This is a genomic window from Brevibacillus fortis (assembly GCF_003013395.1).
Lineage (GTDB): Bacteria > Bacillota > Bacilli > Brevibacillales > Brevibacillaceae > Brevibacillus > Brevibacillus fortis.
Map to the genome: position 1 here is coordinate 1 of NZ_PXZM01000013.1, position 57,671 is coordinate 57,671.

The window sequence follows — 57,671 nt, forward strand, 5'->3', positions numbered from 1 at the left end:
AGAATATTTTACAGACTCGATAGTCCCTTCCATTTCTATTGCCTCATACTCAAAAATCAGACGCTTCATGCTCGGTAGCCTGTCCTCCGAATAACCCGACTTTCCCAAAGCAGCTATAATGTTTTGTAGGACTCTTTTCCACTCTGAGCTAAATGATTGTTTTGTTAATGTAACACTGCCGCTAGTTTGTAATAATTGCTCTGTTCCTCCTATTACTCTGCCCCACTCGGCTTTTATCGATAACTGTGTATTATCCCATGACAAATGCCATACATTTGAAAATGAATTTGAGGCCCAGTGAACAGTTTTTGTACCAGAGACTTCTATTCTTGTTGCTTCTAATATATCTAAAATATCATCAATCATAATGCTTATATCATATTTATAACTAAGCATTATGGGATCATAATTCCATGAAATTATAGTAACTTCATTTACAAGAGGGAAAGCACTCTCTATTGCATCTGATAATGTTTCTGCTTCACTATCCAAAATTCCAGTAAACCTTGGACAACTTGCTTGAATAATGAATGACATCTAGAAACCTCCTTGAATTTATTCTGGGGCCGGATATCCATGAAAAGTACCTGTACCATTATTTCTAACCCACATTCTTGTTGCTTTTACAGTGGTTCCATCAGGCATGTGTACAACAGAAGTTGAACCGGATGGAAGATCAAACCAAGCCCCTTGACCCTTTTCCAAAGTACTGGCTTTTGTTGCGGCATATTCTAAATCCGCTTTACTCCATTGTCCTTGGGCTATTCATCAGGGTTACTCTCATCCTTTATGTCCTGTTGTAAAGCAATTACATCCAATAAGTTTTTTTCACTAACCTCGCCTCAACAGTTTTAACTCCCAATCTTGCCGCTTTGCTAGCTCTAGCTTTTACTACCCCATCAACATCAGTTGCGTAGGTTATTCTTTACTTCAAATGTACCCGTGAAATTGCTTCACAACCAACCTGCCATTCTATCGGAATGAATAGAAATTTGGTTTCTCATAGAGATTTGTGTCTTTTTACTTTTGTAGCCCCCTTACTACTGCGAAGATCGGAGAATAACAAGAACCCCAAACGAGTAGTTGATTACTTATCTGGAGTTAATTGCATTTCGTACACCTAACCTCTATTCCCTTTGTACGTATATTTTTCTGGATTCTTTACATAGGCACTAGATATTACAAAATCAGTTGTTTCAAATGACACTCTCACTGTTCCAGTTGCGTTAATACCAAGTTGACAATAGCCACTCGGCCAGTCTAATACTCCACCTAGATGATATTGATACTCTTCATACGCTAAAGGCTCTCCCCAGCTTTTCGTTAATTTTAAATTTATGCCATTTCGGATCTTAATAAAGTCATTTTTTTCTGGATGGTATACGGAAACATCTAACAAACCAGATGTCACACCTTCAAAGCTGATGGTCGAAATTCCAGATACATAGTAGTCCTCATTTTTTTGTGTTCCGCTTAATGATAGACCCCACACTTCAATTTCTATTGACTCAGGTAATTCTCTAAAGCAGTGAAAGAATAATGTTGATTCTGTAAAATCCAATTGATTAAACAATTCACCTGTAACATCAATTATTTTTCTAATTTTACTCACTCATTTCTTAATCAAAATGTAATTTATATAATGTAATCTGTTTCAAAGTTTCAGGATTGATAGCTTTACCACTCGTTGTAAAACTAGTTAGTAAATCATCCGCCGGCTTTCCTTTATACATTAGACCAAAACCAGCATTCCTAAGTTCTTGCTCTGTTGCATTAAAGACTTTTTTAAAATCCTTATTACCATAGTTACCCACAATAGTAAATGTTCCACCTTCTTTTAAAACTCTAAACGCATCAGATGTTAACGGATCAAATCCAAAAGGGCTAACAGACACAATTGCATCAAAAGAAGAGTTCTGAAAGGGTAATTTATTTGCATCTGCAATAACATTTACTCCTTTGCCTGCTTTTATGTCCACATTAATTGCTCCAACAATCGGGTTATTACCTGATGCTAAATTCAATAGTTTAAACGTTGACGTGGAAGGTACTCTTGAATATTTCATTATACTCGATAACGTTGAAGCTCCACCTTTATCAGGAGCAAAAATACTTCGACCCATGCCGTACAAAGCCTGAACTATTTGCTTATCAGTACTTTCTGGATTACTTAGAACCCACATAGCTTCACTTGGTGTTAAATCTCTTGAGTCTTTCCAATTTCCATTGCTAGGTGCCACACCTAGACCTTGTTCAGGTGCATGCCCACTAGGATCAACAAACCTCAACGGATTATTATGCGTATACGTATACCGATTCAAACTCAGCGGATTATCCACTTGCCCCTTATACGTATCCTCCATGATAAAGCGCTCAATGGATAAAGGTTAGGTGGCAACATTTCCGCTACCACCCTGCTACTACGCCACCTGTTCTGTAAGGACTGGCATTTTATATTCCGTCTTGTTCTTCATCATGCTGTATATGATATTGACCAATTTACGCATGACGCAAATAATCGCTTGCCACTTGGTTTTCCCTTCTGCCAGCTTTCTTTCGTAGTATGCATGGTAAACAGGATGATTGGGTTTCTTCGCCCTTGATACACCCAGTTGCCGAATGGCAAGGTTATAGAAGATATCATACAAGCTACGGTTGCCTAACTTGCTCTTTTTACTCTTTTGCTTGTTCCCTGAACTATGCTGAACGGGTGCAATTCCAGCGAAATTAGCTAACTTGTCAGCACTGGAAAAACGTGAAATATCGCCAATCTCCGCAATTAATTCCGCCGCAGTGACCGTACTAATTCCGTGCATGGTCTCTAATTTGTAATCCAGTAAGGCAAGATGCTTCGCCAACTCTGTATCAATTTGCTCTAGCTGATGGTCTCTGGCGATCAAGTCCCGAACCACATTTTTAACAAGAAAATCATTGACTCCTTGATAGTCTTTCGATGTGTCTCCATCTTGCTGTACGAGAGATAGAATGTCCTTTGCCTTCTTGGTAGACATGTAGCGATTGCTCTTCTTATACAGAAAGGTAGCCAATTCATCCACACTTACCCCACGCAAACAACTCGGAGAAGGATATTTCAACCAGAAAGCTAATGCCGTCTTCCCATCTACTTGTGAGAAGAATTTCTTGTAACTTGGATAGTGGTAGCCTAGCAATTGATGAAGCTGTAACTTGATTCCTGTTACAACACTCACAATGTTTTCTCTTCTTGTGACAAGCTGTGAGATTGCATAATAAAGGTCATGTGGATTTGCAGTCGGCAGTGTATCCAAGTTGGAAATCAAGATACGAGCCACACACTCTGCATCCCACACATCTGTTTTCTTGTTGTTTGGACTGCTTCTGCGCATGGATACCGTAAGGGCAGGATTAACTGCTTTTACTTCATATTTATTTTCAATTAGAAACATAGCCAATCCTCTTCCGTAGCCCCCCACATCTTCTAAGCCAAACATAGGGGTCAAGCCTTCCTTCTTGGCTAGTTTTTCTACTTGTTGCAGAAACTTCGGAAACGCTGACGGCTTGTTCTCGAATTGGATTTCGTCTCTCTTTTCATGGAAACAGGTCATCATCACCGCTGTATGATGACGTTTATGTAAGTCTACTCCGATATATAGGTACTTCAATTTATGATGCAAAAAGACTTCACCCCTATCTTTGATGAGTAATGATGTAGAGAAAAGAATGCCAGCACCCTCCGAACAAGCATTATTCAAAGATGAACACGCACGGATACGTTAGCTCGTACATTCTTTTCATGTCATTATCGTTCTATCATTACGGTTGTAATTTGGTGCTAGACAATGCCTTCGCTAAACGGATTTGCAGCAAGTATTCTCGTTGATGTAATTCCACCTGAAAGATGGCTTTTATTATTTCCTCTATCGTAGCGATGTTAAATACAGCGTTCTCTTGTTGAACATAGTCAAAAATCAATTGTGTACCTATTTCGCATGTCTGAATCTTATCAAGAGAACGTATCTCTTCCTGTTTATAATGAGTGAATTGAGCTTCCACGTTCGTTCCTCCCGCTACATAATGGCTTGGTGAAGTCCATTTGCTTCAATCTGACCGTAGCGGTAGATACCCCTGTAGAAGGCTTCACGATCAATGATTCGTTTGACCTGTACCTTGGTAAAAGACTTACCCTGTGTCGTTGTATACCCTTCTGCATTCAGTTGGATAGCCAGTTGGGAAAGTGACCAAGTGGGATTCATTTCACGTAAAGAAAACAATCTCCGCACCGTCTCCGCCTGTCTCTCATCTATCTGAATGGCCTTCTGCCCTTTCGTTGCCGTATATCCGAAAGCAACTCCTCCTCCTGCATATCCTCCTTGTTGCGCTTTCTTTTTTCTTCCCCTCCCTAGTTTGAGCGCTATCTCCAAACGTTGGTATTGATCGAGTAATTCCATCATGCCATTGATTAGAAAATCATTCGGGTCATGGGCATAAATACTATAGTTGGGCTGCTCAATTGCTTTTACGTCTACGGAGTGCCGTTTTAACTCTCTTTGAATGAGGACTTTCACCATGTCGGCTCTCCACAATCGTGAGGTGTTGAGGACGATGATATGGCTTACTTTTTGATAAGTAAAACTGGATAAGAGTTCTTGTAAACCTTCCCGTTCAATAGTCAATCCATCCTCATCCACTTTTGCTCCACTAATCCCCTCATCCTTGTAGATGTTCAGTAATTCTAGATTATTATCCAGACAATAACGCTGAATCTCCTCTACTTGGTAGGCTAGACTATACCCATCTTTTACTTGTCCTTTTGTCGATACTCTGACATATCCCACTACTTTTTCCATACTATTCCCCTTCCCGTTACAGGAATTTGAATCATTGTAACGCCTAGTAGATACAAAATAATTATATATCGCTTAGCAGATACAATCAACGACCTTTTCCTCGTGCTAAAATTGCACGTATAATGGATAAAGAATGTTCACGGGAAAGAAGGACTCAAAATGCCTATAATTGTAAAGTTAAAAGAAATCCTTGATCAGAGAAATATGTCTCAACGAGAATTGGCAAGACTCACTGGTCTTAGACCGAATACAATCAGCCATCTCTGTTCCAGCCAAGTAGATAGGGTTCACCTTAGTACATTTGAAACGATCTGTAAGACATTAGATATTGAGTTGCATGAATTGCTGGTGTTGGAGGGAGAGTAATTTTCCACCTCAAAACTTAATCGCCTAAAATCCAACCTACCTACGGGACTAGATGTGTAATGCCCCTATTCCCATGTCCATTCACTATATAGAGATGTAAAATACCCCCGAATGGCAGCAGGTTGTATCGATACGGTATCGTAGGGAGACACATTTTCTTTGTAAGGACTGCTCTATTTGCTTATTTTTCTTTATTAGTAGGCTCTGTCCATTCAAAATTTATCCAAAGTTCTATAATTTTTATCGTTATCGTGTTAACAACAATACGGTGTGAGTGGATGTCTTCAGCCCTGAACTGAATCAATAATCTCTAACCTTTTTAACCGTCCCTTTTTCGGGATGGTTATTTGCTTTGCCAAACTCCTACGATTAGGAAGAGTGGATGTTGTATAAATCGCTCTTATTCCACTTTCTTGGAACAAATTTTTGATCATAGTGAAACCTAGATAGGTCTCAATCTTTGATATTTCCTCCTTGTTTTCCAAAAGCCATTCATAGTCAATCGTTTCCACATTTTCTGTATATGGTAATCCAGCAAGTGTCTTTTGGGTTATGTAGGTAAAAAAGGAATGAGTGACGAGATGAATGGCTCTCTTCTCTTTGGTATATTTCTTCATGTCATTGTCGCTTGGTCTAATTTCTAATCGCAAAATTCCCTTGGATTGCTCGATGATCTCCTTCGGTTCCTTAGCTCGCTTACATTGCTTGTATTTATCGTACAGAATGACTCTGCTACTCTTGTTATAAAATTCTACTGTTTCGTCATGATTATAATTTCGCGTATCTTTATAGGGCATTTTCCCTTTGCTCAACTGACGAACATACTCCCCTGTTCGATTCCCAACATGGAAATTGCAGCATACATCTAAACGGGTAATTCTCCAATCTTCATGGGCAATATGGATACCGAATAATTGCTGTAATCGTTCTTGTACTCGTTGAAAGAAGGCAGGAATATCTGATTCGTTGAGTGCTTTGACATTATTTCCATAAAGCAGCTTAGGAATGGAAACTTGAATCGTTAAGGTTCTGCTCCCATCTTGATATTTGATATATGGAATGATCTCGTCTTGCATTTTATATGTGGTTATGACACCTGTTTTCTGATTACGGTATGTAAAAGATGCAAGGTTATATTCTCGTAATATTTCAGGTTGAATAAATAGGGAACTTACTTTCATTTTGATGGAATCAAACAATTATATACTCTCCTTTTTACTATAAATTTTAATATATTAAATATGATTTGGCATGTTATAACAAAAGATAGCAACTCATACGTTTGTTCACCTCCTTCATCGATTTACAATAAATTTTTAGTTTTATCTTGTTTCCCCAGAGGAATTACATCCTCTAGGTGCGTTACTCGTACAATGCAGCAATCATGTCTGGATTTACGAAGTCTTTTAATCCCCACCACAAATACTCTAGCTTGTTGCCATTCATTACTTTGCTTACGCCGAACCGTTCACATATCTCATAATACTGCTCTTTTCCGAGTTCAGCATCACGTTCTAGCAGTTGTTTTCCCATCCAGATCATCCCGCTGCGTTGAATCGTTTTCACTCGTAGATTGTCCAAACCAAAGTATTCTTCTAATGCATGTAATCTCCCATAAATCAGATGAGGACTGACTTGTTCCATATGAACATTTCTTGTCTTGGCTGGCCTGATTACATAGCCTGTTTCAATTAATTCACTTGTTTCTTTGAGATGATCTCGTCTCATCTCCCCATTACCTTTGAGATATTCCTTTTGCTTGATTGCGCCATTTATTAATTTCAGACACTGCTCGGATATTTGAATTTCTCTTGTTTCTTCTTTATCGTTAATCAATATCAATGTTCGTTTCTCATCATTGACTTGTTCACGTTTTAGATTGCGTAGTTCACTTACCTCTCTTCCACCCGCACCTTCGAATAACAGGGAGAGAATCACTGAATCCTGATCGTTATTACATTGGTCAATAATTGCATCGATTTCTTGCTTCGTAATAAATTGTTGATGGGTGTTTCCTACCATGCTCTTAAACCATTCTTTTGAAACGGACTCCAGTGGATTGGTGTCCTCTCTAAGCCCCTCTGCCCTTGCCCAATTCAAGTAAGCAGATATCGTTCTCCCAGCTGTATTAAGAGAGTCTCCTGTAGAAGCTTGGAAGCTGTGCAGGGCAGTTTCAATCTCATCCAATGTAAAGTGGAGCAAATCCTTATCCTTTTCCACTTCGAACTTCATTGTCAGGTTGAAAACTCTTGAATAAGCTTTTTGGGTATTTTCTTTATATCCTTGAAGAAAGGCTGTTTTTGTTTCGGGGTTAAACATGGTTACACACCTTTCTTATGAAACAGGAATACTATAAATTTATAGTTCGACTTCCTTGAATTGATATTACTATAAATTTGCATTTTAAAACAAGACTTTTTTACATCATCTATGAAAAAAAGAAACCCCAGACGAATGTTAATTACTCGTTTGGACGTAACGGAATTATAATTCTGTATTTTCCTCGCGATTCGTGGGGTCCATAAATTGTTTATTAACGAGGTTGGTTTTGTTCTGCTAGATTGCTATAATAGCTAGCCTTTTCAGTAGCTAGCTCTGTTGCTATTTGTAGTTCGGCACTGCCAGAGTGTCTAAGTTAGTCTGCATGTTGCGGTAATTCTTACCTCTTCTCACATAGACCTCTTATTTCCTTTACAATCGCCTCATACTCGGTTTATGCCAGTGCAATTGAACCTCCCCCTTTCACTACTACTTGTACTTGTTTTGCGAATTGCCTATTTCTACTCTGATTTTGAGCATGCAAAAGGCCTATTCCTCCTCATCATTTAAGTTGGAATAAGCCTTTTAAAGTTTCTCAAGTGGTTTGGTTTGTTGGTTGAATTGTACGATCTTGTTGTTGGAGTTGTAAACCCAGTAAATTAATTCCCTCTAACAACTCTAGTCTTGACTATCTAATTTGGCGACATATGCAATCTCTCTCATGAAAGATGTTACAGCATGACAATTTTCCAGATCATCCTCATCCAACATCGACCAATAATAAATAGTATTCTTATGAATACTAATATCTTGAAGAAGATGATATCTGATCAGACTAGCCGAATTCTCCTCAGCCTTTCTTTCTACTATAGCATCATTGAATGATGAAATAATAATAATCATTAAAGCAAATTTTTCGTCTACGTTTAATTCGATATTTTCATAGGCGTATAAGAATTCGGTTATTCTTGAAGAATCCGACACTTCATATTCCCAGTCTTGTGAAAATTCATCAGGAGCTGGTAATTTAATTTTCTTGACAAGACCTTCAATAGCACTCTTAGTAACATACTCCGGGTATACATTCTCCATGGTTATTGCTCCTTTTTATTATTTTCCTATTCCTGAAGGATGAGCACTGCTATATGGAAAAGCCGACCTAATTCCACCATCCTCTTTCACTATCACTCTAGCCATATCAGGTTTTATTTCAGTACCATCTGGCAAGTATCCTCTTGATTTAATAGATGATGGTAACGGAACTTCATGAACACCAGGGCCCTTTTTCGCCACCTCTGCAAGAAAATCTGCCGCACTGTTCTCATCAAGCCATTGGCTGATTTGATGTCCCTTTCCTCTGGCTCTATCTATAAGCTGATTTGGCTTTTTCTTAGCACCGTGCTCTGAAAAAGTATGACCATACGTGGGAGTACTTTTAGGATTTCCCCATCTAAAATTATTGGCAGCTTGTCCCGTCCCCTTAGACGTATTTTTCAACGTCCCCGCCGCTAATGCACCGGTGGCAGGAACTGCCAATCCTAAATCAGGTACATCTCCTGCAATTCTTTGTGTCCTCGTAGCACCAATTTGAAATACAACCTCATGAACTTCCTGCTTTAAATTTGCGGGTACAATCGCCTCGACTGCTTCATCATAATCTATTTTGTGAGCGTCAGCATAAGTTACTGCTCTTCCTCCCCAAGACATCACAAGATCAACGTGATTACCACCAAAATAACCGCCCGATGTTTGATCTATATAATGCCCACTCGGGTCTATAAATCTAATTGGATTGTTATGCGTATACGTATACCGATTCAAACTCAGCGGATTATCCACTTGCCCCTTATACGTATCCTCCGATATAAACCGCCCGATCTTCGGATCGTAGTACCGTGCACGCAGGTAGTAAAAACCACTCTCTTTATCGTACATCTCCCCCGCATACATAAACGGGTTGGAAATCGTTTCCTTGACCTTATCCGCAATCAAGTTACCCCAAATATCATAGTCATACGTATTCAAGATGTTACCGTTCGAATCCTTGATCTTAACAACATCGCCGTGGCTATTGTAGTAGTAACTGCCTTCGAGATTCGCCGCATAATCCTTTCGCCAGATCAACTGGTTACCGAATACATTCCGCGCCTTCACTCTACCATCCTGCGTCAGCTCTTCAATCACTTGCCCATTCAGATAGACGTAGTTGGTCGTATCAGTAACACTGCCTGTCTGCTGCTTCGTCGCCCGCAATCCACCTGGGTAATACGTGTACGTCGTTGTCCCTTTCTCATCCTTATACTCCTGCAAACGATTAAACAAATCGTGCTTCATTTCATAGGAGCGCAAGATGTCTGCCGGAGCGTTTGCATACACTTGGCGGTTGCCGCGCTTGTCATAAGCGTATTGCTTGATGTTTCCCTCGACCGATTCTTCCTTGATCCGGGAAAGCTTGTCGTATACAAACAATCCATAATTCGTACCGGAGCGCTTTTGACTGGTGATATTCCCAAACAGATCGTAGCCATTTGTCTCATTCCAGCCATCGGCATGCTTTAAGGCTGTTTTCTCACCAAATGAGCTAATAGATTGCTGCATCGCTGTCGGTTGTCCCGGATACGATACAGCATTGCTTTCTCCTGAGTTACTGATATCGTACGTGTACGTGGTCGTTCCCACTCCCGGGATCGCCACCGAATTTAATCGGTTTGCATTGTCATAGGTGTATCCGACACTTAGAGATGGCGCTGAACCAGATACCGCCCCCCTTGCTGGATATACGAGTGTATCTATCGTATCGTCGTTGTCGGAATACAGAAGCTGGTAATCCTTGCCCATCATCGTTTGGCGATTCTTCCGATGGAATCCATCGTAGCCATAGCTGATAGAGTTTCCTGTGTGATTATTTTCACTCAGAAGCAGGCCAGATTGTGGATCATACACCCGGTCTTCATAGAAAGAAGCGCCGGAAGAAACTTTCTTTAACTCATGGAAAGGCGTGTAGTCATAGTTGAATGTGACACCGTTTTTGTCCTTAAAAGTTTTTACAACGCCACTTTTCTCATAGGTGTACGTCTCCGCTTTTGTTTCCGGATTCTTTTCGGAGAGCTTCCACGACAGGCTATTGTAGGTATACTCTGCCGTAGTCGTGCCATTCTCCAATACACTGGTGAGATTGCCTAGTCCATCGTACCCGTATACATTTACGTTATTTTCAGGGTCCTGCAAATAAACTAGGTTGTCGTTATGATCGAAGCGCATACTCCACGCTTGGGAAGTCTTGCCGTCCGAGATTTCTTTATTGGTTACTTTCCCGAATCGATCCGTCTGGTAGTTCGTCACGCGATTGTGACTGCCGCTTTGGGTCGTCTCCTCTGTGCTCTCCACTTTTCCATACAAATCGCGGTATGTGGTCGCGATAAAGCCATTCGGAGAGAGCGTTTGTTCCGTCAAACGCGGTAAGTATCTTGTTCCATCCGAGTAGGCATTGTTTCGATGTTGTTTAGTCGTTCCTAAGGAATTCGTCGTTTGGTACACAAAACCGTCCCAGTCATACAGGTACGAGGTACTTTGCTCCTGCTTCCCGTAAGGAACCGTGCGGCTAATCTCCATTCCATCTGGTGTAAACTCGTTTTCTACCAACGAACGCTTCGCACCTGTCGTGCCCACCTGCTCTTGATAGGCGGGATCTCCATATGGGGTGTAGTAAGTGATGAGTTTCGATTGATCCGGAGCAATTTTCTCAACGATGCCCGGTCCATCTGTACTCGATCCAGAGGCCTCGCCATCCCGATACACATACGTAATCGTTCGTTTTGCGCCTTGATTGTGAAAAGTCTCCGATAATGGTCGGCCTAACTCATCGTAATCGTACGTAGCCTTGCTTCCGTTCGGATAGGTCTGGCTTTTGATTTGGCCTTTGTCATCGATTTCGTAGGAGAAATTCAGCACATCTGACCTTCCGCTTTCCAGCTCGACACCTGCGAGTGCGATCTGCGTGGGCTGAATTCCGTATTGATCATAGGCGGTAAAGGTCTGCGTTCTTGTCTTACCTGCGCCAAAGTTCTCCGTTATCGAATAAAGCTGTTTGTTTGTGTACTCATAAGTCCGTTCAACCGATTGACTCTTGGGAGTATTGATTAAATTGGCAGGGAACGAGTTGATCTCCGTTTCCTTCCTGAGCAAATATTGATCGTTGTACTCAAATGTCGTATTCGAATAATACGGATCACCGGATGCCGTCGTTGATTGTGTTCTGGCCGCCTTTAATACAGAGAAGGTCCGGAAGCCCCATGGATTCAGAGCCACCTCATCATGCGTCCATGTGCTCACAATCCCGTCTGGCGCAATCTGCTTGATGAGTTGTCCATAATCGTTATATTCCAAATACGTCTCTTGAGCGTAATTGTTAATCTTGGCAGCATACTGTGCGCGATTGGAAACATTCGGGTCTTTCAAGTAGTGATTGTACACATCCAAATCGCTAACGGCAGATGACGGTTCGAGAAAAACATATTGATATGTCGGCTTTGTATTCCGACCTGAGTAGGCGTAGGTCGTGTACGTAGTTGGATTGTACTCGACCCGATACTTCGCGCCAGATACATTCGTTCCGCCTTTACTAATACCTGTCGTCTTCTCACTTCTCAGCAAAGGATTTCCGTCTTGATTGACCTTGTACCGTTTATTTTTCGTGTAACGGGAAGCCTCAGATTCTGTGACATGAATGGTATCCCCATGTCGATCCGTAAAATTCTTCAATCTGGGCAGCTGTTCCTTTGGTACCTTCCATATCTCACGGAAATTGCCGTTATCTGCATAGGTCTTTTCCAGCTTATACGTATTCGTACCGCTCGGCGTTTTCTGCGTATAGCTGTACGATACTTTATTAACAGGATGGTAGGATACATAGCTTAAGGTATACTTGTCTTGAAAAATCCGTACGAGTCCGTCATTGAAGGTAGTCTGACCTAATTGATAGGGACGGTAATCGTAATTGATTTTTAAGCCTTGCAAGGGATAGGATGCTTCTTGCATGAGCAAGTAATCGATTTCCGTGCGCTTGGCTACATCGGAATCCCAATACTTCGCTGAATCCTGTAGGGTTTGATCTGTAGGCAGCTTTTCCAGCGTATAGCTTTTGTTTAAATTGAAATAAGCAATGCCCTTCGTTTTCGGATCATGATAGGCATACCGCGCCATTGTATACGGGCTGCTTCCGCTCCCCGCTGCCGGCAGGACTTCTACGCGGACGAGCTGATGGTAACCACTCAATGCGAACTTTCGTTCAAAGTGGTAGCGAATGTGCTTGAGAACGGTGGTCTCTGTCTTGTCTTTATAGACAATCAAATCCTGCGTAGTGTCGTTTTGCTTTCGTTTCATCACCACATAGCGGCCGACACTGTCTTCAATGCTAACTGGCTCTCCATCGCTATTCAGGTTGTACTTGATCGTGTCCCCATAAATATTGGATTTGACTACCGTTCCCAACGTGACATCAAACTCGTACTTCAAATTACGGTAATGCAGCGTATACTTCCGATTCACGTTGTCAATCGTGAAGAAGATGTCTTGATACGGATAATTCACAAACTTGTTGAACCGATATTCTAAAGATGTGCCGTCTTCTAAGGTAATGTAATACCGATTACTCGATGGATCCTTATCTACTTTGGTAGAGTAGATTTGTTGACTTGGATTATAGGGGTCGTCCCTTACCGTTACGGCCTGCTCCCGACTGACGATATCCAATCTCGGCATATTAAAATCCCAGCCGGTTGCAAATTTCTCATTGGCCTTCAGTGATTCGTTCTTGGAAAAGTCCTCATCCCAGCTTGGTACACTAATTTTACTGCTCAAGGAGTGGTATCTACGTTTTACATCCAGGTCCAGTCCATGCTTGCCCGGCAAATAGAGATCTTGCTCTACCAGGTTCGCGGCACGATATAGATCATCGACGGATTGCTCTGTTTTTGATCGAGCAAATCGAAACTCCTGATCCTTTTCGGTGTATTTTACCGGAGGAGGCGTAGTGGATTGAACCTCCATCTGTTCTTCGAGTTGCTTGATTTCATTCATTTTAGATAGAACGAGAGGGGTTAACCGCTGCAAGAGGTCTTTGCTTTCCTGACTCAGATTCTCGAATTGGGTGATAATCTGCTCAGTGGAAAGACGTTTGACTTCTTCTTGTTCCTCTGCTGTTAGTAATTGCAGCAACTCGGAATAGAAATAAGCTGCGTATTTCAACAATGCTCTGTCAAAACTGCGATGAATTTCAATAACCGTGCCAGTGTCTAACTGCGTCCATGTAAGAGAAGAAATATCCGTTTCCGTGTATTCAGTTGGATTTTTTGCCTCTCCCTTGTCATTGGTGATTGGCTCGCCCATGGATTGTTGAATCTCTTCGATTGCCGTGTCGGGTGTTGCTGCTTCCGCACCTGACGTTACATGAGAGATGGACACGGGGGAGGATTCATTTGCGAAAGTCGTTCCAAGCGGTAGCATCGTCGTGCATAACGCAAGACATAGCACATAAATCATGAGTGATTTTATGGAAAAATGTTTCATAATGCCTCCGTTAGAGATATTCGTCCCCCCATGATGCGAAGGGGGGACTGCATGAACATGGATTAGGGTACAACCGTAATCGTTATCGTTTTAAACTGTCCGCCGTAATACACCCTGGCTTCTGTTGTTCCAGGATTCATCCCATGTACAACGCCTTTCACGATAAATCCAACCCTAGAATCTACCACCGAGTAAAGGCCTTGTGCTGTTACATCCAGCGTACTGCCGTCCTCCAATGTTGCTGTGACCTTAATCGGTCGGGTGCTGCCAGCTCGTACCTCCACCTTTTCCAAATCCACATGTAATACGGTTCCTTTCGGTGGAAGCGTCACTGCATGCTTGACACTTTTTAAAATGTTTCCATTCTCATCATGAATGAACGTTACGGATTCTACGCCATTTTCTTTAATCGCCTTGATCCGATTGTTTTGATCGTAAACGTACTCATACAGAGTCCCACCAGGGAGTGGAGCAAAAACGGTAAAGGAAACACTTACTGGATAGCTCTCGGAATTGGTCAATTTGATCGTGTAGTTCCCCATCCCCAGCTCATAATTGATTTCTGAAGGAGTTGGCGTCTCTTTAGGTGTTACAGCATTTCCATTGGACAGTACCGTGACAACCGGATATTTATGTGTCTGATTTTTCAATTGTGTCACCATGCGATACTTGCCAGGAATAGTCGTATTCATGGTCATTTCTACCGTTTGACCAGGCTGAAGCGTAATTTCCTTTGGTTGGTTAAAGGTAAAGGCCTCTCCCCCCGGCTTTGCCAGAAGCGTAGCGTAGAAGGAATCGTTTGCGACAATCTTTACATAATAGGTTTTTCCTGCAACAAATACGGGGTTGACTCTTCCATTCGCTCCCGCCGCAATCTCCTCATGTGGCTGCAAGCTGGCCGCTTTATAGACGGATAGGGTTGCAATTGCAGGTGAGCCCGAATCGTTGTTTAACGTGAATGAATAGGTTCCATTTGTTCCAGCAACGATTTTCATGTATTTCGCCTCTTTTGCAGGGAAATACATCCGCACTGGGCTATTCTCGACCATTCCATTAAAATTACCTTCCGCCGGCTTCGTTTCGACCGTAATTGAGCTGCTGTAGCTGCTAATACCGGCTGAAGTATACGCCCAAAGTCTAATGGTATACACACGCGCAGGCTGAAGACCCGTAATCGTATGATTAGTAACGTCGCCTACCTTTTTAATACCGCCGCCATCGACTTGGACTCCGTAGTCAATGGCACCTACAGATGGGCTCCAATAGATTTTGAGTGAATTGGTTTCGGCCTCCGCGTTCACGATACTTGGAGCATCCGGCTTGTCTTCTACCGTTAAGCTTCCGCCGTAATAGGCTACAATCGGTTCTGTCACTTGGATATTTTCGTACGTACCTGATCCGATTTCACGCCCGGTCCAGTTCAGCTCCCACTGACCGGATGTTCCAGTTGTCGTGAAATTTTTGGCAGGATCAGAGAGGTCGACCTTGGCTGCAATCATTTCTCCAGAGCTAAGCTTCGTGTATGTTCCATCCAATGTAAAAGTGTCATCAAGGTCCATGACTCTTTTGGCAACCGGCGTATAGATCACGATTTTCGGAAGTGCCTCTACCAGTCGAACGGAATAGTTAACAGCTGGTGTCCAAGCTCCCCGGTTATCCTGCGCCTGCACTGTCCAGTAAATGGTTTGTTGCAGCATATCTTTTGATAGGGGGAAGGAATATCTGCTAACAACCTGTCTGTTTTGGGAAGCCTCCGGGATCATCTCTTCCTTTTCACCAAGCTCGTTTCCACCTGGCGTGAAGCCTACTCGTAATTTTGTCGCAACGATTTTGTCCGTGACATCATTTTCATTGAGCGTATAGTTGATAAATCCTGTAAGCCCTCTGTCCAATGTGACAAACTCCGTACTTTGTACGACTGGAGCTTGATTGGCAGCCAAAACACTGAAATTCAGCTTCGCCGTGCCACCATAAACATAAACAGGAGTCTTCGGCATAATCGAGCGAATTCGGGCTTCCACTCGGGCATTTTTCTCGATCACACTTGTATCAAACACGTAGGAACGTGCTGTGCCTGTCAATTTTTCGCGGATCGTTGAGGTGACATGCCCACCTTCGCTAATGTAAATGAGCAATTCTTGTGATTCAATTTTACTTGCGTGCCCACCGTAGCTTGCGTAATCCCAGGTCAGGGAAACCTTTTCTCCTTTTGAAATTTCGGTTCCATCGCTCGGAGATTTCCACTTTGCGACAACCACGATGTCTTCCTTTTCGGCTTGTGCTCTCATGTCCAAGGTGAAGTCTACTTTTTCGCTGAGTGATCTTCCGGACTTTTGATCAACGGCCCAGACACGAAGTGAGTACAAAACATCCGGTTTCAGATGATGGGTAGGCAGGTTGTACAAAAATGGTTGATGCTTTTCCGAAGCCGTAAATCTCGTCAACTCTTGTGGATCCTCTTCATCCAGCTGGTACCAAATGTTTACTTGATCTCCCATATTCGGGTCCATGGCAAAACCTGATATCGCAACAACATCTTTGCCATCAACGGTAGAGACCGCTGCTCCCACAGCGGGAGAGGTCAAATAGATTTGGGGAGCCGCATTATCGTTAACGGCGTTACTCATGTAGGTTATTTCAGGTGTCCATTTCAGTAAGTCGCCGATGCTGCTTTCTTTTTGATCCACTTGAAACAAGAGCGCATCTCCTTGCTCTACCTCAAGTTCTGCTTGGATTTCCACACCAATCTCATCGTTGAATTCAATGGATTGCCAGCCAGTGGACGGCCAAATTTGTTCATTATTTTTCAGCAATCGGACGTTTACTCCATCGCCTTCATCAACTTGAATTTTGGAAATCCAACCGCTGACCTGGATCTTGCCTGATCGTGGTGCTTCCCATTTGATGACAGGGTTTGAGCTGCCAACTCTTATCCATGTATTCCCGATGGCCGTATCGTGATTACTCTTCCATTCTTCTGTTTGCTTGTTCCACGTCAAATCAGTATGACGATCCCCTGACACCTCTTGATAGGACCAACTGTCCTTGCCTTGCTGATCTGAAAATTGCAGCCAATAGGTGTACTTGTCATGAATCGGTTTCACTATCGTGATTGTCTTTTCCATGCTGGTTTGTTTCCCGTCTTTTTCCGTTACCAACACAGTCAGCTGATGTTGTCCCAAGTCCAGATCGTCCACTTCTAACAGATACGAAAAACCTGCTTTTACAGGGGGTGCCTCTGGGTACATTCGCAAAATATCCGGTCGTTCCAGTCCATATTTCGCTTCACCCACTGCAACGCCATCCATCAACACTTCGATTTTTTCCACTTCACCGGAAGTCATGAACCAGCCTGTTAGGTTATAGCTTCCACTAATCTGTTCATTCTCTCCTGGAGCATCAATCGCACCTGTCGTCAGCAAAGGGCCGCCCTTTACATGAACAGGCACTTGCTGAACGATGCCAGCAAAGGTCACGGACAGAACAGTATTCCCTGGCGATAAGCCCGTTATCACACCTGTTGCGTCAATTTTCGCAATGGCTTGGTCTTGAATCGTGTAGGTGACTTCGCCTGTTACTTCCTTCGTACTCTTGTCCCGATAAGAGGCAACAACAGTGAGAGAAGCAGTCTTTTCTTTCTCCAGATCAATTTTGGAAAGATTGGTAGTGATCCCTGTTACGGGGCCAATTGTTACTTCTTTATCGAAGACGAGACTTTCTACTCCCTTTTTGTTGGTTACTCGTACAGTTATTTTGTGCTCTCCTTCAATGAAGCGGATTGTATCGAGCTGATACTGAAATCCTGCATTTGCATTTTCATAGCGCGGATACAGGGCAAAAATGTCTGGGCGAGGCCCGCCATATACTGCTGTTCCTTGTAGCTGCCCATCCACCCACACTTCTATTTTGGATACACCGTCGGGATCAAGGAGCCACCCCTGAATCGTTGTAGTTCCTCCAATTTCTGCTTTGTCCACCGGAATATCGATCTGTCCTTTTGCAACAAGTGGGCCAGATTCTGTTTCCGTCACAACCACTGGAATGGTTAGGGTCTGACCTCCATAACTGACGACAATCTTGGTCATTCCCACTTCGATTCCTGTGACGATCCCCAGTGGACTCACGTGGATCACATTGGAATTTTCGTACGAATATACGGCTTGTGCAGTCACATCTCTTGGACTTTGACCAGTTGAAGTTGCGGAAATCTGTAGCTTTTGCATCGATGATTTTGCTAAGCTGATGCCTGATTCCGTATGCTTCAAACTATCCGCCGGAGCGACTTCTCCCACCACAAAGCTTTTCTCTTCTAATGGGTATTGTTTTCCTTCGCTATCCGTCACCACGACAGAAACCGTATGATTGCCTGCTTGCAAATCGGACAGATTCACCGTGTAGCTGAATCCAGCATTAGTATTCTTATAGTCTGGATGCAGCAGGGCAATGTCAGGACGTGCTATACCCGAATTGGCTTGTCCGACTTCTTTTCCATCAATAAAGATGTGATAACGAGAAGGCATAGAAGGATGCAAAAACCAGCCCGCTATGGTGTACGTACCATTGATTGTCGCGTCATTTACTGGCGTTTCTATTTCGCCGATTGCTTTTAGTAGTTCTGCTGCTGTAGTAACGAGCGGTATCTTGATACTCTGATTTCCATACTTGATCGTTAGGCTCGTATTGCCTTGCGCTAGAGCCGTAACCAAGCCGTCTGGACTCACTTTTGCAACAGATGGATCTTCTACAGTGTAAAGGGCTAGCTTCGTCACATCTCGCTTGCTCTGGTCCTCCAGCTCTGCTTTGACAGTGAGTTGATGTGTCTTTCCTTGAGGTAGCTGCAACTCGGCGATATCTACGTGCAATCCGATTGCCGGTAGCAATTCGACCACCTGAACGGTTCTTGACCCCAGTATCGTTTGATTTCCATCCTTGGCTGTTCCGCGAACAGAAATGGTATGCTTGCCTTTCTGGAAAAGACCCGTGTCGAGGCTGTAATGAAATCCAATGTTGCTACCCGGTAAAGAAATATCGGTAATCTCTATTTCAGGACGCGGAACACCATACGTGGCTTCACCGATGACAACGCCATCCACCAACACTTCAATGCTCGAGACGCCGCTTGAAGCGATAAACCAGCCTGTTACAGGGTAGACTCCGCTAATCGTCGCATTATCGAGAGGACTGTCCATCCCTCCTCGGGACAGACCAGCAGCCGCTTTTACCGAGATCGGTATGGTCAGCGTTTGTCCCTGATAGTCGACAATGAGCGCGGTTTGTCCGATCTGGAGACCTGTGATGATTCCGTGATCGGAAATACTGGCAACCGTAGAATCCTCAAGGGTGTACTTCACTTCTCTTGTTACATCTCTTATTTGGTCGTTCAGCAAAACAGCCGAAATGATAACTTGCTGTGTATTTCCTTGAGTTAGTTCGACCTTGCTAACATTTGCAGCTATACTCTTGGCTGGTTCTGCACGCTTGATGGACACGGGGCGCTCTGCCAGAACCTGCTCTTTGCTTTCCTGATTCACAGCCATCACCGTAATGGTGTGCTGTCCTTCCATTATTTGGGCCGTATCTAAAAAATACTGAAATCCTGAAGTAGCATTTTGATAAGCTGGATATGCCTGCGCAATATCAGGTCGCGGTTGCCCGTAAAGAGCTTCCCCTACTTTTTGCCCATCTACATGGATCTCTATTTTTGATACACCTGCTGGATCTAAATACCAGCCTTTTATGAGAGAGGCTCCCGTCATTGTGGAATGATCCGCTGGACTCTCTACTTCCCAACGCGGTATAAGCGAGATTTTTTCCTGGATCGTGACAGGAATCGTGATGGCTTGTCCTTCATAGCGAATCGTAACAATCGCTGTTCCCATTCCTGTTCCTTTTACGAGACCAGTCGGCGTTACTGTTACGATACTTTCATCCGAAGACGTGTATTCAGCCAGCGTCGTGACATCTTTTAACGTTTTATCTTCGAGAATCGTAGAGACAACGAGCTGATGCGTACTCTCCGCGGTGAGCTCCAGCTTGGAAACATCCGCATGAAGGCCCTCTACTGGCTGCTTATTGCCAATATAGAACGTATTCCCTTCGATAACCGTCTGCTCTCCATTCGTGTTCTGAATGGCAAGCGTAATCGTATGCAATCCTACGGCCATTTCTCTTGTGTCTAGTTTAAAATGAAAGCCTGCGTTTCCATTTTGATACGCTGGATACTTGGCCTCAATATCGGGTCTGGGGTCACCATAGGTTGCTTCTCCAACCTTCATGCCATCAATTGAGATGCTGATTTGGGAGACGCCTGCAGGATCTAGGTACCATCCCTTCATCTCATAGGTACCGACAATTAATTCACCATTTTCCGGGGTATCAAGACCACCACGCGGGGTCAAAGGCACCTTTTCACTAACAACTACTGGAATTTCGATCGTCTTGTCTTCAAACGTTACGATCAATCGTGTCTCACCAATACCAGTCGCAGTCACCAGTCCTGATGGGTTTACTGTTGCGATTTTTTCATCGTTGCTGACATATTTCGCTTCCTCGGTAATGTTTTTGATCGTGTCATCTGTCATCTTCGCTTTGATCTTCAAAGGATAGTTTTGCCCTACGGAAATGGCCAGCTCTTTACGAGAAGATTCAATCGACTGGATACCCAGAGACTCTGTGCTTCCTATCTCCATAGCTTTTTCCAGGTTCACCAGCCCTTTGCCATAATAACGTGGCTCTCCTAGAGGTGTTGCACTCTCGACCAAAATATCCCGGATTTCATCGTTGGTTGCCTTTCCCTTCTTCGACCAAATGACTGCTGCGGCACCTGCCACATGAGGAGCAGCCAAAGAAGTACCCGAGCGCAATTCATATCCTTGGTGAAGAGAAGTACTTAAAATGTCCACGCCCGGAGCCATCAGATCCAACCCCGTGCCTACACTTGAGGTATCCGCACGCTGGTTATCCCGATCAATGGAACCTACCGACAACGTTTCCGGATATTGTGCAGGGAATAATTGGGTATCCTCCCCGAGACCTCGATTGCCCGCTGCTGCAATGACCAGAATCCCATGTTCATTCGCCCTTTTTATCTGGTCATGCAACGCGCGACTATCCACGGCCCCACCCGCACTGATCGTGATGATATTCATGTCATTTTGGATGGCCCATTCTATTCCCTGAATCATACTCGAATACTTGCCATGACCTTTTTCATCCAGAACTTTGATCGAATAGATTTCCGCTTCTGGCGCGACTCCCACAATTCCAAGATGATTGTCTTTGCCAGCGATCACCCCAGCCACAGCGGTACCATGACCATGGGCATCATCATAATCCGCTTCACCTTCTACATAGGAAATGCCGCCACTCACTTTCAAATCTTCATGACGAGAGGTTCCTGTATCTAAAATTCCTATCTTCACATTTTTACCTAAGTAATTTTTGCTATGTGCATGATCAGCACCTATATGCTCGACTCCCCATGGGATCTCCTGTTTGTCTGACAGGTCGATCTCTGCTAACTCTGTGTCACTGTCTTCCTCTATGTACGCTACATTTCGATCTTGAGCTAATTCTTCCATTTCGCTTTCAGTTAAAGTAGCCACCATAATTTTGGAACTGAGTTGTTGCACAGACGTCCCCTGGATGGCGCTCCTTTTTGTTCGTTTACTGTCCTTGAAACCAATCAAGTATGTTTTGGTTTTTTCAGATGCGCGCGCCTGCTCAGGAATCGTTTGCAAAAACAGTAAAGAGAGCAATATAAATACGTTACAAATACTGATGGAACGGATGAATTTACTGTTCATCATGCAACTCCTTTTCTTATGTAAAATGAATGAACCTTTCATTAACGGATCTTTCTCTACGACTCCCCCCAATGCCGGTTCAAAACCGAAAGAAAATAAGTACAAGTAAAATTATTGAAATATTTATTAAACACACAATTCGAATTATAATGAATCCCTTATTTTGGATCAATAGGAAATAACGACAAAAAAAGACGTTCTTAGACAAGAACGCCTTTCTCCTTCCATTATTTATCCCCTCATCTGCCCCGCAATCGTCAAATGCGCCTCACCTGCTACACGAATAACAGGCTCCTCGCCAGATCGATCGACCGTAACATACAACTTCCCTGGCCGACCAATCGCATGTCCTTGCCCTACGACGAGCTGTGTCACTTTGCCAGCAAGCAGCAACTCTTCCAACGCCAGATAACCTGCCAGTGCCCCGTTTGCAGCACCTGTTACGGGATCTTCCGTAATCCCGATAGCAGGCGCGAAATCCCTCGTATACAAGTCATAGCCTTCAGGCGCATCCCACGTAAACAAATGGGTGGTGGTGATGCTGTGTTCTCTGTTCATTTCTGCGAGCGTTGAGAACAATGGCTGTGCTGCATCGATCGCCTGACGGGTGCGGACTGGAACGAGAAGATGCATATTGCCAGTGGATGCGAGCTTCATCGGATAGCGATCGTCCAGATCTGCCGGTGTTATGCCAACCAGCCTCGCTACCTCTTCTCTGCCTAAATCGATCTCCTTCACAGAAGGCTTGATTTGGGTCATTTCCACGCGCTGTAATTGACCGTCCTCGATCACCAATTGAACAGGAATTAACCCGACGTTTGTCTCAAACACGATACGGCTCCCCTTTTCCAACCATCCGCGTTCTGTTGCCAATAGCCAAGCAGACCCCACTGTCGCATGTCCGCAGAAATCAATCTCAACCGTAGGAGAAAAGTAGCGAATCCGAAAATCTGCTTCTGGATGGTCGGATGGCATCAAAAAGGCAGACTCAGGAAGATTCAACTCATTGGCAATTTTCTGCATTTGTTGTAAAGTCAAAGTACCTGCTTCCGGGATGACTCCTGCGGGATTGCCTGCAAATGGCTCTCTCGTAAAGGCGTCCACATGGTATACGCTCACATGATTCATGGTTCATTCTCTCCTTTTGTTAAACGAATGCTTCTCTTGCTTTTCATCTTAAAGTGATGCAACTGCGCTGTAAAATGAAGCTTTCGCATACCAACCATGATAAAAACTTCATGAAAGGAGGAGCTCCATGACTTTGTTTCAAATGGAAGTCCTTGTAGCTGTCACGAATACTGGTAGCTTCACGCGAGCAGGAGAACAAATCGGATTGAGCCAGTCGGGTGTGAGTCATACCATCGGCGCACTGGAGAAAGAGCTCGGCATCTTCTTGTTCACCCGCAGTCGCAGCGGGGTTAAGCTAACCGAAGCTGGCGAAAAAATCGTCTCCTCTGCCCGGACCATATTGGAAAACGTCTCTCTGATAAAACAGGTGGCTGCTGAATCAAGCGGGCATTTGGAGGCAACGATCCGGATCGCTTCTTTTCCTAGCGTAACCGCTCAGCTCCTGCCAAAATTGCTGAAGTCGATGCAGAGTCACTATCCGCATATGCAAACAAAGCTATATGAAGGAAGCTATCAAGAAATAAAAGAATGGGTTCGCTCAGGGGTTGTCGATGTCGGTTTTCATGTGTGGCCCGATGACGAGCTGGAGGGAGTCCTGCTTACGACAGACGCCCTGCATGCTGTCGTGCCAGCCAATCATCCTCTGGCAAAAGAGCCCTCTCTTACCTTGGAGCAATTAGCCCGCGAATCGTTTCTCATGCCTATGGCGGGATGTCACTTGTTGATTGGCGCTGCGTTTGCCAATGCTGGGCTTACGCCAAATGTTTCCTATGAAATCGCTGATAATACAACGATTTTAGCAATGGTAGAAAGCGGTGTTGGGGTGACAGTCGTTCCGTCACTGACTCTACCCGCGCAACTACCCGATGTCGCTGTCATAGAAATCACACCGCCTCTCTCTCGGCAAATCGGCTTGGCTGTGCGCTCGCTTCGGGAAGCCCCACCTGCCGTTCAAGCTTTTTTGCGGGAAGCAGAGCGCATTGCACCCACACTATAAAAAGGACGTGCTTCTTCGTTGAAAAAATGGCTCATTCTACTACTCGCTCTCTCCGTGATCAGCAGTGTCATTTTAGGGATTACCATTCAAGCCGGTACGTTGGTGCCATTGATTAACCAGAGCTTTTTAATCGGTCTTTTCCTGTTGATCGTTGGGAGTATGGCCGTCGTGACACGCTCTGGATTTTTCACTATTTTTCTGCGCGGATTCAAGCAGCTGAAAGGGATGTTCTTTCGCAAGCCTCGTATGATGGACAGTGACATCGTTCAAGCAAATGACCCTGCATTCGAGGAAAAGAAGGAATCATTCATGCGAATCGGAACCTCACTTTTTCTCACTTCAGGCACTGGACTAATTGTTTTCTCGATCGTTCTTACCTGTTTCTACTATATATAATCGCACAAGGAAGGGCTGTCCCACCGATTGGGAACAGCCCTTCTTCCTCTCTTACGACTCTATTAAATGACAAGCCACCCAATGCCCAGGTTCAGCCTCTTGCCACTTCGGCACTTCTTCTGCACAACGAGGTTGTACGAGTGGGCAGCGTGTGCGAAAACCGCAACCACTTGGCTTGTTGGCTGGACTCGGCAAATCTCCCTGCAAAACGATACGCTCTCGCTTCACCGTCGGATCAGGTACTGGCACAGAAGAGAGCAAAGCCTGCGTATAGGGGTGCAACGGACGCGCGTACAGCTCATGGCTCGATGCAAGCTCGACCATTTTGCCCAAATACATGACGCCAATCCGGTTGGAAATATGTTTGACCATGGACAGATCATGCGCGATAAACAAATAGGTCAAGCCGCGATCATGCTGCAAATCCTCCAATAAATTGACGACTTGCGCCTGAATCGAGACATCGAGTGCGGAGATCGGCTCGTCGGCAATGATAAATTCCGGCTCCACTGCCAACGCCCGCGCGATTCCGATCCGTTGGCGCTGTCCCCCACTGAATTCATGCGGAAAACGCTGCGCATGATCCTTATGCAAGCCTACTAGATGGAGCAGCTCTGCCACACGCTCTCGTCTCATCCCCCGATTCAAATGGTGGATGTCCAACCCCTCTGCAATGATATCCTCTACGGTCATACGCGGATTCAGACTTGCTTGCGGGTCCTGGAAAATCATCTGGGCATCCCGATTGAACTGCCCCGCTTCTTTTCCCCGAAGCTGATGAACATGCTTCCCTTTGAACAGCACCTCGCCATCTGTATGGTCATACAGGCGAATAATGGTCCGACCAAGTGTAGACTTCCCGCAGCCACTTTCTCCGACCAGTCCAAATGTCTCCCCTTTGTTGATCGTAAAAGAAACACCATCGACTGCTTTCAAATCAAATCCCGTTCCAAGCGAAAAATACTTCTTCAAATCACGAACATCAAGCAAAGCTCCTGTCATACCCCCTGCCTCCCTGCTGCCACCAGCTCCTCTATTCGTGGTGCCCGTGGATCATGGAGCCAGCAAGCCGCCTGATGTCCCCGACCGAATTCGCTCGTCACGGGCATCTGCTGTTCGCATATTTCCATCGCAAAATCACAGCGGGCAGCAAACGGACAGCCAACTGGCGGATTGAACAAATCCGGAGGACTGCCTTCAATGGGAATAAGCCGTTGCTTTTCACCTTCATCCAGACGAGGGAGGGATCGCATTAGCCCCCATGTATACGGGTGGCGAGGATTCGCAAAAACGTCCTCGACCGTCCCAGTCTCTACCACCATCCCCGCATACATGACAACCATGCGATGAGCGATCTCGGCTACCACTCCCAAATCATGTGTAATAATCACCACCGATAACGCCTGTTCTTCTTGCAGTCGTTTGAGCAAATCCAAAATCTGCGCCTGAATCGTCACATCCAGTGCTGTCGTCGGCTCATCAGCAATTACCAGCTTGGGTTGGCAAGCAAGAGCAATGGCAATGACCACACGCTGACGCATCCCTCCGCTGAATTGGTGCGGGTACTGATCGATTCGCTTTTCCGGATCGGGAATGCCTACGAGTGAAAGCATCTCGATCGCTCGTTTTCGTGCTTCCTCTCTCGATACTTGGTGACTGCGAACGAACCCTTCTACGATCTGTGTCCCTACCTTCATCGTCGGATTGAGTGCGGTCATCGGGTCTTGAAACACCATGCCGATCTGCGTGCCACGAATACCCAGCAGCTCTTTTTTGGGCAGGTGACTGATTTCGGCGCCTTCAAAAACAACCTTTCCCCCGACGATTTTTCCAGGTGGATTGGGGATTAGACCCATAATCGCTTGAGCTGTAACGCTCTTACCACATCCACTCTCACCTACGATGGCAACCGTCTCCCCCTTGTCCACGTAAAAGGACACTCCCCGCACGGCTTGAACCTCGCCACCATACGTCTTGAAATTCACCCGCAAGTTATCGATTGCAAGCAAATGCTGATTCATCCTCATTCCCCCTGTCGTCTCTAATCGCGTAGACGCGGATCAAGCGCATCCTGCAAACCGTCGCCGAATACGTTGAAGGCGAACATCGTCAGCGAGATCATCAACGCTGGGAAAAACAGTCGCCACCAGTCGCCCGTCAAAATAACGCCCAAGCCATCGTTCGTCATCGTCCCCCAACTGGCGACGGGAGCTTGTACACCGAGTCCAAGAAAGCTGAGAAAAGATTCCGCAAAAATCGCCGATGGAATCGTAAAGGTCAAATTGACGATAATGACGCCAAATGTGTTTGGAATCAGGTGCTTTAGCAAAATTCGTGAAAACTTCGCTCCCAGAACTTGCGCAGCCAGAATGAACTCTTGATTTTTCAATTGCAGGATTTGTCCGCGCACCAACCGCGCCATGCCGACCCACCCAGTAGCAGACAGGGCAATAATAATCGTCAGCATTCCCGGCTCCATCACGACCATGAGCAGAATGACGACCAGCAAATACGGCAGCCCATACAAAATCTCGATAATGCGCATGATGAGCGTATCGATGCGATCCCCTCGTTTGCCACGTCCCGCCATGTAGCCTGCAATTCCACCGACTGTCACGCCGATGACCAGGTCGATGAATGCAGCGACAATGCCAATCGTCAAAGAAATCCTCGCCCCATACCACGTACGGGCAAACATATCACGTCCCAGCTCATCTGTACCGAACCAATGCTCTGCGGAAATTTCCTGATTTTTGGTCAGCAAGCTCTGGTCCGAATAGCTATACGGCACGAGATTCGGTCCAATGATCGCCATGCCAACCAACGCGAGTATAATGAACAGCCCAAGCATAGCCAGCTTGTTTTTCAGCAGCTTCCGAATGACCTGCTGCCCATTGCTAAGACTCGGTCGTGCAATGACGTTCGCCTGCGTATTTTTCGTCAACGGGCGAAATAACGGGTCCACTTTGTGCTCCATCGCCACAGTTTATCTCTCCTTGTTGGTCAGCTTGATCCGCGGGTCAATCAGGGTGTATGCGATATCAATCAGGAAAATAGTAAAAATCAGAATCGCACTGTAAAAAATCGTCGTTCCCAAAATGACCGGATAGTCACGGTTGAAAATACCGTCTACGAAATACTTGCCAATGCCGGGAATCGCAAAGATTTTCTCCACGACAAAGGTCCCCGTTATCAAACTGGCAATCAAAGGTCCGAGAAAGGTGACAACAGGCAGAATCGCATTGCGAATTCCATGTCTCACGACGATGATAAACATGGGAATACCTTTTGCCTCTGCTGTTCGAATGTAGTTCTGGTTCATGACCTCAATCATGCTGGCACGCATGTAGCGGGTAATGATCGCAACCGGACCAAAGGCGAGCGCCAGTGACGGCAGTATCGTATGCATCCAGGTACCCCATGTTGCAACGGGAAAGAGGGGCAGCTTGATCGCGAAAAAATTGATCAGAAGCGGTGCCATAATGAAGCTCGGGATCGCTATCCCCAATACTGCAAGCGCCATGGCAACGTAGTCCAGCCATTTGTTGCGATTGAGCGCTGCGATGATGCCCAATGAAATTCCGAAAAGGAGTGCGATCCCGATCGCTTGCGCACCCAGCCAGGCAGATGCACCAAAGCCATCGGATATCATGTCATTGACTCCACGTGAGTCTGATTTGATGGATGGACCCAAGTCGAGCATTAACAGATTTTTCAGATACAAAATGTATTGAACAGGCAACGGCTCGTCCAGGTTGTATTTGGCACGCAAATTATTGAGAATTTGCTCTGGCAGCTGATCCGACTCGGAGGCAAACGGGTTCCCCGGAATGGCATGCATCAAGGCAAACGTCAGCGTCACGATAATCCACAGGGTGACGAACATCATCAAAATACGTTTTACCAGATAGTTTGACATGGAAGTCCTCCTCGGTTACTTAGCCAGCTCATAAATGGCATGTGCGTAAATCGCCATGGCACGTAGCAGGTCGTCAATCTCGGCATATTCATCAGCCAGATGGGCCATGGATTCCTTGCCTGGAAAGAGCGGGCCGAAAGCAACACCATACGGCATGATTTTGGCGTAGGTAGCTCCTCCTGAGGAAAGAAGGGTTGCTGGCTCTCCTGTGTGCTCTTCGTACACCCGCGACAAAGTTTGGATCACAGGATGATCTTTTGGTACATAATGCGACTTGGATGTACGCAAAGCAGAAATCGTCCAGCCCAGTTCTCCTGTCCTTTGCTTCAATTTTTCAACGTATTCCTCACAGGAAACCGTAGCTGGATAGCGTATATTGAGCCGAACTGTCCCCCCCTCGCTGGAATCGTAGCGCAAAATCCCAGCGTTGACCGTCAGCTTACCAGATACCTCGTCCTCGCAAGCCATATGTAGATGGTCAGCAAAATAATCCTCATGCAGCACATCGGACAACATCGCAAGAAAGGACGAACAGGAGCCACCAAACGGGTACGAGCGAAAAAAAGTGGCCAACAAGGTTCCCGCGTTCACGCCTTGGAATGGTGCCATCCCATGAGCCGGCTTTCCTGCGAGAGTGAATTGCAACTGTCCCAGTCCAACCAATTCCATCCGACCCGTTGTGTGATTTTCATTCAAAAACAGTTCCCACTCTTCCGCCAAGCGAGAAAGGATGACCTCCTGACGTGCCTGTGAGCCTAGTCGCACGAGAGCGACTGCTTTTTCCGGAACACTGTTGCCTTGATCACCGGAGACAAATGAAGCTAACAGCCACGCTCCATTTTGTTCAATTGGTTCCATCGCCGGAATGGTCAATGTCGGGTTGATCTGTCCCTTCTCGGCATGTGTCATCGGGAAGGAGGAATCAGGAGAAAAGCCAACCGGCGGGATGCGATCATGCTGGGCAAAATGCTTCATGCACAGCCAGCCGCTCTCTTCATCCGTTCCGATGATCATTCGCACGCGTTTTGCCAGTGGCAAGCCTGAGTCCTTGACCAGCTTCAGCGCATAGTACGCAGCCATCGCCGGGCCTTTGTCGTCAATTGCTCCCCGCGCATAGATGCGACCGTCGCGAATACTCGGCTCAAAAGGCGGGGTCGTCCACCCTTCTCCCACAGTGACGACATCGATATGAACGAGGACACCGACCGCTTCTTCCCCGTCGCCGAACTCGATTGTCCCTGCGTAGCCATCCAGGTTTTTGGTCTGGAAACCATCCAGCTCACCTCGTGCAAGCATTGCTTCAAGCGCAGCGGCAACACCTTCGCCAAATGGCTTTCCTTCTTCAGCTGTTGCCATGTCTTCGATGCTATTAATGGAAAGAAAGGCTTTCAAATCATCCAGATACTGCTCTTTTTGCAGAAGTGCTTGCTGCTTCCAGTAATCGCTCATGAGCGTTCCCCTGCTTTCATCCGATGTAGAAAGGCAAGAAACGATTCTCCTTTCGAGGAAATCTGACTCCCTTGTCTCCCTTTTCCCACTTGAATCAGCTCATCCTGCTGCAAAAGCTTCAGGCGATAGCGCAGCTGTTGCAAGGTAACCGCGTGACCTTTTTCTTGCATCTGCGCAAGAAGCGTGTAGCGTCCACCGCCACCGTGCCCCAACTCCTGCAAAATAGCCGTGATTTCATCCAGAAATCCTCGTTTTCTGTATGCGGTGACCATGATTTCACATTCGTTGTTCAGGCCATCTACTGGCAATGGCGCTTCCGGTATTTCCCGCAAGAACGGCAAATGATACGGATACGCTTCATCCTCCACGACATGCGCTAAATACTCGATTACATTTTCGAGCTCGCGAATATTTCCAGGCCAATCGTACTCATGGAGCGCCCGCATCGCTTCATTGGTCAACGTAAATGGCGGACGGCGCAAATCATAGGCATATTTCTTCATAAATTGATGGGCCAACCACGGGATATCCTCCCGTCTGTTCCGCAGCGGCGGCAAATGTATCGGTAGGATATTCAGGCGATAGTACAAATCTGCACGAAAGTCCCCTTCCGCAATCATTCGCTGCAAATCTTGATTCGTTGCGGCGATGACGCGGATATCTGTCGGAATGATCTTGCTGCCGCCAACACGCATAATCTGGCGCTCTTGCAAGACACGCAGCAGACGGTTTTGAATGGCCGCGCTGGCATCCCCGATCTCATCTAGAAAAATCGTCCCTTTATGGGCCAATTCAAACCAGCCGATATGTCCCCCTTTACGCGCTCCAGTAAAAGCCCCTTCTTCATAGCCGAACAGCTCGCTTTCCAGAAGAGATTCCGATATGGCAGCGAAGTTGACCCCAACAAACGGCTCTCTTTTGCGTGGCGAAGCATTGTGGATAGCCTGGGCGAGCAATTCCTTCCCTGTCCCTGTCTCTCCCAACAACAGCACAGTGGAGTTACTTCTTGCGATTTTGCGGGCAATCTGAATCACTTTTTGTACAGGCGCGCTCTCCCCATAGAAATCATCAAATTGGTATTTGGCTACCAATCCTTTGCTGTAAAGGCGCATGCGATAATCATGCTCCAGCTTTTCAATTTCTGCAGCCTGGCGAAACAAGAGCAGGCTCCCAAGAAAGCTTCCTTCCATGACGATGTGCATTTTGCGGAAAAAGTAGGTTTTGTTCGCCCAATCTACCAAAACGTCTTTGTTCTCTTCACACTGCCGGATCAATTGATAAAAATTCGCAGGCAAGCAATTGGACGCCCGCTCACCGACGACTTCATTCCCTTCCATCTGCAACGTATCGATTGCTTTCTGATTCACAAAACGGATGTTTTCTTTTTCATCCATGGCAATCACCGCGTCCTCGATCCGATTGACGATGGCCTCCAAATATTTGCTCAACAGATGCGCATGCTGAATCTCGTTGTTCAGCTCTTTGGTGATATCGACCAACGATTGCATGGCGCGTGCGGTCACCTTTTGAAAATTTCCGTTTTTAAAATGAGAGTAGATGGCAAGCCACGTAGATAAATCGATGACCCGATACCCGATATCGACAACTTTGCGAATATGCGGAGGGACATGCTCTGCCTCTCCTGGCGTTACAGCAATCTCGATGTCAGGTGGATAGTCGGCACCTGGATAATAGGGATACAGTTCAAAATCCATCCCAGAGGCTCGCAGCAATTCCACATTTTCTTCAGCAGTCTCCTTGGTGTCACTAACGAGAAGCACTTTCACGCCTTTCGGAATTTCCAGCATGCCGCGTAAATTATGATACGGCAGCATTCGCTTGGCAATAATGATGCTGGATTCTTTCGGCACATACGGTTGTACGAGTGGAACGATACTTTTGGTGGATACGATGACGAGGGCACCAGGTGTGATCGGGCGTAACGGAAGCTGGTCGACTCGCATCGCCTCGACATGGATATCATCGCCGATTCCCAATTCATGATATTGACTAACGACGGATTGTAGAAACTCGTCCATTCTCGCAATAAATATGATCGATTTTTTGTCCATATCAGCCGCTCCAAGATGTAGAGTGAAGACAAGAACGTTTGGAATATTCGATCTTGTCTTCGTTTTATTGTACTATTTATTGCCAACTTCTACCCATTTGTAGTCGATCGTGCCGACTGGATGACGAACGATGCCTTTTATGTTTGGTTGCTCCATAAATACTTTTGTGCCGAAATAGATAGGTACGAGCGGCATATCATCCATAAAAATTTTCTCCGCGTCATGCATGAGCTTGAAGCGCTCTGTTTCGTCGGCAGTGTTGCGAATCTTCTCGACCAGTGCGTCATACTCTTTGTTGCTGTAGTTGACTCGGTTTCCTGGATGGTCAGTCACAAACAGTTCAAGGTAATTGACCGGGTCTCCGTAGTCGGCTGGAATTGTCGAGCGGGAGAATTGAAGACTGCGGGCACGCTGTTCTGCCAAGAATACTTTCCACTCTTTGTTTTCCAGCTTCACATCTACTCCGAGATTTTTCTTGTACATTTCTTGCAAAACTTGCGCGATGGCCTTGTGCGCATCACTGGTGTTATACGTCATGGTGATAGGCGGGAGGGTTGTCCAGCCTTCTTCTTCCATCCCTTTTTTCAGCAGTGCTTTTGCTTGCTCTACATCGTTATCCTGGAAGAAATCCCCGCCCTTTGTGCGGAAATCCGCTCCGTCTGGCTCAGGGAATCCCAATGGCACGTGGGCCATGGCTGGCGTCTGTTTCCCTTGCACCACATTGTCGATCAAGGTCTTGCGATCGATGGCCAGCGCAAATGCTTTACGAATATTGTCGTTCGTGAATGGAGGCATCTTGGTGTTCATCCGGTAGTAGTAGATGGATGCTTCCGTTTCTACCTTTGCTTCTCCAGAATCGATCAGCTGTTTCTTCATATCGTTTGGAACGGTTTGGATCATATCGAGCTGACCTGTTTTGTACATTTGGAATTGCGTATTTTCATCGTTGACCATGACAAATTCGATTCCTGCATATTTGATCGAATCACGGTCCCAGTAGCCCTCGTTTTTCGCCAGTTTCACTGATTGGTCATGAACCCAATCTTCCATTTTGAACGGTCCATTTGTCACGATGCTTGCAGCGCCTTCCGCCCATTTCGGATTGCTCTCCACGACTTTTTTATTCACCGGGAAGAAGGTTGGCTGTGTCAGGATGTGGAGGAAATAACCTGTTGGCGCCTTCAGCTTCACTTCAAATGTTTTCTCGTCTACGGCTTTTACCTTCACACCGTCTGCATTTCCTGTTCCTTTGTTGTACGCTTCGGCTCCATCGATGTAATAGGCGAGAAAAGCAGAGGGGAATGCGTTGTTCGGATCGACAATACGCTTAAAGGCAAACTCGAAATCCTGTGCTGTCACTGGTTCACCATTCGACCATTTGCTATCGCGCAGGGTAAAGGTATACGTTTTCCCATCCTCACTCACTGCCCATTTCTCAGCCATGGCTGCTTGTGGCTTGTGATCCTTGTCCAGTCGAACCAAGCCTTCCATTGTGGCATTCAACACTTCGTTGGAGGTACTGTCAAAGCCTTTTGGCGGATCGAGCGAAGGTGGCTCCGTTTTCAGGTTGAGCTTGAGTTTTGCAGCGACATTCGCTTGTCCGCCTGTTTCAGTGGACGTTTGACCTGATGTACCTCCCCCTGCTGGCTGTGTTGGCGCTGCCGACTGACTACAACCTGTAATGGCTAGGACAGTGACGAGTGCAGCGGTACTAAGCAGCTTCCATCCTTTTCGCATGTTCATTGCATGTGACCCCCTTTTCTTTTTAAACAACGATTAGCCAATGTTGCTTTATGAATAAACGGCACTGCTGGGAATGCCATTTATACACGTAAAGAAAAATCCGTCTTGGCGAGACGAAAGGAAGTCTCGATCCGTCCAACAATGTTGCCACTCATGTTTGTAATAGGCGGGTTGGTATATTGAGCGAGTGTTTCCAAAAGACCGTCCATGCCGATTCCCAGTTGACGAAGCACTTCATTGACGACCGGATTGATCGCCCGTGGTCCTCCATCCTCGATTTTGATAGCAATGCCCAGTCCTGTTTCTCTATCGCCCAGGCAATACACCGACTCGGCGCCTGCCTTCCCTACGATACGACCGCCAAAGGCTGCCATGAGGTCTGTGCAATATCGATTCTCGCCTCCGACCATTTCGGGATGAGCGGTCATAGCATCCGTAATTCGCTGAACGGCTTTTCGTCTCTCTGGATTCGCGATCACCTCAGGTCTCGCCAGCTTGGCGAATGCCCACGCGTAATGTGCGAGCGGCAATTGATGGACGGGAACACCACATCCATCTGTCCCGAGCTTGATTTTGTCTTTGGGGTAGCCTGTTATATCCTCGACTACTTCGAGAATCCGCTGTTGAACCGGATGCTCTGGCAAATGATAGGTAGTCACGTCCTCTCCCATATGTGTCGCGGTGGCGATCATGCCGGAGTGCTTACCGGAGCAATTCGAGAAGACGGGCGTTAGTGGCTTGCCCTCCCGGATCAGCTGTTTGTAGCTCTCCTCATGGCGTGGCACATGTGTCCCGCATTGTAATGCCGCTTCTGGCTGACCTGCTCGCCCAAGCATAGAGAGCGCCCGCGTGCGATGGCGTGGCTCTCCACTATGAGAAGCGCAACAGAGCGAAAGATCAGCCGGCTCAAAACCATACCGATCAGCCGCCCCTGTCTCGATAACCGGAATCGTCTGCAACGGCTTCATGCTGGATCGTGCATATGTAAGGCGATGGGGATCACCGTACGAATAGAGCAATGTCCCCTGCGAATCAACGACTGCGATATGTCCAAGATGAGAGCTCTCTACCTGTTCTCCCCGGTATACGTTGGCAACGACGTTCATAGCAAGTCTCCTTTGAGTGTGAATAGTAGAATGATTGTACTTTTCTACAGTAAGCAATTAGCGTGCCAACGCAAATGTATGACAGTTAATATTGAATTTTCTGCTATTTTACCCAGAAGTAACGGGACAAAAATAACGAACAACACAACGAATAAGTCATCCTATAAACATTAATAGGGTGTCCTCTTGAATGAATAGGCTAGCTTTATGATCAAATAAAAGAAAAACACCCCTTTTTATCCCGCAATCGGAAATAGGGTGTCCTGAATAGCCTTCCTTTTATTGTTTAGCAACGCGCTGCATATCCGCTTCGACCATCATGTGAATGAGCTCTTCCAGCTTCGTTTTCGGTGTCCAGCCGAGTTCTCTTTTCGCTTTTTCCGGATTGCCCAACAAAATGTCCACTTCTGCTGGCCGATACAATTCCGGGTCGATCACGACGTAATCAAGATAGTTCAACCCAACATAATCAAAGGCGATTTTGCACATGTCTTCCACTGTCGAAGTTTTTCCTGTCGCAATGACATAGTCATCCGGCTTATCCTGCTGGAGCATCAGCCACATCGCTTCTACGAAATCGCCAGCAAAGCCCCAATCCCGCTTCGCCTGAATATTCCCTAGCCGCAGTTCCTTTTGCTTGTTTGCGGCAATTCTTGCGACTGCATGCGTCACTTTCCTCGTAACGAATTCCAGCCCACGCAAAGGTGATTCATGATTGAATAAAATGCCGTTGGTGCAAAACATCTGAAAGCTTTCCCGATAGTTTTTGGTCGTCCAGTAGCCAAACAGCTTGGAGACTGCATAAGGGCTTCTTGGATAAAAAGGCGTTTGCTCCGATTGCTGTGGTTCCTGGATCAATCCGTACAGCTCACTTGATGAAGCCTGATACATTTTGATGGTAGGGTCCGTTTCCCGAATCGCCTCCAGAACATGCAAGACACCCATTCCCGTTACTTGCGCCGTCAAAATAGGCTGCTCCCACGACGAACCGACAAAGCTCTGCGCACCTAAATGATACACTTCCTCTGGTTTACATGCCTTTAGCGCACGCGTCAACGACGACACATCCAACAGATCACCGTCCTTGTACTCTACGTGATCTGCGATATTCAAATACTCCAGCCGCCACCTGTCCACAGTGCTCCGGCGTGGTACCAGTCCTACTACATGGTACCCCTTCTCCAGCAAAAGTTTTGCCAGGTAGGCGCCGTCCTGACCTGTGATTCCTGTGAGGAAAGCTGTATTCATGAACGACTACTCCCCTTCTTCAGGCTGTGCCGTAATGTTCATTCCGGTAAGTTCCCTCGAGCATCTCTTAAGCTTATGCGGGCCCATACTCATTCGTTCAGTGGTCAAGAATGAAGGCCCGTAATAAACTAATGAAAGCAATCAGTTTCATGGAGCGATGAGGAGGTAGACAGATGGCAGATCGCTGGATACCTAGTCCACAAAAAGTTTCCTCCCGGACAATTTATGGAGGTCTATGTGCAATGTCCCATCGAGATTTGCAAGCAGCGTGACCCCAAAGGACTTTACCACAAGGCAGAAACCGGTCAGATCTATCATTTTACCGGTGTATCCGCCCCATACGAGCCACCGCTTACACCCGAATTGATTATACCCACCCATCAGCTTGGCGTGGAGGAATGCGTGGAACGAATCTTCTCCTCATTCTTGTCGACGATCACCAAACTATAAGGCTGAGAATTTGGGATTGGGATCATTTTGCTCACTTTTTGGACTCGATCAAAAACATGGATTCCGCTATCTAAGGAAACATGCAGATGATGCTGTATATCTTTTTCATGGTTAACAGTAATTTTCTTCGTAACGCTTTGACCGATAAACAGCATATCTCCATACAACTCCATCCCTCGGGTAAACCCATTACACCGGAAAATGACCTCCTTGTCTTTTCTCACTTCGAACTCCAAGGAATTGCAGTAGTACAATGCATCCTCGTCCAGAACAACCGTATGAGGCTTACTCAGCTTTTGATCATGAAGGTGTGTGATTTGTCCTTTATCCAAGCAGTACTCCATCACGACCCCTGACGGCCCTTCTGTTGTCCGCCACTCTTTTTCGAAGGAAAACATGGAGACAAACAGCCTGTTCCCCTGAATCCACAAATCGTTCACGTGATAGATATCCCTGTTTTCTTGGGAAAAACGAATTTCATCTTCTCTGTTTAGTGTCAACGGATTGAAGATCCCGATCGAATTCGTCCTCGTTTCGACAATGTATGCTTTATGATTGTGGACGAACACCCCGTGATAATCCATGGGATTGCTTTTGCTCCGTACGAGGATACGACCATTCTCGTCCAGGAGGTTGAGATCGTCATAGGTCGCCATCACGAAATGCGCTCCCCACCTTGCGATGCCCCGACAGTTGTCCGTCAACAATTTCGTAAGGAGAAAGCACCCTTCGTTTATTTCCAGAGCATACAGTCCTCCATTCACGCTGCTACATGTGACGAGCAGCTTGCATTTCTCCATCCCCAAAATGGTATGCCCCCTCTCTTCCTTCCTGACATGTGTTTCGCAGTCCGTAAAAAATGACCAAAAGAGGTGTTTCGATCGCCATGTTGCTCATTACTGTCGTGATTCCCACTTACAATCGGGAGAAGTATCTCCCCACAGCCATCGAAAGTGTATTGAACCAATCCCTCAAGGAATGGAAGCTACTCATTGTAGATGACGCTTCTACTGATCAGACTCGTGCAATCGTTGAAACGTATCTCGATGATCCACGCATCGAATATATGCGACTGCCTACAAATTCAGGCATCGGAAAAACAATGGCTGCTGCTCTGGAACGAATTGATACGCCTTACTTTGTCTCACTCGACTCGGATGACTGGTTCGATGAAAAAACGTTAGAAATTTTGTTGGATGAAATGGAACGACAGCCTGCAACCACGAACGTCGTCTTCTCCAACACTGTGTTTTGGAAGGAAACAGACGATACGCGAGAACTGTCCGAGATCATGCGGCCTCCCATCTATGAAAATAAGTATTATTACTTGGAAGCTCCAATGGTTTGGCCGCGTTTTTATCGGACGCAAGCAGTTCGTGATGTCGGTGGATTTGAATATGACGATCCGATGGAGGGCAGGTTTTCTCATGACAAATACATGTTATTGAAATTGATTGGCACAGGAACGATTCACTGGGTAGACGCGAACCTGTATCATTATCTGATTCACGATAGCAACAATTCCCACACGAAAAACTGGCCAGAGTGGACAAAGGCGAGGAAATATATTCTCACGAAAATTTTGAAGCTGTGGGGCGACGAATACGAGCCTGGCTTTGTGTACACACCCGAGGGCTGGATTTATGTGAACGAGCTCATTCCAAAAGAAAAGTCTTCATAACGGTTCCTCTACCATTTGCTTAAACAGGGTCAATGCCCGCGCCACAGCTTGATCCATGTTGTAGTACTGATAATCTGCAAGCCGCCCCGCAAATAGCACCCGATCCCGAATCTGCTCCGCTTCTTGTTTGTAGAGACTGTAGCGTTGGCTGTTTTCCTTGCGAGGAATGGGGTAATATGGCTCGTTCTCACCTGGTGTATACGGCTGTGGGTAGACGAAGGATATGGTGGTGTGAGGAGAGACTTGACCTGTGAGATGCTTCTGTTCGAGGATTCTAGTGAAGTCGTATTCATTGGGATAGTTCACGGTTCCAACTTCTTGGTACCATTCTTTTTGATGCGTTTCAAAATGAAAACGCAGACTTCGATAAGGCAGATGCCCATGCTTATAGCCAAAAAAGGCATCAATAGGACCTGTGTAGATCATTCGTTTATATCTGATTTCATCAGCGATTTCCTGATAGTCCGTATTCAGAAGCAGCTTAATATTGGGATGGTTCAGCATGCGGTTGAACATAGCGGTGAAGCCATGCAACGGTATTCCTTGATACGTATCCTGAAAATACCGATTGTCCCTGCTTACGTACACAGGAACCCTCGCGGAAACAGACTGGTCCAGCTCCTCCGGCTTCAAATCCCAATGCTTGATCGTATATCGGTGAAATACTTTTTGATAAATGAAGTCAGCCAAAAAGCCAAGATCTTCATTTGCATGCTCCCGAAGCTTCAAAATCGGTATCTTCGCTCCGAATCCATATTGACGTATCAGTAAGCTCGAAAGCTTCTGCGCATATTGCGGGGAAAACAAAGCAGAAAGTGCATTGAGATTAAAAGGCAGCGGTATTTTCATGCCATCGACAGAAGCACGGACCTCATGAAAGTACGGCCGCCACTGGGTAAAACGCGACAAATAGTCCCATACCAGCTTGGAATTCGTATGAAAGGTGTGCGAACCGTATTTGTGAATCAGTATCCCCTGCTCATCATAGCAATCATAGGCATTTCCTCCGATGTGATTGCGCCCCTCTACCACCAGCACTTTTTGATCAAGTCCATTGGCAATCCGCTCTGCGAGTGTAGCACCCGTAAATCCAGCTCCGACAATCAGCCAATCCACCTTCATGTTAGACCCACACCCTCCAGTCTTAATGAGATCCACTCACTCCCTCACCATTCCGTTAATACCCTAGTAAATGATGTCGTAATTATTCACTCGGGAGTGAACTCTACATGAATGCAAACTGGTACGAACACTACACACGCTGGAACGAGTGCGAATCCCTCGATCCAGAGCTTCGTCAGCAGTTAACCGCCATGCACGCTGATGAAAAGCAGCTTGCGGATTGCTTCTCTGCTCCGATTTCATTTGGAACCGGAGGCATGCGAGGGGTCATGGAGCCGGGAATCAACCGCATCAACCTCTACACGATTCGCAAAGTAAGTGCAGGGCTGGCCCTTTATTTGCTCGAAACATACCCGGAACTGACCGTCAAAAAAGTCGCCATTGCCTATGATTCACGGAAACACTCACAGTTGTTTGCCATAGAAACCGCCAAAGTTCTCGGTCAGTACGGGATTACTACATGTATATTCAATCAGCTGACTCCTACCCCTCTGCTTTCCTTTGCCGTACGCCACTATTGTGCCTGTGCTGGCGTTGTCATTACAGCCAGCCATAATCCGCCCGAATATAACGGCTACAAAATTTACGGCGCTGATGGAGGACAAATTACGCTCGCAACAGCCGAACGATTGATGGAGCATATCGCGGCAGCCGGAAATGAACTCGATATTACCCCACCCTCTGAGCAAGAGCTGTACAAAAATGGATTACTCCACTACATTGACGATTCTCTCTTACAAGCGTATCTGGAAAAAGTACAGCAATTGCGCGTCCATCCAGACTTATCTCCTGCGATTCGGGAGCAAGTGAAGATCGTCTTTACTCCCCTGCACGGTACGACACATGACTCCATCACACGTGGACTGGAATTGTTTGGATATACCCAAGTGCGTGTCGTTGAAGAGCAAGCTGTCCCCGATCCTAACTTTTCGACCGTAGCCTCGCCTAATCCCGAGGAGCCCGAAGCCTTTCGATTAGCGATTGCATACGCCAAACAGGAGGATGCCGACATAATCATGGGGACGGACCCTGATGGAGATCGGCTGGGTGTGCTCGTCAAAAATCTGGCAGGAGACTACGTCGTACTGACCGGGAATCAATTGGGAGCCTTGCTTCTTCATTACCTGCTGGATACCAAACATAAAAAGGGGGGGCTCCCCTCAAACGGCATTGTTTTGAAAACGATCGTCACATCCGAAATGGGTAGAGCCATCACGACAGACTTCGGTGTATCGACAGAAGACACCTTAACAGGCTTCAAGTACATTGGTGAAAAAATCGAAGCCTATGAAAAGAGTGGAGCGTACGTCTTCCAATTTGGTTATGAGGAAAGCTACGGATACTTAATCGGCGATTTTGTCCGGGATAAGGATGCCGTCCAAACTGCCCTGTTGCTTGCCGACATGTGCGCGTATGCCAAATCACACCAAAAAAGCTTGTATGATGCCATGAATGACTTGTTTAGCCGATACGGTCATTATGCAGAAGAGTTGGTTTCCTTTACGTGCAAAGGAGCAGATGGCATGCAAAAAATATCGGCAACAATGGCTTCCCTGCGCAATCAGCCACCTTCCTATATCGCCACCCACCCCATCATAGCCATCGAAGATTATGTCAGCGGTCTTCGCACAGATTGTCAAACACGCACATCCACACCACTCACCTTGCCTGCTACGGATACGATTAAATACTTTTTCAGCGATCATTCCTGGTTTTGTGTCCGCCCCTCAGGCACGGAGCCCAAAATCAAAATTTATATCGGAGTGAAAGGAACCAACCAGTGCGATGCGCAAGAAAGGCTTGCCGCCTTGAAACAATCTGTCTTGAAAGAGCTCGGATTTCACACAGACTAAAAAAGGTTAGGATTCCCAAATCCGCAGCAGGGGGGCTGCTGCCGTTTCGTGGTACTCCACGACACATATACTAGGAAAAAGTTTGCTAGCGTGAGCCTAGTAGTGTCATTTTGAAGGACAGAGGAGATGTGTATCGTGAGTTTACCCATCGTGTTTATCCACAGAGATGATGAGGAGCATGTCGGTATATGCATGCAACAGGCCAAAACCAGCAACCCTTCTTCTCGTGTCATTCTGATTGGGAGTCCTGCAAACAAGCGTCTTTGTGGCAATAACATCGAGCATTACCTGTTGAGCAACTACAATCAAAGCGCCCAAATCTTCTCTACGCATTACAAGCACTCCTCCGCCATGAGCAGCTACGCTTACAATCTGTTCTGCTTTTTGCGCTGGTTCGTTCTGCGTGATTTTATGAGGAGTCAAGGTATCGAGCGCTGTTGGTATTTCGATTCGGACGTGATGCTATACACCGATATTAGCCAGCTCAACTACGCAGAGCTCACCAATTTTGAGATTGAGTACACGTGGACAACAACCTGCGAATTAAGCATGCTTGATCAATTATGCGACTACATGACCAAGTTTTTCCGCGATCATCTTCACTATCAAACCCTGCTTACCTATGCGAAAGAAAACGGAGATGTACCCGTGTCAGATATGGTGCTGTTTGTCTTTTTTCACAATTACGCCCTTCGGCGCAGTGCTACCTATGGCATGATCGCAGCTGGTTTTTTTGACCATAACCTGAACTGTCCGTTTCCTCCCTTCTCTCCGCAAATCCACAGCCTGGATAATAAAAAGCAAATTTATCAAAAGAACGGTATTCTTTATTCCAAATTCATAGAAAAGGAGGACTACCTCAAGGTTCATTCTCTACACTTTCAAGGACACGCGAAGGGATATATCCCTTACTTTCGCTCACAGGACATCCCGAACACAGATGATTATATGTATTTCGACTATCCGACCTGCAAGTGGGTACCTGCCGAGCCCTGATCCCATTAATTTCCCTTTGGAAACGAGCTGTGCGCCGTGCCATTTTTTCACGTTTTTCCATATTCATAATATGTTAAGCTGTTCATCCTTCGCTATGAGCATCATGGACAGGGGGGATTCGTTTCATGAAGGCATTGATTACCGGAGTAACAGGATTTGCCGGCAGTCACTTGGCTGAGTATCTACTGTCGCGGGGAGATGTGGATGTATATGGCACATTCCGGTCCCTTACCAAAAAGGAGCAGCTGGGGCAATTAATGGACCGCGTGCATATGGAAAACTGTGAATTAAAAGATCCCCAATCTGTAAATGAACTCATCCAGAAAATAAAGCCTGATCTCATTTTTCACCTGGCTGCACAAAGCTTCGTCCCCACCTCGGTGCTCTCGCCTACCGATACGATGGTGAACAATATTGTGCCACAGCTAAATTTGTTCGAGGCCGTACGCAACCATGCTGTTCCGTGCAAGATTCAAATCGCTTGCTCCAGTGAGGAATACGGTTTGGTCTATCCTGAGGAAATCCCCATCAAGGAGACCAATCCCCTCCGGCCTCTCAATCCATACGCTGTCAGTAAAATTGCCCAGGATTATCTCGGATATCAATATCATCACAGTTACGGTCTGGCGATCATCCGTACCCGGACGTTTCATCATACAGGTCCGAGAAGAGGCGAAAGCTATGTAACCTCCAATTTTGCCAAGCAAATTGCCCAGATTGAGCTCGGTCTGCAAGAGCCAAAAGTACATGTTGGGAATCTCGATGCGATTCGAGACTTCACGGATGTACGGGATATTGTGAAAGCGTACTGGTTGGCTATTACGCGAGGCGAACCAGGTGATGTATACAATATATCCGCGGGTACCCGTTATACCATCGAGGACATGTTAAAGACGCTGCTGGCGCTAACTGATGCGCAGGTAGAAATACACGTAGACACGAATCGGTTGCGCCCCTCTGATGTAGACATCGTACTGGGTGACTCTTCATTATTTCGCGAAAAGACGGGATGGGGGCCCGAGATCTCTTTCCAGCAAACGATGGAAGATTTATTGAATTACTGGCGATCCGTGCTGCGCCAACCTAACAACTCTTGAAAACGTCGAGTGGATGATTAGAAAAAATCAGGAGGAAACTTTTTATGGCCATGCAATCCCTTCCTCTCGTAAGTGTCATCACCCCTTCGTACAATCAGGCAAAATTTATCAAACGAACGATCGATAGTGTACTGACACAAGACTATCCCCATATTGAGCATATTGTGGTCGATGGTGCCTCAACTGACGGGACACAGAGTATTTTGCAGCAATACAGCCATCTGGGGGACCGCTTCCGCTTTGTTTCTGAACCAGACCGTGGTCAATCCCATGCCATCAATAAAGGATTACAAATGGCGCGTGGTGAGATTATCGGTTGGTTGAATTCAGATGATACGTATTTTCCCGGTGCCATTCGAAAGGCTGTGGCATCCTTGCAGCAGCATCCTGATTGGGGCGTGGTATACGGAAAAGGGCTCCACATTGATGAAAATGACAAAGTAAAGTATCCGTACATTTGGGTAGAGTTTGACAGAAAAATATTGTTTCATTTCAACCTCATCTGCCAACCCGCTGCTTTCCTGCGCAAGCATGCCTTTGAAGCAGTCGGCGGTGTAAATGAAGAGCATGACTGGTGCATGGATTACGATTTGTGGAACCGGATTTCCCTGCATTATCCGATTGGAACGATACCGGAATTCTTGGCTAACTCACGCTTATATGATGCATGCAAAACGTTTGTCTATGAATTGGAGCCAGGGTTCTCCGAAATTTTGAAAACAAGCGTGAAGCACCATGGCACCATCTCGAATGAATGGCTCTATCACTACACGCAGAAGCATTACAAACAAGGAGCATTTTGGTTTCTCCACAAGCTGAGAGCGTATCATGCATTCGGACCCTCTCCCCAAATCATTGCATCCAACCGCTACTCGGACGCATGGGCTCCCCAAAACCTGCGAATGACCATCGAAGCCAGCCATGGACCGATGCACGCTTTGCTTATCAAAGGAAGCAACCATAACATCGCCCCTCTCTTGCATTTCCATGTCTTGAGGAATGGAACACTCATTCACAAATTCCAAGTTACCCATGCCCGTTTTCAAGTCGTGATTCCCATTACCTCTGAGGGAAAGCAATGTGAAGTGAGTATTTTTTGCAGCCAGCAGATCCTTCAGGACCACCCCAACAATCCTGAAGCCAAACGATCAGTCAGTTACCACCTAGAAGAAATCCTCCCGCTTTCTTATGAGGAGTACCAATTTTATCAGGAATTCACCAAAGGCAAGACCCATATCGAAAAATGGGTAAATCGCAGAGTCCCTTCGCCTCGAATTTGAATGCGGACGAGAAAGGCAGGTTGACATGAATTGAATCTGGCGAAAAAACGGATTGTGGTTACTGGTGGATCAGGATTTCTAGGAAGCCACGTCGTTCATCAATTGCGCAAGCTGGACTGTACCGACATCTTCATCCCTAGAAGCCATGAATACGATCTTCGCAAAGAACATGATGTGAACAAGATGTTGCAAGATTTCCGTCCCCATATCATTCTTCACTTGGCTGCCGTCGTCGGCGGAATCGGCGCGAATCAAAAAAATCCCGGAAAATACTTTTACGATAATTTGATGATGGGCACCCAGCTCATGGAGCAATCCCGTTTATTCGGTGTCGAAAAATTCGTAGCCATCGGAACCATTTGCTCCTATCCGAAGCACGCCCCCGTTCCGTTCCAAGAAGAAGATATTTGGAATGGTTATCCTGAAGAAACCAATGCTCCGTATGGCTTAGCAAAAAAAATGATGCTGGTGCAATCGCAAGCTTATCGCGAGCAATACGGATTCAATTCCATTTATTTGCTCCCTGTCAATTTGTACGGTCCGGGCGACAACTTTGATTTGGAAACCTCACACGTCATCCCTGCCATCATCCGAAAATGTGTGGACGCTATTCGCAATGGCGAGAAGAAGATTGTGCTCTGGGGAACAGGTAGTGTCACACGCGAGTTCATTTATGTTGAAGATGCCGCACAGGCGATTATTGCTGCAACCAAGAGCTACGATCAATCCGAACCAGTCAATATCGGTTCCGGTCATGAAATTTCCATTAAAAGCTTGGCGGAAACGATCAAGCAACGAAGCGGATTCCAAGGAGAGATCGAATGGGATCAAACCAAGCCTGACGGACAACCGCGCCGCCTTTTGGATGTGACCAAAGCAAAAGAACGGTTCGGCTTCACGGCCCAAACTTCCTTACTCGCCGGATTGGAGAAAACGATCGCTTGGTACATGGCACATCCTCACGCACAAGGGAGGATCCCTACATGAGGGTAGGAATAAACTTGATGTCCGTGATTCCTGGCAAAATCGGCGGGATGGAGCAGTATGTCAGGAACTTGCTGGCCTACTCAATGAAAGCAGGGGACGGCCATCAGTGGTTTCTTTTTTTATCGTCTCACAATTTCCATACCTTTGAGGCGCAACCGAATGTCAGGAAATTCATGGTCCCCGATCAAGGAAATGTTCATGCGATGTTTCACTTCTGGATTAACTCCCTGCAGCTAAACTTGTGGTTTTGCCCTCTGCTTGTCTTGAATCCAGCCGATGTCACCATTCCTTCTGTCATCAACATTCCTGATATCCAACACGAGTATTACCCGCAGTTTTTCGATGCTCATTCCTTGCGCTGGCGGCTAGACAACTACAAATCGTCCGCACAGCGTTGCAGTGCCGTTCTGACTCTCTCGGAGTTTTCCAAGCAAACGATCCTGCAAAAATTTGGGCTTCCCCCGCATAAAGTACACGCGATCCACCTGGATGCCTCGCGGGAATTTTCCTTGCCGCATAATGAGGCACTCAACCAACAGGTTCTGCAAAAATATAAGCTGCCCAGCGACTACGGCTTTTTCCCCGCCAATACATGGCATCACAAGAATCACCTGAATGTATTCAAAGCCCTCGTCACTTTGCGAGATAAACACAATATACGGATTCCTATGGTTTTCACCGGTTTTGCACAAGAGGCTCATGAAAACGTCATGAACTACATCACGAATAACCAGCTGTGGAACCAAATCAAATGGCTCCATTACGTACCACAGGAAGAGATGCCTTACTTGTATCGGAATGCCCAGTTCCTTTGCTTCCCTTCCCTTTTCGAAGGCTTTGGCATTCCGCTGGTAGAGGCCATGAAGTCCAACATTCCAATCGTTTGCTCCAATGCAGGGAGCATTCCTGAGGTGGTAGGTGACGCTGCTCTCACTTTCGATCCGAATATTTCCGATGATATTGCAGTGAAACTCGCCCATCTTTATTTGTCACCTGACGCAAGAGCAGAGCTGGTTGCCAAAGGCATCCATCAAGCAAAGCATTTTTCGTGGGAGAAATGCGCGCGCGAAACACTTGCTGTCTTTTCTTCCGTCGCACGCTAATTTCATTTGAAAGGAGGTCATCTTTGTATGTCACGCATGCAACAAATTCGGGAGACGTGGAGGAAGGATCGCCGAATCCCGTTTCCGTTAACCGAACAAGAGACTTGGGATTTTTGGCTATTGGAAGCACCGACAAACGATATGAAAAAGTCGAAGATCAAGCATATAGCAAAAACGATGGGCATACGCACCTTGATCGAGACAGGTACATTTAGGGGCGACATGCTGCAAGCGATGAAAAACCATTTCGACTTGCTCGTTTCTATCGAGCTGGATGAAGCTTTGTTTATCGCTGCAAAAGAGAAATTCTCTGGTGACAGCCACATCCATATCCTCCACGGTGACAGTGGAAAAATATTAACCAACCTGATGCACTCTGTCACAACACCTTGCCTGTTTTGGCTGGACGGTCATTACATTCCCCGCTCAACTGAGGCAGCCAAAGGAGACCTGGACACCCCCATCTTGCAGGAACTTGCTGCCATCCTGCAGGATTCTGTTCAAAATCACGTCATTTTGATTGATGATGCTCGTTGCTTTATTGGCCCCAATCCATTGCTGAAGGATTATCCTACTATCCAAGAGCTACGAGAATTCGTTCACTCTATTCGTCCTGATCTCTTATTCGTCGTAGGAAATGACATCATCATGATCTACAATCCACTTGAAGGAGCAACGAATTCGATGAAGAAAGTTGACTTTCACCTGCCTTTTGACAATAAAACCTTTACCGTCTATGGGGATGACTCTGATCAAAGCGTCCTATTCTTTATGGACTACTACAAAGGATACTATGAAGACTATGTCATTCTTCCGCTGAAAAAAATCGTACAACCTGACCATGTTTGCCTAGACATCGGTGCGAACATCGGAGCGATATCACTCGCCCTGAGCTATCTCGTTCCCCAAGGAAAGGTTTACGCATTCGAGCCCTCGGATGCCAATTATCCTTATCTCCTGCGAAACCTGTCCGAGAATCACATCACCAATGTCGAGCCACTTCAGCTAGGAATTGCCGACCGGAACGGGCACATTCATTTTACTGACGACCCACGTGGAGGCGGATGGTCTTACATCCCGCATGAGCCAAAAGACGTGGCGAAATCCACTCAATTTATATCATGTGTCAGGCTGGACGACTGGGTAGAACAGAATATGATCTCGCGCATCGATCTCATTAAAATCGATGTGGAAGGTTCAGAGGTCGTCGTCTTGGAAAGTGCTATGCGCACACTGAAGCAATGGGACCCGGATGTGATCATTGAATTCAATCCAGAAAGCATCAAGGAAAATTTCGGCCGACATCCGCTCGTGCTATACACACTGCTGGAAAAATTGTTTACCCATCTGTATATGTTTAAGCGGGATAATACAGTGGTGAAAGTAAAGAACTACAACCATTTATTAGACGAAATGAAGCCTTTCCACGCTGATCTGTTCTGCACAAACAAGACTTTCCTCGATTAAGCGCACACGATAAAAACATGGCTGCAGGCTCGCCATGTTTTTTGTTTCGTTGCTATTTGAAATCGGCCATTACCTTTCTCAATCCATCCTCCAGCTTCACTTGAGGATTCCACCCTAGTGCTTGCAGCAGTCGAATATCTGCTTGTGAATGCATGATTTCCAAGTCTTTATAAGCAATCGATCCGAACTTCAGGACCGTTCTTGATTGGGTCATCTGATGAGCCAGTTCTGTAAACGCTCGGATCGAGGTAGCACTACCTGTCCCCACCTGGTATTCAGTAAATCCAGCAGGTAGATGGGCAGTATGCGCCAACAGCACGCGGAAGGCAGAAACTACATCATCCACATAGATAAAGTCCCTTGTTTGCTTTCCTTCTGTCAGCCTTAGTTCAGGCTGATTTTCGAGACAGCTTTTGATGACAGAAGGGACAAATTTATTCGCACTGTCATAGGGACCATACATATGCTCCAGCCTGACGTTGATGAATGGCAGGGAAGTCGTTTCTGCTAGACATTTACCCCATTCTCTAAACTGACGCTTCGTCAAATTGTATGGTTGTAGATGGCTGGATAATCGGACGGGCGCACTGGAAAACGTATCTGTATTCAGAAAAACAGGGGTGCCAGAGCGCATGCCCACATCCAGTAGCTTCAGCGGAAAGCTCACATTGGCCTCTACCATCACGGCATTGCTCTCGTTGTTTCGTCCATAACAGGTTGCCGTATGGATGATCGCATCGATTCTCCCCTGCTCGAAAAAAGGAGCTTCCCATTGCCCGCGATCCGTATCATACGGAATCAAATCAGGTAAAATGTCTTGGATACGCGAGCAATCGGAGGTGCTCCTTTTCAAAATGATGATGGTATGTCCGTCCCGCCGCAGCGCTTTTACGAGCTGGCTTCCGAGAAAGCCTGTCGCGCCGGTCACAAGTATCTTCATTCGGGATCGCTCCCCTTCACCTGCTTGGCTCTCTTTTTATATCCAGTTCAAGTCGATGTTGTGAATTTGTTTTTCTTGCATGACCCTCCGAAAGTGATCGGCTTTCGTTTTCAAGTCTTCGATGAGCCATTCATGATTTTCTACGACGATTTTTTCTATTTGCAGGTGTAAATTTTGCTCTACGATTTTTTCGAGCAGTTCAAATTCTGCCCCCTCGATATCTATTTTGATTAATTTGATCGGACGATTGAGCCTTTGGATGAACTGGGTCAAATCGATTACCTCTACCTCTACATACTTATTAGGATTCGTTACTGGATGATTGTTCAAAAGAGAAGAAGCATAAGCAGCCCCTGCCGGATCAGTATGGTAAAGATCATGCAAATGCAAGCGCAGCTTGTCGTTTTTATGCCAAACCGCTTTGTTTATACATACGACATTAGGGTATGAGCCAACCCTTTTTTTCAATTCCTCAAATACGTATGGATTCGGTTCAAACGCAAAGACGAGGGCACCTTTATCCGCCATTTTTTGCGTAATGACCCCGTAATTTGCCCCACAATCGATAGTGATGTCGCCGCATCCAATTGGAGAAAAAACTTCTTCGCTGTTTTCGTTTAATTCGCCCACTCCTGCTTCCTCCTTCATGTTCGGCTGGTTGCCCATGCTGCCTTTCCGGATTTCCACAGTTCTTCCAAGTAGTTTTTATCTCTAAGCGTATCCATTGGATGCCAAAAACCGGTATGCTTGAAGGCCATCAGTTGATTTTCCTTTGCCAAGCTCTCCAGCGGCTCTTTTTCCAATACCGTCTCATCACCCGCAATATAGTCAAATACGCCCGGCTCCATGACAAAAAAACCAGCATTAATCCACCCGCCATCCCCTTTTGGCTTCTCTTGGAATCCTGTTACGGTATTCCCATTGGTAATATCCAATGCTCCGAATCGGCCTGGCGGTTGGGTCGTGGTGATCGTTGCGAGTTTTTTATGCGCACGATGAAATTGAACCAGCTTTTCAATATCAATGTCGGATAAGCCATCTCCATACGTCAGCATGAATGTTTCTTCTCCCACATATTTTTGTATTCGCTTCACTCTTCCAGCTGTTCCTGTGTCTTTCCCCGTATCAATCAATGTGACTCGCCACGGAGCAGCATTGTGGTTGTGGAAAGTGACCTGATTGTCGTTACGAAAATCAAACGTCACATCAGAATGGTGAAGGAAATAGTGCGCGAAGTACTCCTTGATCATATAGCCTTTGTACCCGAGACAGATGATGAAATCATAGAAACCATACTTGGAATAAATGGACATGATATGACAAATGATGGGCCAATCACCGATCTCAATGAGCGGCTTCGGACGAAGATGCGTTTCTTCTCCAATGCGCGTGCCATACCCTCCTGCTAGAATGACGACTTTCATTGGCTGCCCTCCTTCCTAGTTGTTCACTTGGCCCTATCTGAATACGCTGTGATTTGGTCCAAACAGATCTCCCTTACGTCTTGCTTTTGCTCATAAGCCTTATGCCAAGAAATGATACTGTCCAAGGTCTGTTCGAGCGACCACTTGGGCATCCAGCCTACTACGCTTTTTGCTTTGGAACAGTCCAGCTTCAAATACTGGGCTTCGTGCCATTGTGAATCGGTTCGTTCTGTTTCAAAGCTGGCCCCAGCTCCCCATCGCTCACACAATTGCTGGACGATCCACTCTACCGATTTGGCATCATCGTCATTCGGACCAAAATTCCAGCTCTGCGCGTAATCCTTGCCATTCCGCCACATTTTTTCAGCGAGCATCAAATACCCTTTCAATGGCTCAAGGACGTGCTGCCACGGTCGAATCGCGTTTGGATTTCGGATGATGATTTTCTCTCCCTTTATCAAGGCACTCAGGCAATCCGGTATCAGGCGATCAAGAGCCCAATCACCGCCGCCTATCACATTGCCTGCTCGTGCTGAAGCAATCGCTACACCATGCTGGTGATACTGGTCGGGGTGAAAAAAAGCATTGCGATAGGAGGCAGTCACTTGCTCCGAACATGCTTTGCTGTTGGAGTACGGGTCATAGCCGCCCAACACATCCTGCTCACGGTACCCCCACACCCACTCCCGATTTTCGTAAACCTTATCCGTCGTAACATTGATGATTGCTTTAATTTTCATTCCATTTTGCACAGCTACTCTCGCCGCTTCGAGTACATTCACCGTACCCATGACATTGATTTCGTAGGTTTCCGCCGGATATTGATACGACAAACGCACCAGCGGCTGAGCAGCCATATGGATGATGATATCCGGGTTTGCTTGGTTGATGGCTTTTTGAACACTTTCCTTCGACCTGACATCATCGATGATCGAATCAACCAATGTGCTGATCTGGGCACACTCAAAAATACTCGGATTTGTCGGAGGCGACAGCGCATACCCTGTCACCTTCGCCCCTAAGCCATGCAGCCATAAGCATAGCCATGCCCCTTTGAACCCCGTATGACCTGTAATCAACACTTTTTTGTCTCGCCAGAATGCTGGATCAATCATTGTGATCACCGTGCTTCCCAATCTGCTCCAGAATCGCTGACCACGTCATTCCGAGTCGAACGATATCTTCTTCCACCAACCGACTTCCCATCTGTACTTCGATGAATTCCAGCTCATTCGTTGCTTTGATTGCATGTTTGGCCCCTACCGGAATCTGCAATACGTCACCTGGACCAACCTGGCGCAGCTGATCATCCAAAATGAACTCACCGCAGCCCTCTACGATCATCCAAACTTCGCTACGGTGGTGATGGTACTGATAGCTCAAATTTTTCCCAGCGTGTATATGAATCCTTTTCGTTAATACCTCTACGTCGTCTTCATTCTTTTGAAAATGCATAACCTGATACCATCCCCAGCGCCGCTCTTCATACATTGGGCGCTTTGTCCAATCCAAAGCCAAATTTTTGACCATATGACTTTGTTCCTTGGAAGAAACGAGGATGCCATCCGGACTGGCTGCCACGATCATATCCGATAGACCGATGGACACGATAGGTATGTCCAATTCGTTGATAACATGTGTATTCGTGCAACTCACATCAAGCAACACCTTACCGATCGCATTCCCGCTCATTTCTTCCGTGAGCGTATTCCATGTCCCCAGGTCCTTCCAGTCTCCGTCATACGGGAGAACGACTACTTTCTCTGCCTTTTCTACGATCTCATAGTCAAAGCTGATGGCAGGCATTTGGCTATATTGCTCAAGCATGCGGTTGTATTCAGTAGGCAATCCTTTTTGCTCCAATGCGCGAATCAGATAGCCCAATCGAAAAGCAAAAATTCCACAATTCCACAGGGCCTTCTTTTCTACTAAATCCTGCGCTTGCTCAAGTGACGGCTTTTCTTTGAAGCTTTTTACTTTTTGATAGGCATGAGACCTTTTCCCCAGATCCGATTCTGATTCTGGATGTGGAACAATATAACCGTATTTCGTAGATGGATACGTAGGTTTTACTCCGATTAATGCGAGATTCGCGCCTGATCTGAGTATGACGTTCTCCAGCTCCTTGATCCTGTCCATGAATCGATCCTCAACAAATGGATCAACAGGCATGATGGCTATGACCTCATCCGGGTCCATTGTCAAAGCAGAGTAGAGATAGGTCACCGCTAGTGCAATGGCAGGGAAGGTATCCCTTTTTTCCGGCTCCACGATCAAGGGAACGCCTTCACCTAGTTGGCTTTGGAGCAAATCAACATGCGATCGGCCTGTTGAAATATAAACAGGCTCCGACCAATTGCGCGAGGCCAGCTGTCTCCATACTCGTTGAACCATCGCCTCTGGTTGGTCATGTGCATTGCGTATCAGCTTCAAGAACTGTTTGGACCTGACATCATTGGAGAGCGGCCACAGCCTTTTCCCTGAACCACCCGATAGTAATATCAGTTTCACCCAGGCCACCTCTATCCGTTTATCGTGTTGTATGCACCATCTTATGCGTTTGTCGTAGTGGATGCTCTATGGTCCAATGAAAATGGTCGAATAACACGAGAATGATAGAAGCCTATAAAAACCGAATCCAACGATTGGACATGTAATCGAAAATGTAAGAACCTGTTTGGGGGAGATAGGGAGCTGTGAAAAACTTCATATGGTGCTTCGTGTATCCTTGAAAATGAAGAGAAAATAGCGGCAGATATAGACTCGTTGCCTTATCCTTGCAGCATAGGGCACCATTGATCGAGTAAATTTTCTTAAACCCATACAAATTCTCCACCGAAGCAGACTGCTGAATATTGCCGTCAATAAAGCCATCATGAAACAAGCCGTTCGTAATTTGGTAATTCTTCAATTGTTCAAGAAATAGCAAGGCCAGCACCATATCTGTAATTAAAGGCTGATTGAATCTTACGTGATCCTTTCTTCGCATCGTGTAATGGATGACTTTGGCGAATGCAATCGGATTTGCAAACTGAGACGTCATGAACTCGCAAAATTGTTCTAGATTTTGACTATCTACGAAATTGGTCCATACGAATTCCATCATAAAGTTGTCAAAGCGCGGATGGTTCACGTCGGTAAACAGCATGACATCTGTATCGATATAACAGCATTTCGGAATCTGATGCTTTTTCATAAACGCCAACAAAATAAACCATCTTTGAAAACAAAACCGATTGTACTCATAGGGCATGAAATGAATATGTTTATAGACTCTTGTCATTTCGACAGCGGCATACATGTAATCATCTATCATCTCGTGAACGATGCCATTCGTAGCATACCTTCTGTTTCCTCCATTCCCTATTAAAAAGACGGGCGAATGGGGGTTGCTTCTTTTCGCTTGCTGCAAGCTGTATGTGAGATATTCATCGTCCCCGCGATGGATGATCACAATGGGTAAGGCCATACTCTTTCCGCCTCCTTTTTCTCCCCATACTTTATGTATGTGACAGACAACGAGAAACGGGCATATGCCTTTTTTCCGAAAACCTGCTTGTTACCAAGCAACTTTACACCTGCTTGGGACGAAATTAATGCATTTATATCATTCCCCCCAGCACTGTCCGAACATATCGTAAAAGGCGAGCACTCTCCAATGAAGGGGGACATGTCGATGGGAAGATTTTGGACAGATCAAGAAATCCTCGATGAGATCAACAAACGGCGATGGTACCATAAAATCGCGCTGCGACCCGGTATTGTCACTCCCGGGATTACGCTTCTGGAAAATGTATGGAATATGACCCGACAATCCAGAGAATATATCCAGTATTCGGGGAAACGCGTCCTAGATCTCGCTAGCTTTGACGGGATGTGGGCTTTTGAAGCGGAGCAACGAGGGGCAAATCTTGTCGTGGCTACGGACTGTATGCAGCCTCTCTATTTGAATTTTGAGTTTTGCAAGAACATCCTGCAAAGCAAAGTTTTGCCGTTGTACAATACCAGCCCTTATAAACTATGGGAAGGGCTGCAAGTATTGCTGATGGACGATTTTATAGAACCACTGCTGTTCCCTCAGCAAATTCGGCACAATCAATTTGATGTCGTCCAGCATCTTGGTCTGCTCTATCATCTGCGCGATCCAATGTGGACATTGTCGCAATGCCGAAGCGTGATTAAACCAGGTGGGCATCTCTTGTTGGAAACTGCCTGTATTTTGGATACGAACCAATCGATCATGGTCTACAACGGAGCTCCTGGACAAATGAACCGGATTTACAAGGACGATACCACTTGGTGGTTGCCGTCCGTACTTTGCATTGAAGAAATGCTGAAGGGCACACTGTTTGAAGTCATTCCTGAATCGGTTCGGACCATCCACTCCGGCAGAGCAAACAATTACGACGCCGGTCGTATCAGCCTCGTGGCAAAAGCCATTCCTGGCAGCGCGATCGACCATAACTGTCACGCGGAATTGCTCCGTATATTCCGCAATCCAGGGATCGTTCCGGACTACCTGTAATATCCGGTAAAAATGAAATCGGGTGCACAAGATCAACGATGCTTGTGTACCCGATTTTCCATTCTTTCATAGTCTGATGGTAGTGCATGCATTTTTTATGATGGAAAGATGGGAGTGAATCTCGTGTCCCACTCACAGCAACCATTAGTGAGTATCATTACCCCCTCTTACAACCAAGGCCGGTTTATTCGTGAGACAATAAATAGCATATTGACCCAGGACTATGCAAACCTTGAGCATATCGTGGTAGATGGAGGCTCGACTGACGATACGCTCTCCATCTTGCAAGAATATGCACAAAAAGATCCGCGCTTCCGTTTTATTAGTGAACCGGATCGCGGACAGTCTCATGCGCTTAACAAAGGGTTGGCGTTGGCAAGAGGGGAAATCATTGGCTGGCTGAATTCAGACGACACCTATGTACCCGGCGCCATTTTGAAGGCTGTTCACGCTTTTGCGAGTAACCCGGCCTGGGGAATGCTTCATGGCAATTGCTATGTGATCAATGAGTATGGTCAAGTATCCACCAGCTATCCGTCAGAACAGGCTGATTCCAAGAAGTTGTATCAGAGCTGCGTGATTTGCCAGCCATCCGCTTTCATCAGAGCCCACGTCTTCAGGCACATGGGGGGCGTTGATGAAAAATTGCAATTTTGCATGGATTACGACCTGTGGATGCGCATTGCCAAATTTTACCCCATCGGTTATCTGCCCCAGTATTTAGGAAATGCTCGAATCCACACGGCGTGCAAATCAGCTACCAAATGGCATTCCGTCGGCGTACCAGAAGTTTTACGATCTCTTGCGAAAAATTATTCATCCATACCCAGCCATTGGATTTCGTACGTTCCACAATACAAAGGCATGGGGGTACTCGACCTGTTGCGGATCTATAAGTCCTTCCCATCCAATACAGCCCGAATCACAAGTATGAATCGGGGGATGGACTTGTGGGCGCCCCCTGTACTGCGCGCGATTGTAGAATCGGACCCTTCTGCACCTGCGCAAATGTTGTTAGTAAAGGGAAAAGTCCCTGGTTCCCCCGTAAAATTGCCGAAGCCATTTGTTTTGACTGCGCTTGTGAATGGCATAAATGTAAAAAGTTTTACTGTTGATAAACCCACCTTTGCCCTCGAAATTCCACTCGATCCGAATGCCACGACGCTTCGTGTGGACATCGCTTCTTCCAGTGTCGGTTTACCGAGCACCCCTCAGGTCCAACAAAGAATTGCAGGGGGATACATGGCAGAAGAGATTATCCCTCTTTCCTATGACGAAGTGATCGTGTACAAAGCTTTTTCGAGGAGCTAACCTCTTACTTAATTCGAGTATAGCTTCGTCTCAATGACAGCCGCCGCTCCGGCTATGGCAAGCAGGAGCAACAAAGGATAGGCGGCTGGCACATACATATACAACCCAACGATCAAAGCGCCCACCCAAACTCCCATGCACCAATGGCAGCTCAACAATCTCCCTATCCATCGGCGCACCTTCCCGCCTTTAAAATGAAAGTCCCGAACCATTTGGCCCGACTCATCGGGTACATATACTACCTGGTAAAATGGGTTTCGCAGAAAAGACGTGATCTCATCAAAAACAATCAAATGCGTGAGACGAAAGCTTGCTAGCACGAGGATGATCAGGTCGATCCAAGAGAGGTCAAACATTCCACCTCCACCTCTTTCCAATATTTTGTGCTTTTCTCATTTGTTCCACATTTAGTACCATTGTGGTGCGACAAATCAGAGAAAGGCGTGATGAGATGAATCGCAACATGAAGAAGATTGCAACTATCCTTTCCCTGTCCGTCCTCGTTACCATGATCGGACAACCTGCATTTGCGAAAACAACCTTTACCTCTTTGAAAATAGGGATGAAAAACACGCGCGTACTTGAAGTGGAAAAGATGCTCGATGCGCTCAATTACGACTACAAGCTGGTAGTGGACAAGATCTACAACAGCAACACAGCTTATAACGTCAAAGCGTTCCAAAAAAAATACAAGCTCAAGCAAACAGGCATTGTAAACAAAGCTACTTACGATAAACTGAAGAGCGCGTACAAAGCACTCAATCAGAAACCGACTACACCACCAGTTACACCTTCCAAGCCCTCTGAGCCAAATGAGTCCAATGATTCCGTTACGTTGAAATTGGGTGCTAGCGGTGAACGCGTGAAGGAATTGCAAACGATGCTCGCTGGCCTCGGATACAAAGTAACCGCATCGGGACAATACGATGAATCTACGCGCTTTGCCGTCATGCTGTTCCAGTCGCGCAATAAACAACCGTTGACTGGTGAAGCAGACGCCAAAACCTATACGGCGATTCAAACTCAATACAAAAACAATCCCGTACAGCCCAAACCAGATCCGAAGCCAACCGTCCCAACAAATCCAACGCCTCCCATAACACCGGGTAAGCCTGAGCAACCACAAAAACCTGGTACTGGCACGCAAGTTCCGCTTCCCGCTGAATTGACTGCTGAGGAAAAAGAAATGGTTCAACTCGTGAATCAAGAGCGCACCAGCCGTGGGCTCGCACCTTATCAAGTGGACATGCAATTGGTGAAAGTTGCACGTGTGAAAGCCCAAGAGATGGTCAACAAAGGTTACTTTAGCCACACGTCTCCCACTTACGGCTCACCGTTTCAAATGATGGATACTTTTGGGATTCGCTATTTGGCTGCTGCTGAAAACATTGCCCAAAACTATTCTGTAAGCAGCGCCCATCAAATGTTCATGAATTCTTCCGGGCATAAAGCCAATATCATGAGTCCAACTTACGACTATGTAGCCATTGCTGTCGTAAATGGCGGTCCGCACGGAAAAACGTTCGTACAAATGTTCTTAAAAAAATAGAAGCG

General features: G+C 46.2%; 44 protein-coding genes and 1 pseudogene. 15 read left to right on the forward strand and 30 right to left on the reverse strand.

Annotation, left to right across the window (positions count from 1 at the left end; genetic code table 11):
* The 6 genes and pseudogenes from C7R93_RS09830 to C7R93_RS09855 all read right to left on the reverse strand — a co-directional run.
* The coding region (locus tag C7R93_RS09830; RefSeq protein WP_106838637.1) for a hypothetical protein at positions 1 to 537 on the reverse strand (537 nt) is incomplete at its 3' end.
* Positions 538 to 1,120: 583 nt separating this feature from the next.
* Positions 1,121 to 1,612: a hypothetical protein gene (locus tag C7R93_RS09835; protein ID WP_146142417.1), complete on the reverse strand. Its 492-nt coding sequence runs from the start codon at positions 1,610 to 1,612 to the stop codon at positions 1,121 to 1,123.
* Positions 1,613 to 2,261: 649 nt separating this feature from the next.
* Positions 2,262 to 2,378: pseudogene (locus tag C7R93_RS31120) on the reverse strand (RHS repeat-associated core domain-containing protein); the annotation flags it as partial.
* A 42-nt stretch (positions 2,379 to 2,420) separates the two neighbouring features.
* The gene (locus C7R93_RS09845; RefSeq protein ID WP_106838640.1) at positions 2,421 to 3,653 is read right to left on the reverse strand and encodes an IS110 family RNA-guided transposase; all 1,233 of its coding nucleotides are present in this window, start codon (positions 3,651 to 3,653) and stop codon (positions 2,421 to 2,423) included.
* A 139-nt stretch (positions 3,654 to 3,792) separates the two neighbouring features.
* On the reverse strand, positions 3,793 to 4,032 hold the full coding sequence (locus C7R93_RS09850; protein WP_007722200.1) for a hypothetical protein: 240 nt from the start codon (positions 4,030 to 4,032) through the stop codon (positions 3,793 to 3,795).
* A 14-nt stretch (positions 4,033 to 4,046) separates the two neighbouring features.
* Entirely contained in the window at positions 4,047 to 4,826 is a 780-nt protein-coding gene (locus C7R93_RS09855) for a recombinase family protein (protein ID WP_106838641.1), read from the reverse strand.
* A gap of 159 nt (positions 4,827 to 4,985) precedes the next feature.
* On the opposite strand from C7R93_RS09855, the gene C7R93_RS09860 reads away from it, so the two are divergent.
* Positions 4,986 to 5,192, forward strand: coding sequence for a helix-turn-helix domain-containing protein (locus C7R93_RS09860; protein WP_047071214.1), 207 nt, complete (start codon positions 4,986 to 4,988; stop codon positions 5,190 to 5,192).
* 284 nt (positions 5,193 to 5,476) lie between these two features.
* On the opposite strand, the gene C7R93_RS09865 is transcribed toward C7R93_RS09860, so the two are convergent.
* The 6 genes from C7R93_RS09865 to C7R93_RS09890 form a co-directional block, all read right to left on the reverse strand.
* The gene (locus C7R93_RS09865; protein ID WP_106838642.1) at positions 5,477 to 6,391 is read right to left on the reverse strand and encodes a phage/plasmid replication domain-containing protein; all 915 of its coding nucleotides are present in this window, start codon (positions 6,389 to 6,391) and stop codon (positions 5,477 to 5,479) included.
* Positions 6,392 to 6,554: 163 nt separating this feature from the next.
* Positions 6,555 to 7,511 (reverse strand): phage lytic cycle repressor MrpR family protein, encoded by a 957-nt coding sequence (locus tag C7R93_RS09870; protein ID WP_106838643.1) that lies wholly within the window; start codon positions 7,509 to 7,511, stop codon positions 6,555 to 6,557.
* Between the two features lie 618 nt (positions 7,512 to 8,129).
* Positions 8,130 to 8,543, reverse strand: a complete 414-nt coding sequence (locus C7R93_RS09875; RefSeq protein ID WP_106838644.1) for a hypothetical protein — start codon at positions 8,541 to 8,543, stop codon at positions 8,130 to 8,132.
* Positions 8,544 to 8,561: 18 nt separating this feature from the next.
* Positions 8,562 to 14,018 carry an RHS repeat domain-containing protein gene (locus C7R93_RS09880; protein WP_244191494.1) on the reverse strand — a complete coding sequence of 1,819 codons (5,457 nt, stop codon included), beginning with the start codon at positions 14,016 to 14,018 and terminating at the stop codon, positions 8,562 to 8,564.
* A 62-nt stretch (positions 14,019 to 14,080) separates the two neighbouring features.
* Complete coding sequence (locus C7R93_RS09885; protein WP_106838645.1) at positions 14,081 to 21,823, reverse strand: S8 family serine peptidase; 7,743 nt, start codon at positions 21,821 to 21,823, stop codon at positions 14,081 to 14,083.
* Between the two features lie 231 nt (positions 21,824 to 22,054).
* Complete coding sequence (locus C7R93_RS09890; RefSeq protein ID WP_106838646.1) at positions 22,055 to 22,951, reverse strand: PhzF family phenazine biosynthesis protein; 897 nt, start codon at positions 22,949 to 22,951, stop codon at positions 22,055 to 22,057.
* A 127-nt stretch (positions 22,952 to 23,078) separates the two neighbouring features.
* Between C7R93_RS09890 and C7R93_RS09895 the strand changes: the two genes are divergently transcribed.
* Both C7R93_RS09895 and C7R93_RS09900 read left to right on the forward strand, forming a co-directional pair.
* Positions 23,079 to 23,948 carry a LysR family transcriptional regulator gene (locus tag C7R93_RS09895; protein ID WP_106838647.1) on the forward strand — a complete coding sequence of 290 codons (870 nt, stop codon included), beginning with the start codon at positions 23,079 to 23,081 and terminating at the stop codon, positions 23,946 to 23,948.
* 18 nt (positions 23,949 to 23,966) lie between these two features.
* Entirely contained in the window at positions 23,967 to 24,344 is a 378-nt protein-coding gene (locus tag C7R93_RS09900) for a DUF3899 domain-containing protein (RefSeq protein ID WP_106838648.1), read from the forward strand.
* 51 nt (positions 24,345 to 24,395) lie between these two features.
* Here the strand turns inward: C7R93_RS09900 and C7R93_RS09905 are convergent, their stop codons facing one another.
* The 9 genes from C7R93_RS09905 to C7R93_RS09945 all read right to left on the reverse strand — a co-directional run bounded on the left by C7R93_RS09905 (position 24,396) and on the right by C7R93_RS09945 (position 35,881).
* Positions 24,396 to 25,346 carry an ABC transporter ATP-binding protein gene (locus C7R93_RS09905; RefSeq protein ID WP_106838649.1) on the reverse strand — a complete coding sequence of 317 codons (951 nt, stop codon included), beginning with the start codon at positions 25,344 to 25,346 and terminating at the stop codon, positions 24,396 to 24,398.
* Positions 25,343 to 26,365, reverse strand: coding sequence for an ABC transporter ATP-binding protein (locus tag C7R93_RS09910; RefSeq protein ID WP_146142418.1), 1,023 nt, complete (start codon positions 26,363 to 26,365; stop codon positions 25,343 to 25,345). The genes C7R93_RS09905 and C7R93_RS09910 overlap by 4 nt, the downstream gene beginning before the upstream one ends.
* Positions 26,366 to 26,385: 20 nt before the next feature.
* The gene (locus C7R93_RS09915) at positions 26,386 to 27,321 is read right to left on the reverse strand and encodes an ABC transporter permease (RefSeq protein WP_244191499.1); all 936 of its coding nucleotides are present in this window, start codon (positions 27,319 to 27,321) and stop codon (positions 26,386 to 26,388) included.
* A 9-nt stretch (positions 27,322 to 27,330) separates the two neighbouring features.
* A complete protein-coding gene (locus tag C7R93_RS09920; RefSeq protein ID WP_106838652.1) occupies positions 27,331 to 28,263 on the reverse strand; it encodes an ABC transporter permease in 933 nt (310 codons plus the stop codon).
* Between the two features lie 15 nt (positions 28,264 to 28,278).
* Positions 28,279 to 29,712, reverse strand: a complete 1,434-nt coding sequence (gene pepV / locus C7R93_RS09925; RefSeq protein ID WP_106838653.1) for a dipeptidase PepV — start codon at positions 29,710 to 29,712, stop codon at positions 28,279 to 28,281.
* Positions 29,709 to 31,784, reverse strand: coding sequence for a sigma-54 interaction domain-containing protein (locus tag C7R93_RS09930; protein ID WP_106838654.1), 2,076 nt, complete (start codon positions 31,782 to 31,784; stop codon positions 29,709 to 29,711). The genes pepV and C7R93_RS09930 overlap by 4 nt, the downstream gene beginning before the upstream one ends.
* A gap of 72 nt (positions 31,785 to 31,856) precedes the next feature.
* Positions 31,857 to 33,527 (reverse strand): peptide ABC transporter substrate-binding protein, encoded by a 1,671-nt coding sequence (locus C7R93_RS09935; protein WP_106838655.1) that lies wholly within the window; start codon positions 33,525 to 33,527, stop codon positions 31,857 to 31,859.
* A gap of 80 nt (positions 33,528 to 33,607) precedes the next feature.
* Entirely contained in the window at positions 33,608 to 34,633 is a 1,026-nt protein-coding gene (locus tag C7R93_RS09940; RefSeq protein WP_106838656.1) for an asparaginase, read from the reverse strand.
* A 279-nt stretch (positions 34,634 to 34,912) separates the two neighbouring features.
* Positions 34,913 to 35,881 carry a GDP-mannose 4,6-dehydratase gene (locus C7R93_RS09945; protein WP_106838657.1) on the reverse strand — a complete coding sequence of 323 codons (969 nt, stop codon included), beginning with the start codon at positions 35,879 to 35,881 and terminating at the stop codon, positions 34,913 to 34,915.
* 225 nt (positions 35,882 to 36,106) lie between these two features.
* Here C7R93_RS09945 and C7R93_RS09950 point away from each other — a divergent pair, with 225 nt between their 5' ends.
* Entirely contained in the window at positions 36,107 to 36,331 is a 225-nt protein-coding gene (locus tag C7R93_RS09950; protein ID WP_106838658.1) for an adenylyl-sulfate kinase, read from the forward strand.
* Here C7R93_RS09950 and C7R93_RS09955 read toward each other — a convergent pair.
* Positions 36,262 to 37,131, reverse strand: coding sequence for a DUF4915 domain-containing protein (locus C7R93_RS09955; RefSeq protein ID WP_244191500.1), 870 nt, complete (start codon positions 37,129 to 37,131; stop codon positions 36,262 to 36,264). The two genes, C7R93_RS09950 and C7R93_RS09955, sit on opposite strands and share 70 nt — an antisense overlap.
* 86 nt (positions 37,132 to 37,217) lie before the next feature.
* On the opposite strand from C7R93_RS09955, the gene C7R93_RS09960 reads away from it, so the two are divergent.
* Positions 37,218 to 38,012 carry a glycosyltransferase family 2 protein gene (locus C7R93_RS09960; protein WP_106838660.1) on the forward strand — a complete coding sequence of 265 codons (795 nt, stop codon included), beginning with the start codon at positions 37,218 to 37,220 and terminating at the stop codon, positions 38,010 to 38,012.
* Here the strand turns inward: C7R93_RS09960 and glf are convergent.
* Entirely contained in the window at positions 38,007 to 39,134 is a 1,128-nt protein-coding gene (glf, locus tag C7R93_RS09965; RefSeq protein ID WP_106838661.1) for a UDP-galactopyranose mutase, read from the reverse strand. The genes C7R93_RS09960 and glf overlap by 6 nt on opposite strands.
* A 107-nt stretch (positions 39,135 to 39,241) precedes the next feature.
* On the opposite strand from glf, the gene C7R93_RS09970 reads away from it, so the two are divergent.
* From C7R93_RS09970 to C7R93_RS10000, 7 genes are all read left to right on the forward strand, one after another.
* Positions 39,242 to 40,987, forward strand: a complete 1,746-nt coding sequence (locus C7R93_RS09970; RefSeq protein ID WP_106838662.1) for a phospho-sugar mutase — start codon at positions 39,242 to 39,244, stop codon at positions 40,985 to 40,987.
* 126 nt (positions 40,988 to 41,113) lie between these two features.
* Entirely contained in the window at positions 41,114 to 41,983 is an 870-nt protein-coding gene (locus C7R93_RS09975) for a hypothetical protein (RefSeq protein ID WP_244191495.1), read from the forward strand.
* 125 nt (positions 41,984 to 42,108) lie between these two features.
* On the forward strand, positions 42,109 to 43,080 hold the full coding sequence (locus C7R93_RS09980; RefSeq protein ID WP_106838664.1) for a GDP-mannose 4,6-dehydratase: 972 nt from the start codon (positions 42,109 to 42,111) through the stop codon (positions 43,078 to 43,080).
* Between the two features lie 44 nt (positions 43,081 to 43,124).
* Positions 43,125 to 44,360 carry a glycosyltransferase family 2 protein gene (locus C7R93_RS09985; RefSeq protein WP_106838665.1) on the forward strand — a complete coding sequence of 412 codons (1,236 nt, stop codon included), beginning with the start codon at positions 43,125 to 43,127 and terminating at the stop codon, positions 44,358 to 44,360.
* A 30-nt stretch (positions 44,361 to 44,390) separates the two neighbouring features.
* Positions 44,391 to 45,347, forward strand: coding sequence for a GDP-L-fucose synthase family protein (locus tag C7R93_RS09990; RefSeq protein WP_106838666.1), 957 nt, complete (start codon positions 44,391 to 44,393; stop codon positions 45,345 to 45,347).
* A complete protein-coding gene (locus C7R93_RS09995) occupies positions 45,344 to 46,450 on the forward strand; it encodes a glycosyltransferase family 4 protein (RefSeq protein ID WP_106838667.1) in 1,107 nt (368 codons plus the stop codon). Before C7R93_RS09990 ends, C7R93_RS09995 begins: the two co-directional genes overlap by 4 nt.
* Before the next feature lie 27 nt (positions 46,451 to 46,477).
* Positions 46,478 to 47,917, forward strand: a complete 1,440-nt coding sequence (locus tag C7R93_RS10000) for an FkbM family methyltransferase (protein WP_106838668.1) — start codon at positions 46,478 to 46,480, stop codon at positions 47,915 to 47,917.
* A gap of 52 nt (positions 47,918 to 47,969) precedes the next feature.
* Here the strand turns inward: C7R93_RS10000 and C7R93_RS10005 are convergent, their stop codons facing one another.
* The 6 genes from C7R93_RS10005 to C7R93_RS10030 all read right to left on the reverse strand — a co-directional run bounded on the left by C7R93_RS10005 (position 47,970) and on the right by C7R93_RS10030 (position 53,750).
* Positions 47,970 to 48,857: an NAD-dependent epimerase/dehydratase family protein gene (locus C7R93_RS10005; protein WP_106838669.1), complete on the reverse strand. Its 888-nt coding sequence runs from the start codon at positions 48,855 to 48,857 to the stop codon at positions 47,970 to 47,972.
* 36 nt (positions 48,858 to 48,893) lie between these two features.
* Positions 48,894 to 49,487, reverse strand: a complete 594-nt coding sequence (locus C7R93_RS10010) for an FkbM family methyltransferase (protein WP_106838670.1) — start codon at positions 49,485 to 49,487, stop codon at positions 48,894 to 48,896.
* A gap of 14 nt (positions 49,488 to 49,501) precedes the next feature.
* Positions 49,502 to 50,281, reverse strand: coding sequence for a glucose-1-phosphate cytidylyltransferase (gene rfbF / locus C7R93_RS10015; RefSeq protein WP_106838671.1), 780 nt, complete (start codon positions 50,279 to 50,281; stop codon positions 49,502 to 49,504).
* Positions 50,282 to 50,304: 23 nt separating this feature from the next.
* The gene (gene rfbG, locus C7R93_RS10020) at positions 50,305 to 51,396 is read right to left on the reverse strand and encodes a CDP-glucose 4,6-dehydratase (protein WP_106838672.1); all 1,092 of its coding nucleotides are present in this window, start codon (positions 51,394 to 51,396) and stop codon (positions 50,305 to 50,307) included.
* A complete protein-coding gene (locus C7R93_RS10025; RefSeq protein WP_106838673.1) occupies positions 51,389 to 52,792 on the reverse strand; it encodes a sugar phosphate nucleotidyltransferase in 1,404 nt (467 codons plus the stop codon). The genes rfbG and C7R93_RS10025 overlap by 8 nt, the downstream gene beginning before the upstream one ends.
* Positions 52,793 to 52,904: 112 nt before the next feature.
* Positions 52,905 to 53,750, reverse strand: coding sequence for a hypothetical protein (locus tag C7R93_RS10030; protein WP_106838674.1), 846 nt, complete (start codon positions 53,748 to 53,750; stop codon positions 52,905 to 52,907).
* A 207-nt stretch (positions 53,751 to 53,957) separates the two neighbouring features.
* Here C7R93_RS10030 and C7R93_RS10035 point away from each other — a divergent pair, with 207 nt between their 5' ends.
* Together C7R93_RS10035 and C7R93_RS10040 are read left to right on the forward strand one after the other, a co-directional pair.
* A complete protein-coding gene (locus C7R93_RS10035) occupies positions 53,958 to 54,806 on the forward strand; it encodes a DUF1698 domain-containing protein (protein WP_106838675.1) in 849 nt (282 codons plus the stop codon).
* 123 nt (positions 54,807 to 54,929) lie between these two features.
* Entirely contained in the window at positions 54,930 to 56,117 is a 1,188-nt protein-coding gene (locus tag C7R93_RS10040; RefSeq protein ID WP_106838676.1) for a glycosyltransferase family 2 protein, read from the forward strand.
* A gap of 8 nt (positions 56,118 to 56,125) precedes the next feature.
* On the opposite strand, the gene C7R93_RS10045 is transcribed toward C7R93_RS10040, so the two are convergent.
* Positions 56,126 to 56,473, reverse strand: a complete 348-nt coding sequence (locus C7R93_RS10045; protein WP_106838677.1) for a DUF1360 domain-containing protein — start codon at positions 56,471 to 56,473, stop codon at positions 56,126 to 56,128.
* Positions 56,474 to 56,580: 107 nt separating this feature from the next.
* Between C7R93_RS10045 and C7R93_RS10050 the strand changes: the two genes are divergently transcribed.
* Positions 56,581 to 57,666, forward strand: coding sequence for a peptidoglycan-binding protein (locus tag C7R93_RS10050; RefSeq protein ID WP_244191496.1), 1,086 nt, complete (start codon positions 56,581 to 56,583; stop codon positions 57,664 to 57,666).
* Positions 57,667 to 57,671: the final 5 nt, after the last annotated feature.

Bases quoted from the DNA above. Each gene is read 5' to 3' on its own strand.
- C7R93_RS10005 (WP_106838669.1), bottom strand. From the start codon at position 48,857: ATGAAGATACTTGTGACCGGCGCGACAGGCTTTCTCGGAAGCCAGCTC.
- C7R93_RS09935 (WP_106838655.1), bottom strand. From the start codon at position 33,527: ATGAACATGCGAAAAGGATGGAAGCTGCTTAGTACCGCTGCACTCGTC.
- rfbF (WP_106838671.1), bottom strand. From the start codon at position 50,281: ATGAAAGTCGTCATTCTAGCAGGAGGGTATGGCACGCGCATTGGAGAA.
- C7R93_RS09895 (WP_106838647.1), top strand. From the start codon at position 23,079: ATGACTTTGTTTCAAATGGAAGTCCTTGTAGCTGTCACGAATACTGGT.
- C7R93_RS09985 (WP_106838665.1), top strand. From the start codon at position 43,125: ATGGCCATGCAATCCCTTCCTCTCGTAAGTGTCATCACCCCTTCGTAC.
- C7R93_RS09955 (WP_244191500.1), bottom strand. From the start codon at position 37,131: ATGGAGAAATGCAAGCTGCTCGTCACATGTAGCAGCGTGAATGGAGGA.
- C7R93_RS09975 (WP_244191495.1), top strand. From the start codon at position 41,114: ATGTGTATCGTGAGTTTACCCATCGTGTTTATCCACAGAGATGATGAG.
- C7R93_RS09855 (WP_106838641.1), bottom strand. From the start codon at position 4,826: ATGGAAAAAGTAGTGGGATATGTCAGAGTATCGACAAAAGGACAAGTA.
- C7R93_RS09910 (WP_146142418.1), bottom strand. From the start codon at position 26,365: ATGAATCAGCATTTGCTTGCAATCGATAACTTGCGGGTGAATTTCAAG.
- pepV (WP_106838653.1), bottom strand. From the start codon at position 29,712: ATGAGCGATTACTGGAAGCAGCAAGCACTTCTGCAAAAAGAGCAGTAT.
- C7R93_RS09995 (WP_106838667.1), top strand. From the start codon at position 45,344: ATGAGGGTAGGAATAAACTTGATGTCCGTGATTCCTGGCAAAATCGGC.
- glf (WP_106838661.1), bottom strand. From the start codon at position 39,134: ATGAAGGTGGATTGGCTGATTGTCGGAGCTGGATTTACGGGTGCTACA.
- C7R93_RS09945 (WP_106838657.1), bottom strand. From the start codon at position 35,881: ATGAATACAGCTTTCCTCACAGGAATCACAGGTCAGGACGGCGCCTAC.
- rfbG (WP_106838672.1), bottom strand. From the start codon at position 51,396: ATGATTGATCCAGCATTCTGGCGAGACAAAAAAGTGTTGATTACAGGT.
- C7R93_RS09870 (WP_106838643.1), bottom strand. From the start codon at position 7,511: ATGTTTAACCCCGAAACAAAAACAGCCTTTCTTCAAGGATATAAAGAA.
- C7R93_RS09960 (WP_106838660.1), top strand. From the start codon at position 37,218: ATGTTGCTCATTACTGTCGTGATTCCCACTTACAATCGGGAGAAGTAT.
- C7R93_RS09930 (WP_106838654.1), bottom strand. From the start codon at position 31,784: ATGGACAAAAAATCGATCATATTTATTGCGAGAATGGACGAGTTTCTA.
- C7R93_RS09860 (WP_047071214.1), top strand. From the start codon at position 4,986: ATGCCTATAATTGTAAAGTTAAAAGAAATCCTTGATCAGAGAAATATG.
- C7R93_RS09880 (WP_244191494.1), bottom strand. From the start codon at position 14,018: ATGAAACATTTTTCCATAAAATCACTCATGATTTATGTGCTATGTCTT.
- C7R93_RS10030 (WP_106838674.1), bottom strand. From the start codon at position 53,750: ATGGCCTTACCCATTGTGATCATCCATCGCGGGGACGATGAATATCTC.
- C7R93_RS09920 (WP_106838652.1), bottom strand. From the start codon at position 28,263: ATGTCAAACTATCTGGTAAAACGTATTTTGATGATGTTCGTCACCCTG.
- C7R93_RS09950 (WP_106838658.1), top strand. From the start codon at position 36,107: ATGGAGGTCTATGTGCAATGTCCCATCGAGATTTGCAAGCAGCGTGAC.
- C7R93_RS10035 (WP_106838675.1), top strand. From the start codon at position 53,958: ATGGGAAGATTTTGGACAGATCAAGAAATCCTCGATGAGATCAACAAA.
- C7R93_RS09940 (WP_106838656.1), bottom strand. From the start codon at position 34,633: ATGAACGTCGTTGCCAACGTATACCGGGGAGAACAGGTAGAGAGCTCT.
- C7R93_RS09890 (WP_106838646.1), bottom strand. From the start codon at position 22,951: ATGAATCATGTGAGCGTATACCATGTGGACGCCTTTACGAGAGAGCCA.
- C7R93_RS09885 (WP_106838645.1), bottom strand. From the start codon at position 21,823: ATGAACAGTAAATTCATCCGTTCCATCAGTATTTGTAACGTATTTATA.
- C7R93_RS09905 (WP_106838649.1), bottom strand. From the start codon at position 25,346: ATGACAGGAGCTTTGCTTGATGTTCGTGATTTGAAGAAGTATTTTTCG.
- C7R93_RS10000 (WP_106838668.1), top strand. From the start codon at position 46,478: ATGTCACGCATGCAACAAATTCGGGAGACGTGGAGGAAGGATCGCCGA.
- C7R93_RS10045 (WP_106838677.1), bottom strand. From the start codon at position 56,473: ATGTTTGACCTCTCTTGGATCGACCTGATCATCCTCGTGCTAGCAAGC.
- C7R93_RS09915 (WP_244191499.1), bottom strand. From the start codon at position 27,321: ATGGAGCACAAAGTGGACCCGTTATTTCGCCCGTTGACGAAAAATACG.
- C7R93_RS09875 (WP_106838644.1), bottom strand. From the start codon at position 8,543: ATGGAGAATGTATACCCGGAGTATGTTACTAAGAGTGCTATTGAAGGT.
- C7R93_RS09970 (WP_106838662.1), top strand. From the start codon at position 39,242: ATGAATGCAAACTGGTACGAACACTACACACGCTGGAACGAGTGCGAA.
- C7R93_RS10050 (WP_244191496.1), top strand. From the start codon at position 56,581: ATGAAGAAGATTGCAACTATCCTTTCCCTGTCCGTCCTCGTTACCATG.
- C7R93_RS09980 (WP_106838664.1), top strand. From the start codon at position 42,109: ATGAAGGCATTGATTACCGGAGTAACAGGATTTGCCGGCAGTCACTTG.